At 48.6% G+C, this 57671-nt stretch carries 55 protein-coding genes (2 of these 55 running past the window's edge); 37 read left to right on the top strand and 18 right to left on the bottom strand.

The features are described from left to right. The 13 genes from H8792_RS02595 to H8792_RS02535 all read left to right on the top strand — a co-directional run. A protein-coding gene (locus H8792_RS02595; protein ID WP_194947586.1) for an ABC transporter ATP-binding protein crosses the window boundary here: on the top strand, window positions 1-116 show its 3' end. 820 nt of this gene lie to the left of the window's left edge; the window shows 116 of its 936 coding nt (coding positions 821-936); its start codon lies beyond the left edge, outside the window; it ends in the stop codon at window positions 114-116. Next, entirely contained in the window at window positions 113-874 is a 762-nt protein-coding gene (locus H8792_RS02590) for an ABC transporter permease (protein WP_194947585.1), read from the top strand. Before H8792_RS02595 ends, H8792_RS02590 begins: the two co-directional genes overlap by 4 nt. A 24-nt stretch (window positions 875-898) precedes the next feature. Next, window positions 899-1117: a BolA family protein gene (locus H8792_RS02585; RefSeq protein ID WP_194947584.1), complete on the top strand. Its 219-nt coding sequence runs from the start codon at window positions 899-901 to the stop codon at window positions 1115-1117. 68 nt (window positions 1118-1185) lie between these two features. Beyond that, on the top strand, window positions 1186-2448 hold the full coding sequence (gene murA / locus H8792_RS02580) for a UDP-N-acetylglucosamine 1-carboxyvinyltransferase (protein WP_194947583.1): 1263 nt from the start codon (window positions 1186-1188) through the stop codon (window positions 2446-2448). A gap of 39 nt (window positions 2449-2487) precedes the next feature. Beyond that, the gene (gene hisG / locus H8792_RS02575; RefSeq protein WP_194947582.1) at window positions 2488-3120 is read left to right on the top strand and encodes an ATP phosphoribosyltransferase; all 633 of its coding nucleotides are present in this window, start codon (window positions 2488-2490) and stop codon (window positions 3118-3120) included. A 1-nt stretch (window position 3121) separates the two neighbouring features. Next, window positions 3122-4423: a histidinol dehydrogenase gene (gene hisD, locus H8792_RS02570; RefSeq protein WP_194947581.1), complete on the top strand. Its 1302-nt coding sequence runs from the start codon at window positions 3122-3124 to the stop codon at window positions 4421-4423. Window positions 4424-4518: 95 nt separating this feature from the next. Then, window positions 4519-5265: a Nif3-like dinuclear metal center hexameric protein gene (locus tag H8792_RS02565; RefSeq protein WP_194947580.1), complete on the top strand. Its 747-nt coding sequence runs from the start codon at window positions 4519-4521 to the stop codon at window positions 5263-5265. Window positions 5266-5423: 158 nt separating this feature from the next. Further along, window positions 5424-6041, top strand: coding sequence for a ubiquinol-cytochrome c reductase iron-sulfur subunit (gene petA / locus H8792_RS02560; RefSeq protein ID WP_194947579.1), 618 nt, complete (start codon window positions 5424-5426; stop codon window positions 6039-6041). After that, window positions 6041-7282, top strand: a complete 1242-nt coding sequence (locus H8792_RS02555) for a cytochrome b (protein ID WP_194947578.1) — start codon at window positions 6041-6043, stop codon at window positions 7280-7282. Before petA ends, H8792_RS02555 begins: the two co-directional genes overlap by 1 nt. Continuing rightward, the gene (locus tag H8792_RS02550; RefSeq protein ID WP_194947577.1) at window positions 7282-7941 is read left to right on the top strand and encodes a cytochrome c1; all 660 of its coding nucleotides are present in this window, start codon (window positions 7282-7284) and stop codon (window positions 7939-7941) included. Before H8792_RS02555 ends, H8792_RS02550 begins: the two co-directional genes overlap by 1 nt. A 129-nt stretch (window positions 7942-8070) precedes the next feature. Beyond that, window positions 8071-9594 (top strand): FMN-binding glutamate synthase family protein, encoded by a 1524-nt coding sequence (locus tag H8792_RS02545; protein WP_194947576.1) that lies wholly within the window; start codon window positions 8071-8073, stop codon window positions 9592-9594. 12 nt (window positions 9595-9606) lie between these two features. Further along, the gene (radA, locus tag H8792_RS02540; protein ID WP_194947575.1) at window positions 9607-10971 is read left to right on the top strand and encodes a DNA repair protein RadA; all 1365 of its coding nucleotides are present in this window, start codon (window positions 9607-9609) and stop codon (window positions 10969-10971) included. Window positions 10972-11102: 131 nt separating this feature from the next. Then, window positions 11103-12431: an OmpP1/FadL family transporter gene (locus H8792_RS02535; RefSeq protein ID WP_194947574.1), complete on the top strand. Its 1329-nt coding sequence runs from the start codon at window positions 11103-11105 to the stop codon at window positions 12429-12431. Here H8792_RS02535 and H8792_RS02530 read toward each other — a convergent pair. From H8792_RS02530 to H8792_RS02515, 4 genes are all read right to left on the bottom strand, one after another. Continuing rightward, a complete protein-coding gene (locus H8792_RS02530; RefSeq protein WP_228766894.1) occupies window positions 12428-13033 on the bottom strand; it encodes an HvfX family Cu-binding RiPP maturation protein in 606 nt (201 codons plus the stop codon). The two genes, H8792_RS02535 and H8792_RS02530, sit on opposite strands and share 4 nt — an antisense overlap. A gap of 233 nt (window positions 13034-13266) precedes the next feature. Continuing rightward, window positions 13267-14073 (bottom strand): inositol monophosphatase family protein, encoded by an 807-nt coding sequence (locus H8792_RS02525; RefSeq protein WP_194947572.1) that lies wholly within the window; start codon window positions 14071-14073, stop codon window positions 13267-13269. After that, on the bottom strand, window positions 14066-15361 hold the full coding sequence (locus H8792_RS02520) for an HlyC/CorC family transporter (RefSeq protein WP_194947571.1): 1296 nt from the start codon (window positions 15359-15361) through the stop codon (window positions 14066-14068). The genes H8792_RS02525 and H8792_RS02520 overlap by 8 nt, the downstream gene beginning before the upstream one ends. Before the next feature lie 99 nt (window positions 15362-15460). Beyond that, window positions 15461-16252, bottom strand: coding sequence for a cytochrome C assembly family protein (locus H8792_RS02515; protein WP_194947570.1), 792 nt, complete (start codon window positions 16250-16252; stop codon window positions 15461-15463). A gap of 341 nt (window positions 16253-16593) precedes the next feature. Between H8792_RS02515 and ffh the strand changes: the two genes are divergently transcribed. From ffh to H8792_RS02480, 7 genes are all read left to right on the top strand, one after another. After that, window positions 16594-17973, top strand: coding sequence for a signal recognition particle protein (gene ffh / locus H8792_RS02510; RefSeq protein WP_194947569.1), 1380 nt, complete (start codon window positions 16594-16596; stop codon window positions 17971-17973). 230 nt (window positions 17974-18203) lie between these two features. Further along, window positions 18204-18440, top strand: coding sequence for a 30S ribosomal protein S16 (rpsP, locus tag H8792_RS02505; protein ID WP_194947568.1), 237 nt, complete (start codon window positions 18204-18206; stop codon window positions 18438-18440). A 32-nt stretch (window positions 18441-18472) separates the two neighbouring features. Further along, window positions 18473-18982 (top strand): ribosome maturation factor RimM, encoded by a 510-nt coding sequence (rimM, locus tag H8792_RS02500; protein ID WP_194947567.1) that lies wholly within the window; start codon window positions 18473-18475, stop codon window positions 18980-18982. A gap of 5 nt (window positions 18983-18987) precedes the next feature. Continuing rightward, complete coding sequence (trmD, locus tag H8792_RS02495; protein WP_194947566.1) at window positions 18988-19680, top strand: tRNA (guanosine(37)-N1)-methyltransferase TrmD; 693 nt, start codon at window positions 18988-18990, stop codon at window positions 19678-19680. Between the two features lie 154 nt (window positions 19681-19834). Then, entirely contained in the window at window positions 19835-20179 is a 345-nt protein-coding gene (gene rplS, locus H8792_RS02490; protein WP_194947565.1) for a 50S ribosomal protein L19, read from the top strand. Between the two features lie 135 nt (window positions 20180-20314). Continuing rightward, the gene (gene xerD / locus H8792_RS02485; protein ID WP_194947564.1) at window positions 20315-21205 is read left to right on the top strand and encodes a site-specific tyrosine recombinase XerD; all 891 of its coding nucleotides are present in this window, start codon (window positions 20315-20317) and stop codon (window positions 21203-21205) included. A gap of 109 nt (window positions 21206-21314) precedes the next feature. After that, window positions 21315-22103 carry a DsbC family protein gene (locus tag H8792_RS02480; RefSeq protein ID WP_194947563.1) on the top strand — a complete coding sequence of 263 codons (789 nt, stop codon included), beginning with the start codon at window positions 21315-21317 and terminating at the stop codon, window positions 22101-22103. A 79-nt stretch (window positions 22104-22182) separates the two neighbouring features. Here H8792_RS02480 and H8792_RS02475 read toward each other — a convergent pair whose 3' ends face one another. Together H8792_RS02475 and H8792_RS02470 are read right to left on the bottom strand one after the other, a co-directional pair. Then, window positions 22183-22899, bottom strand: a complete 717-nt coding sequence (locus H8792_RS02475; protein ID WP_194947562.1) for a TIGR04211 family SH3 domain-containing protein — start codon at window positions 22897-22899, stop codon at window positions 22183-22185. Continuing rightward, window positions 22877-25645: a valine--tRNA ligase gene (locus tag H8792_RS02470; protein ID WP_194947561.1), complete on the bottom strand. Its 2769-nt coding sequence runs from the start codon at window positions 25643-25645 to the stop codon at window positions 22877-22879. Before H8792_RS02470 ends, H8792_RS02475 begins: the two co-directional genes overlap by 23 nt. 330 nt (window positions 25646-25975) lie before the next feature. Between H8792_RS02470 and H8792_RS02465 the strand changes: the two genes are divergently transcribed. Next, window positions 25976-26404, top strand: a complete 429-nt coding sequence (locus H8792_RS02465) for a hypothetical protein (protein WP_194947560.1) — start codon at window positions 25976-25978, stop codon at window positions 26402-26404. Window positions 26405-26521: 117 nt separating this feature from the next. Here H8792_RS02465 and H8792_RS02460 read toward each other — a convergent pair whose 3' ends face one another. Together H8792_RS02460 and H8792_RS02455 are read right to left on the bottom strand one after the other, a co-directional pair. Then, complete coding sequence (locus H8792_RS02460; RefSeq protein ID WP_194947559.1) at window positions 26522-27769, bottom strand: ammonium transporter; 1248 nt, start codon at window positions 27767-27769, stop codon at window positions 26522-26524. Window positions 27770-27784: 15 nt separating this feature from the next. Further along, a complete protein-coding gene (locus tag H8792_RS02455; RefSeq protein WP_194947558.1) occupies window positions 27785-28123 on the bottom strand; it encodes a P-II family nitrogen regulator in 339 nt (112 codons plus the stop codon). Between the two features lie 197 nt (window positions 28124-28320). Here H8792_RS02455 and H8792_RS02450 point away from each other — a divergent pair, with 197 nt between their 5' ends. Then, window positions 28321-29076: a methyltransferase domain-containing protein gene (locus H8792_RS02450; protein WP_194947557.1), complete on the top strand. Its 756-nt coding sequence runs from the start codon at window positions 28321-28323 to the stop codon at window positions 29074-29076. Between the two features lie 71 nt (window positions 29077-29147). Then, on the top strand, window positions 29148-31886 hold the full coding sequence (gene glnE, locus H8792_RS02445) for a bifunctional [glutamate--ammonia ligase]-adenylyl-L-tyrosine phosphorylase/[glutamate--ammonia-ligase] adenylyltransferase (protein WP_194947556.1): 2739 nt from the start codon (window positions 29148-29150) through the stop codon (window positions 31884-31886). Between the two features lie 112 nt (window positions 31887-31998). Here glnE and glnA read toward each other — a convergent pair whose 3' ends face one another. Next, window positions 31999-33405 carry a type I glutamate--ammonia ligase gene (glnA, locus tag H8792_RS02440; RefSeq protein WP_194947555.1) on the bottom strand — a complete coding sequence of 469 codons (1407 nt, stop codon included), beginning with the start codon at window positions 33403-33405 and terminating at the stop codon, window positions 31999-32001. Window positions 33406-33755: 350 nt separating this feature from the next. Here glnA and H8792_RS02435 point away from each other — a divergent pair, with 350 nt between their 5' ends. From H8792_RS02435 to phoR, 6 genes are all read left to right on the top strand, one after another. Next, a complete protein-coding gene (locus H8792_RS02435; protein WP_194947554.1) occupies window positions 33756-36026 on the top strand; it encodes an ABC transporter permease subunit in 2271 nt (756 codons plus the stop codon). A gap of 15 nt (window positions 36027-36041) precedes the next feature. Beyond that, entirely contained in the window at window positions 36042-37682 is a 1641-nt protein-coding gene (gene pstA / locus H8792_RS02430; protein WP_194947553.1) for a phosphate ABC transporter permease PstA, read from the top strand. Between the two features lie 77 nt (window positions 37683-37759). After that, window positions 37760-38578, top strand: coding sequence for a phosphate ABC transporter ATP-binding protein PstB (gene pstB, locus H8792_RS02425; protein ID WP_194947552.1), 819 nt, complete (start codon window positions 37760-37762; stop codon window positions 38576-38578). Between the two features lie 24 nt (window positions 38579-38602). Beyond that, window positions 38603-39352, top strand: a complete 750-nt coding sequence (gene phoU / locus H8792_RS02420; RefSeq protein ID WP_194947551.1) for a phosphate signaling complex protein PhoU — start codon at window positions 38603-38605, stop codon at window positions 39350-39352. Window positions 39353-39367: 15 nt separating this feature from the next. Further along, window positions 39368-40066 carry a phosphate regulon transcriptional regulator PhoB gene (gene phoB / locus H8792_RS02415; RefSeq protein WP_194947550.1) on the top strand — a complete coding sequence of 233 codons (699 nt, stop codon included), beginning with the start codon at window positions 39368-39370 and terminating at the stop codon, window positions 40064-40066. A gap of 2 nt (window positions 40067-40068) precedes the next feature. Next, the gene (gene phoR / locus H8792_RS02410) at window positions 40069-41364 is read left to right on the top strand and encodes a phosphate regulon sensor histidine kinase PhoR (protein WP_194947549.1); all 1296 of its coding nucleotides are present in this window, start codon (window positions 40069-40071) and stop codon (window positions 41362-41364) included. A 74-nt stretch (window positions 41365-41438) separates the two neighbouring features. Here phoR and H8792_RS02405 read toward each other — a convergent pair whose 3' ends face one another. Then, window positions 41439-43022: an inorganic phosphate transporter gene (locus tag H8792_RS02405; RefSeq protein WP_194947548.1), complete on the bottom strand. Its 1584-nt coding sequence runs from the start codon at window positions 43020-43022 to the stop codon at window positions 41439-41441. Window positions 43023-43267: 245 nt separating this feature from the next. Between H8792_RS02405 and H8792_RS02400 the strand changes: the two genes are divergently transcribed. Beyond that, window positions 43268-44227 carry a PstS family phosphate ABC transporter substrate-binding protein gene (locus tag H8792_RS02400; protein WP_194947547.1) on the top strand — a complete coding sequence of 320 codons (960 nt, stop codon included), beginning with the start codon at window positions 43268-43270 and terminating at the stop codon, window positions 44225-44227. A 122-nt stretch (window positions 44228-44349) separates the two neighbouring features. Here H8792_RS02400 and H8792_RS02395 read toward each other — a convergent pair whose 3' ends face one another. Next, window positions 44350-44601 carry a 2Fe-2S iron-sulfur cluster-binding protein gene (locus tag H8792_RS02395; protein ID WP_194947546.1) on the bottom strand — a complete coding sequence of 84 codons (252 nt, stop codon included), beginning with the start codon at window positions 44599-44601 and terminating at the stop codon, window positions 44350-44352. 163 nt (window positions 44602-44764) lie between these two features. Between H8792_RS02395 and H8792_RS02390 the strand changes: the two genes are divergently transcribed. Then, window positions 44765-45595, top strand: a complete 831-nt coding sequence (locus H8792_RS02390; RefSeq protein ID WP_194947545.1) for an ion transporter — start codon at window positions 44765-44767, stop codon at window positions 45593-45595. An 87-nt stretch (window positions 45596-45682) separates the two neighbouring features. Here H8792_RS02390 and H8792_RS02385 read toward each other — a convergent pair whose 3' ends face one another. Continuing rightward, complete coding sequence (locus tag H8792_RS02385; RefSeq protein ID WP_194947544.1) at window positions 45683-46198, bottom strand: DsrE family protein; 516 nt, start codon at window positions 46196-46198, stop codon at window positions 45683-45685. Window positions 46199-46377: 179 nt separating this feature from the next. On the opposite strand from H8792_RS02385, the gene H8792_RS02380 reads away from it, so the two are divergent. Next, entirely contained in the window at window positions 46378-46680 is a 303-nt protein-coding gene (locus tag H8792_RS02380; RefSeq protein ID WP_194947543.1) for a BolA family protein, read from the top strand. A gap of 4 nt (window positions 46681-46684) precedes the next feature. Here the strand turns inward: H8792_RS02380 and H8792_RS02375 are convergent, their stop codons facing one another. The 6 genes from H8792_RS02375 to H8792_RS02350 form a co-directional block, all read right to left on the bottom strand. Next, window positions 46685-47251 carry a hypothetical protein gene (locus H8792_RS02375; RefSeq protein WP_194947542.1) on the bottom strand — a complete coding sequence of 189 codons (567 nt, stop codon included), beginning with the start codon at window positions 47249-47251 and terminating at the stop codon, window positions 46685-46687. A 5-nt stretch (window positions 47252-47256) separates the two neighbouring features. Then, a complete protein-coding gene (locus H8792_RS02370; protein WP_194947541.1) occupies window positions 47257-48123 on the bottom strand; it encodes a symmetrical bis(5'-nucleosyl)-tetraphosphatase in 867 nt (288 codons plus the stop codon). Continuing rightward, window positions 48123-48944: a 16S rRNA (adenine(1518)-N(6)/adenine(1519)-N(6))-dimethyltransferase RsmA gene (gene rsmA, locus H8792_RS02365; protein ID WP_194947540.1), complete on the bottom strand. Its 822-nt coding sequence runs from the start codon at window positions 48942-48944 to the stop codon at window positions 48123-48125. Before rsmA ends, H8792_RS02370 begins: the two co-directional genes overlap by 1 nt. 23 nt (window positions 48945-48967) lie before the next feature. Beyond that, on the bottom strand, window positions 48968-49951 hold the full coding sequence (pdxA, locus tag H8792_RS02360) for a 4-hydroxythreonine-4-phosphate dehydrogenase PdxA (protein ID WP_194947539.1): 984 nt from the start codon (window positions 49949-49951) through the stop codon (window positions 48968-48970). Window positions 49952-50037: 86 nt separating this feature from the next. Continuing rightward, window positions 50038-51345: a peptidylprolyl isomerase gene (locus H8792_RS02355; protein WP_194947538.1), complete on the bottom strand. Its 1308-nt coding sequence runs from the start codon at window positions 51343-51345 to the stop codon at window positions 50038-50040. A 9-nt stretch (window positions 51346-51354) separates the two neighbouring features. After that, window positions 51355-53694 carry an LPS-assembly protein LptD gene (locus tag H8792_RS02350; protein ID WP_194947537.1) on the bottom strand — a complete coding sequence of 780 codons (2340 nt, stop codon included), beginning with the start codon at window positions 53692-53694 and terminating at the stop codon, window positions 51355-51357. A 56-nt stretch (window positions 53695-53750) separates the two neighbouring features. Here H8792_RS02350 and H8792_RS02345 point away from each other — a divergent pair, with 56 nt between their 5' ends. The 5 genes from H8792_RS02345 to minD form a co-directional block, all read left to right on the top strand. Further along, a complete protein-coding gene (locus tag H8792_RS02345) occupies window positions 53751-54797 on the top strand; it encodes an aminoglycoside phosphotransferase family protein (RefSeq protein ID WP_194947536.1) in 1047 nt (348 codons plus the stop codon). A gap of 23 nt (window positions 54798-54820) precedes the next feature. Continuing rightward, a complete protein-coding gene (gene murU, locus H8792_RS02340; protein WP_228766892.1) occupies window positions 54821-55516 on the top strand; it encodes an N-acetylmuramate alpha-1-phosphate uridylyltransferase MurU in 696 nt (231 codons plus the stop codon). 154 nt (window positions 55517-55670) lie between these two features. Next, the gene (locus tag H8792_RS02335; protein ID WP_194947535.1) at window positions 55671-55937 is read left to right on the top strand and encodes a hypothetical protein; all 267 of its coding nucleotides are present in this window, start codon (window positions 55671-55673) and stop codon (window positions 55935-55937) included. Between the two features lie 202 nt (window positions 55938-56139). Then, complete coding sequence (minC, locus tag H8792_RS02330) at window positions 56140-56859, top strand: septum site-determining protein MinC (protein WP_194947534.1); 720 nt, start codon at window positions 56140-56142, stop codon at window positions 56857-56859. A gap of 12 nt (window positions 56860-56871) precedes the next feature. Next, window positions 56872-57671: the 5' portion of a septum site-determining protein MinD gene (gene minD, locus H8792_RS02325; protein ID WP_194947533.1), read on the top strand. 13 nt of this gene lie beyond the right edge of the window; the window shows 800 of its 813 coding nt (coding positions 1-800); its start codon is at window positions 56872-56874; its stop codon lies beyond the right edge, outside the window.

Genomic DNA, 57671 nt, shown 5'->3' with positions numbered 1-57671 from the left:
GCCAGATGTTGGGTTGGTTGCATGCCAGTGGTTTGCAGGTGGCCGATATCAGCAGTCGCGATGCGACGCTCGAAGAGGTGTTTTTGGATCTGACTGCTGAAGGAGCCGCGGCATGAATTTAGCCGGTACTTGGGCTCTGTTTGTCAAGGAAGTGCGCCGTTTTTACTCGGTCGCAGTTCAGACTTTGTTTGCGCCGATTGTTTCGACTTTACTGTATCTGCTGGTTTTCGGCCAGGTGATCGATACGCAAATCGAGGTGTTTAGTGGTCTGGATTACAGTCAGTTTCTGATTCCGGGGCTGGTGATGATGGCAGTATTACAGAACGCTTTCGCCAATACTTCCTCCAGTCTGATTCAATCGAAAATGCACGGCAATTTGACGTTTGTACTTTTAAGCCCGATTTCGCCGTTAGAGTTTTATGTCGCTTTTATCGCCGCTTCGGTTCTGCGCGGCGTTACGGTCGGTCTTGGAATTCTGATTGTCGGGATTGTCGGTTTTGATTTGAGCTGGCAATCGCCGGGTTGGATTCTGTTGTTTGCGGTATTGAGTGCGGCAATGATGGGGGGGCTGGGGATGCTGGCGGGTATTCTGTCCGATAAATACGACCATTTGGCGGCTTTCCAGAACTTTATTATTATGCCTTTGACCTTTTTAAGCGGGGTTTTCTATTCGATTCATGCACTACCGTCGTTTTGGCAGGCGGCATCGCATTTCAATCCATTCTTCTATATGGTCGACGGTTTTCGCTTCGGTTTCTTCAACCAGTCCGATGTGTCGATTTACCTCAGTTTGGGCGTCACGACAGCCTTCTTGATCGCACTCTCGGCGATAAATCTGATTTTATTGCATAAAGGCGTTAAAATACGCGGATAATTTTTTAAACAGGGGTGTAGATTCATGTCTCCGAACACGATTAGAGAGATGATTCAAAAGGAAATTCCGGGTTCTCAGGTGGAAACCAGCGGTGAAAATTGCAATTTTTCGGTGGTCGTGACCAGTGCAGCGTTTGCCGGCAAATCTCCGATTCAAAGACATCGTATGGTCAACGATATTTTTAAGGCGCAATTTGCCAATGGCGAGTTGCACGCACTTTCAATCAAGACCAAGGTTGAATAATAAAAACAGAGGCGGGACGAGTTGAGTAAACTCCGGCGATCGTCGACATAAATATATAAAGCACAAGAATGGACAGATTAGTTATTGATAGTCAGGGCGAGCTTTCCGGGAAAGTGGAAATATCCGGAGCTAAGAATGCCGCTCTACCGATTTTAATGGGATGCTTGTTGGCTGAAACGCCGGTGCGTTTGTCGAATGTACCGCATTTGATGGATGTAACCACTTCCATTCAATTGCTGGCCTCGATGGGTGTCGAAATTCAATTTGACGAAAATTTGCAGATTGAAATTGACGCATCGCAGGTCCATAGCAAAGAAGCGCCTTACGATCTGGTTAAAACTATGCGTGCGTCGATTCTGGCGTTGGGTCCGTTGCTTGGACGTTTCGGCGAGGCTAAGGTCTCTTTGCCTGGCGGTTGCGCGATCGGCTCTCGTCCGGTGAATATTCATATCGAAGGCATGCAAAAAATGGGTGCCACAATCGAAATGGATCAAGGTTATATTCTGGCGTCTGTCGATGGTCGTTTGAAAGGTGCCGAGATCGATATGTCGCCGGTCACGGTTACCGGAACCGAGAACCTGTTGATGGCTGCGGTTCTTGCTGAGGGGACGACGGTGTTACGCAATGCGGCCCGAGAACCGGAAGTAACCGATCTGGCGCGCTTCCTGGTTAAAATGGGCGCGAAAATTTCCGGTATCGGTACCGAGACTCTGACGGTAGAAGGGGTTGAGGCTTTGAAAGGGGTTGAGTACAGCGTTATTCCGGATCGTATCGAAGCCGGAACCTATTTGGCTGCTGCAGCTTTGACGCAAAGTCGCTTAACCGTGACCTCTGTGACTCCTGAACATCTGACGGCGGTTTTGGATAAATTTAAAGAAGCTGGTGCCGAGATCGAATGTACTGCGGATACGATTACGCTGGATATGCGCGGACGTCGCTTAAAACCGGTTGATATTGAAACCGACCCTTATCCTGCATTCCCGACTGATATGCAAGCGCAGTTTCTGGTGATGAATGCGGTTGCCGACGGGGAGTCGAAGGTGATTGAAACCATTTTCGAAAACCGTTTTATGCACGTTTCCGAGTTGGTTCGCATGGGAGCCGACATTCGTGTGGAAGGCAATACCGCTTTTATCCGCGGCGTCGAGAAGCTAAAAGGTGCGCCGGTTATGGCAACCGATTTACGCGCCTCGGCCAGTTTGATTCTGGCGGGCTTGATCGCCGAAGGGAAAACGGTAATTAACCGTGTTTATCACATCGACCGCGGCTATGAGCTGATTGAAGAAAAATTCCACAAAATCGGTGCACATATTTATCGTTCGAACGATTGAAACCGGATTAGCTGAATTTAACAAAAGATATTATTAATTATGAGTGAACAATTAACGATTGCCTTGTCTAAAGGTCGAATCTACAAGGATACTTTGCCACTGCTGGAAGCAGCCGGTATCGAACCGCTTGAAGATCCGTCCAAGAGCCGAAAATTGATTTTACCGACCAATCAGGAAAATGTACGCCTGTTGATTGTGCGTGCCACCGATGCGCCGACCTACGTTGCGCATGGTGCTGCAGATATTGGTGTGGCCGGTAAAGATGTTTTGATGGAAGCGCCTAGCGACAATATTTATGAACTGCTGGATTTGAAGATTGCGCAGTGTAAATTGATGGTCGCTGGACCGGAACGGGAAAAGCCACATGGGCATCGTTTGAAAATTGCCACCAAATATTTAAAGTCGGCACAGGCTTACTATGCACAGAAGGGCGAGCAGGTTGACCTGATCAAGCTATACGGTTCCATGGAGATTGCGCCTTTGATCGATTTGGCGGATCGAATCGTGGATCTGGTCGATACCGGCAATACGTTGCGGGCGAATGGTTTGGTTCCTTTGGAACACATTGCGGACATCAGTTCACGTTTGATTGTGAATCAGCATGCGTATAAAACCAAATTTAAGCAAATCGATCACATCGTCAAACAGTTTAAATCAGTGATAGAGAGTTAAGATGTTAAATATTCGACGTTTATCTGCCAACGAAGCAGGCTTTAGAGAAGAGTTGGATCAACTATTGGCGTGGGAAACGGTATCGAACCAATCGGTTAACGATATCGTTAACGAAGTTTGCGCTCGCGTTCGTAAGGATGGCGATGCGGCACTATTGGAATACACCGCTAAATTTGACCGCCTTGAACTGCAAAGCGGTTCTCAGTTGGAAATTCCAAAAGAACGCCTGCAGCAGGCATTGAAAAATATTCCTGCCGATCAGCGTGAATCTTTGGAAATTTCCGCCCAGCGCGTCCGCGCTTATCATGAACGCCAGGTTCAGGAATCTTGGACATACCAGGAAGCTGACGGCACTATGCTGGGTCAGCAAGTTACGCCGCTGGATTCGGTCGGTTTGTACGTGCCTGGCGGTAAAGCGGCTTATCCTTCATCGGTGATCATGAATGCGATTCCGGCAAAAGTAGCAGGAGTGGAAAAACTGATCATGGTTGTGCCGACTCCTGGCGGTGAAGTCAATGAGATGGTTCTGGCTGCGGCGGCAATCTGTGAAGTGGATGCGGTATTCACTTTGGGTGGTGCTCAGGCGGTTGCTGCTCTGGCATACGGAACCGAAACCGTTCCGGCAGTGGATAAGATCGTAGGTCCGGGTAATATCTTTGTTGCCACAGCCAAGCGTTTGGTATTCGGTACCGTCGGTATCGATATGATTGCCGGTCCATCCGAGATCCTGGTGTACTGTGACGGTAAAACCGATCCGGATTGGATTGCGGTCGATCTTTTCTCGCAGGCCGAGCATGATGAAGACGCACAAGCAATCTTGGTAACTCAGGATGCCGACTTTGCTGCCAAGGTCTATGACAGCATGAATAAGCTATTGCCGACCATGCCGCGTAAAGAAATCATTCAGAAAGCATTGGACGACCGCGGGGCGATTATCGTGGTTGATAATGAAAAGCAGGCGCTTGAGATGATCAATATTATCGCGCCTGAGCATTTGGAGCTGTCGGTTGACGATCCAAAAGCGCTGTTGCCGAAAATCCGTCATGCCGGTGCGATCTTTATGGGACGTTACACTGCGGAAGCTTTGGGCGACTACTGCGCTGGTCCTAACCACGTATTACCGACTTCGCGTACTGCGCGTTTCTCGTCACCGCTTGGGGTTTACGATTTCCAGAAACGTTCGAGCCTGATTATGGTTTCTGAAGACGGTGCGGACACGCTTGGCCGTGTTGCCGGAATTCTCGCCGATGGTGAAGGTCTTCAGGCGCATGCTGCGTCAGCACGTTACCGTGTGAAAAAATAATCGTATGGGTTCCGCGCTTTAGGCGGAATTTATAGTGAAAACGAAAGCCATCGTTTCTGCAAAGAACCGGTGGTTTTTTTTTAAACGGAGTTGTTATGATTTTAACTGAAGATTTAGTGGCTTACCTTAATGGGCTTTTGCAGGTTGAGCGTTACAAAGATTATGCTCCGAACGGTTTGCAAGTCGAAGGTAAGGCGGAAATTCGCAAGATCGTGACTGGCGTAACCGCTTCTCAGGCTTTGATTGAGGCGGCGATTGACGCAGAGGCGGATGCAATTCTGGTTCATCACGGATATTTCTGGAAAAGCGAACCGGCCGGGATTGTCGGTTTTAAGCAGAAGCGTATTAAGGCGTTGCTGGAGCACGACATTAATCTAATTGCCTACCATCTGCCGTTAGACGGTCATGATGTGTACGGTAACAATGCCCAGCTCGGAAAACTCTGGCAGCTACAAGATATTACCCCTGAAATGAGCGGTTTGGTGCGTTTAGGCGAGTTGCACGAAGAAATACCGATGAAACGATTTATAGAACGTGTCAGTGAGAGTTTACAGCGTGAAGTGCTGCATCTTCCAGGCGGCTCGGTCATGGTGCAAAAAATCGCCTGGTGCAGCGGCGGGGCCCAGAGCTATATCGATCAAGCGATTGAGTGGGGCGCGGATGTCTATATCAGTGGTGAGGTTTCCGAACAAACTACGCATCTGGCTGCTGAGTGTGGTATTCACTATCTGGCAGCAGGTCATCATGCGACCGAGCGTTTGGGGGTAAAAAGCCTTGGTGAGCATATTAATGAAAAATTTGGCATCGAATGCCGGTTTATCGATATGCCTAACCCGGTGTAGATGCCGCTGACTCCGTGAAACGCTAATATATATTTTTTTGATATTTAGTCATAGATAAAATTAATTTAATGACGATATAAAGAGATACTGATTTGAGTTTAGTAAACGCTTATGTAGAATAAGTGGCAATTTGCTTGTGTATAACCTAGGAAGACGCTATGTCGATAGAACAAGAGAATAAGACTGAAGTAAATCTTCAGCGCCGAAAAATCCTGACAGGAGCAACAGGAGTTGTCGGAGCGGCCGGAGCGACCTTCTTGGCGGTTCCGTTTGTCAGCTCTTGGCAGCCGAGTGAGAAAGCCAAGGCCGCAGGTGCACCGGTTAATGCGGATATCAGCCAGATGCAACCTGGACAGATGTTGACGGTGGCGTGGCGTGGTAAGCCGGTGTGGATCGTACGCCGCACTCCGGATATGCTGAAAACCTTGCCGACCCTGGACGGTCAGCTGCGTGATCCTGAATCCGCAGAATCGATTCAACCATCATATTGTCAGAATGAATTGCGTGCCGTTAAGGATGAGTATCTAGTCGTCGTTGGCGTCTGTACCCACTTGGGATGCGCACCTTTATATCGTCCGGCAATCGGATCGCCGGATGTCGGTACTGATTGGCAAGGCGGTTTCTTCTGTCCGTGTCACGGTTCGCGTTTCGATTTAGCCGGACGAGTCTTCCAGTCGGTTCCGGCCCCGACTAATCTGGAAATTCCGCCGTATCATTTTGTCAGCGAGCAGGAGATCCGCATCGGTGAAGATCCTAAAGAAGGAGGGACGGCCTGATGTCCGATCTAAAGTCAGAACAAAATAAGGCGCCGGGTTCGGTTTTAGGTTGGCTGGATGCCCGCTATCCGCTGATCAGTACCTGGAACGAACACGTCGGTGAATACTATGCGCCGAAAAATTTCAACTTCTGGTACTTTTTCGGTTCCTTGGCTCTATTGGTATTGGTTAACCAGTTCGTCACCGGAATCTGGTTGACCATGAGCTATAAGCCGAGTGCGGCGGAAGCCTTTAACTCGGTCGAGTATATTATGCGCGATGTCGAATGGGGTTGGTTGATTCGCTATATGCATTCGACCGGCGCTTCGGCATTCTTTATTGTCATCTACCTGCATATGACGCGCGGGCTTTTGTACGGCTCTTATAAGCAGCCGCGTGAGCTGGTGTGGATTATCGGGATGTTATTGTTCCTGGTATTGATGGCGGAAGCCTTTATGGGCTACCTGTTGCCTTGGGGACAGATGTCCTATTGGGGTGCGCAGGTAATTATTTCCTTATTCGGCGCGATTCCGTTTGTCGGGCCTGATTTGGCTCTGTGGGTTCGCGGTGATTTCATTATCTCCGATGCGACCCTGAATCGTTTCTTTGCATTGCACGTCATTGCGTTGCCGCTGGTTCTATTGATCCTGGTGTTTATGCATATTGTTGCTTTGCATAAAGTCGGGTCCAATAACCCTGACGGTGTGGAAATCAAAAAATTCAAAAACGCGCAAGGTTTGCCGATTGACGGGATTCCTTTCCATCCGTATTACTCGGTGAAAGACTCGATGGGTGCGGTTTTCTTCGCGATTCCGTTCGCCTTAATCGTATTCTACTGGCCGGAGGGGGGCGGATTCTTCATCGAACCGCCTAACTTCGAACCGGCCAACCCGCTGAAGACGCCGGAGCATATTGCTCCTGTATGGTACTTCACGCCTTTCTATGCCATCCTGCGTGCCGTTCCGGATAAATTCCTCGGTGTGGTTGCGATGGGTGGTGCGATTATGGTGTTGTTCGCCATGCCGTGGCTGGATCGCTGCAAGGTTAAATCCATTCGTTACCGAGGGGCCTCTTTCAAAATATTGCTGACCGTATTCTTGATCAGTTTTGTGGTATTAGGTTATCTGGGAACACAGCCTGCGACACCAGAATTGACTAAATTGGCGCAGATCTTTACTGCCCTGTATTTCATGTTCTTCTTGGTCCTACCGTTTACTTCGGTGAATGAAAAGACCAAGCCGGTACCGGAGAGGGTCAGCTAATGAAAAAACTGTTATGGATTTTGAATATTGCTTTCCTGCTGGTTGCAGGAAATGTTCAGGCTGCCGGTGGTCATGGAATCGAATTGGAAGCGGCGAATAACAATCTACGCGATCAGGACTCTTTGCAAAGAGGTGCGATCCTGTTCTCTAACTACTGCATGGCATGCCATTCAGCCAAGTATATGCGTTACAACCGTATCGGCCGCGATATTGGCTGGAGTGACGAAGAAGTCGTTCAGAAAATGGCACATGGCTTGAATAAGGTGGTCGACAATGTCGAAACACGTATGGTCCCAGGAGTCGCTATGGATGTTTTGGGAACCGAGCCGCCGGATCTGTCTTTGATGGCGCGTTTGAAAGGAACCGATTATATCTACAGCTTCTTGAAAGGCTACTATCAGAACGAAAAAGGCGCTTGGGATAACCATCTGCTAGCCGGCACTTCAATGCCGAATGTTCTGGAAGGTATTCAGCGCCATGCGACACCGGAAGATTACGATCAGTCGGTGCGTGATCTTGCCAACTTCCTTGAATATGTCGGTGAACCGGCTAAGCTGGACCGCCTTGACCTGGGGTGGAAAGTCATCGCTTTCTTACTGGTTTTATTGCTGTTGAGCTATCTGTTGAAGAGAGAGTATTGGCGCGATGTTAAACACTAATTAAGGTGTTTTAACGCTACTTCAGGAAGTTTCTTGCAGTCAAAGCCCGCATTAGCGGGCTTTTTTATTGTCTGTAAACGTGGCATTCTAGACAGGTTTGAACTTCTTCTTTCAAATCAAGGAGTGGCTATGGCAGGGTCAATGGATTGGATCGGCAATATTTTGCATTGGATGTCGTTGGTTTTTATTGTAGTCAGCGGAACCATCGTAGCGATTCTGTTTCTGCTTTATCTGTGGGACCGCTTTCAGACAGAGCATGCTGTTTGGCGGAATTACCCGGTGATTGGGCGTTTTCGAAATTTGATGGAATTCCTCGGCAAGTTTTTCCGCCAGTATTTGTATGCAGCCGATCGCGAAGAGCAGCCGTTTAACCGCGCGCAACGCAGTTGGGTCTACCGGGCGGCCAAGAATCTTTCTACCGTGCAAAGCTTCGGTTCGACCAGCAATATTAACGCGCCCGGCAAGATTCTGTTTACTCATTGCACTTTTCCGATGCTGGAAAAAGATGCGGTCACCGCACCGCCGTTGGTGATCGGCGAAAACTGTAAATTCCCTTATCGTGCCTGTTCGTTCTTTAATATTTCCGGAATGAGTTACGGTGCTCTGTCCAAACCGGCCGTGCTGGCACTCAGTCAGGGCGCCAAGCTAGCCGGGTGCTGGATGAATACCGGTGAGGGGGGGATATCGCCTTATCATCTTGAGGGCGGGGCGGATCTGATTGCGCAAATCGGTACGGCTAAATACGGTTTTCGCGATAAAAACGGTGATCTGAGCAATGAAAAAATTCTGCAGGCTGCGGCGCTTGATCAAGTGAAGATGCTTGAGATTAAACTCAGTCAGGGTGCCAAGCCAGGAAAGGGCGGGATTCTGCCGGCAAAGAAAGTGACCGAAGAAATTGCCGCCATCCGTGGTATTCCGCAAGGAGAGAGTTCTATCAGTCCCAACCGCCATACCGATATTGCCAATAATGATGAATTACTGGACATGATCGAGCGGGTTCGGCACATTGCCGGTAAGCCGGTCGGCATTAAATTTGCCATGGGCGATCCGCTATGGATTGATGAATTCTGCCAAGCAATTTTACGGCGAGGCCGCGACAGTGCGCCGGATTTTATTACGATCGACGGCGCCGAAGGAGGGACCGGTTCAGCACCGGTCGCGTTACTGGATGATATCGGTTTACCTTTAAGTGAAGCCCTGCCGATCGTAATCGATACCTTGGATCTGTATCAGTTACGTCCGCAGATTAAAGTGATTGCTTCCGGCAAGCTGATTAATCCGACAATGGTTGCCTGGGCATTGGCGATGGGGGCGGATTTTATCAATTCGGCACGCGGATTTATGTTTTCGCTCGGTTGCATTCAAGCGATGCAATGCCATCAGGATACTTGCCCGACCGGCGTGACCACTCACAATAAACATTTGCAGAGAGGTCTGGTGCCGAAAGAGAAATGTCGCCGTGTGGCTCATTATCACGATAATTTGGTGCATGAAGTCGCTTCGATTGCCCACTCGTGCGGAGTAGCCGAACCGCGCAGCTTGAACCGTTCGCATGTTCGGCTGATGCAGGCCAGTGGGCACTCCTTCCCACTGGAGGAGCTCTACCCAAGCGTGCAGCAATCTTCTAGAATAGAGCGCGATTCAACGGATTAGTAAAGGAAACCCATGGCAAAAGCAAAGGTTGCCTATGTGTGCAGCGAGTGCGGAGCGGAGCATTCTCGGTGGCAAGGGCAGTGCCAGGCCTGCAAGGCCTGGAACACTCTTAAGGAATTTTCGCTCGGCAGCAGCAAAGCGCGAAGTTCTTCCAAGAGCGGCGGTTATGCCGGCAGCAGTGAGCAGAAGGTGCACTCGATCGCCGAAGTTGATCTGGCGGAAGTGCCGAGAATTTCTTCGGGAATGTCCGAGTTGGATCGGGTTCTCGGCGGAGGCATCGTGCCGGGTTCGGTGGTGTTGATCGGCGGGGACCCCGGGGTGGGAAAATCTTCGATACTGTTACAGGTGATGTGTGAGTTAAGCCAGCGAGACGCCGTACTGTATGTCACCGGTGAGGAGTCCTTACAACAGGTTGCATTGCGAGCGCAACGCATGCAGCTGCCGACCGATAAATTGAGGCTTTTGACCGAAACCGACGTTGAATCCATTACGATGGCGGCTCAGAAAGAAGAGCCTAAGGTAATGGTGGTCGATTCGATTCAAACCATGCAGTTGGCCGAAGTGGCCAGCGCTGCCGGGGGTGTTTCGCAGGTGCGCGAAACCGCTGCCTATCTCACCCGTTATGCTAAACAAAATCAGATAGCGATCTTTTTGGTCGGTCATGTGACCAAATCCGGTGAAGTAGCCGGGCCGCGAGTGTTGGAGCACATCGTCGATACGGTGGTTTTTCTGGAAGGGCAGTCGGATAGCCGCTTCCGTACCTTACGAGCCATTAAAAACCGTTTCGGTGCGGTGAATGAGCTCGGTGTCTTCGCCATGACCGACAAGGGGATGAAGCAGATCACCAACCCGTCGGCGATTTTTTTATCGCGTGGCGACGAGATTGCGCCGGGTTCGGTGGTAATGGTGATCTGGGAAGGATCGCGCCCGTTGTTGGTGGAATTACAGGCACTGGTGGATGAATCGCCGTATGGTGCTCCCAAGCGTGTGACTGTTGGACTGGAGCAGAACCGATTGGCGATGCTGTTGGCGGTCATGCATCGTCACGGCGGCATTCAGGCGGCCGATCAGGATGTGTATGTCAATATCGTCGGCGGGGTTAAGGTGTCTGAAACCAGTGCCGACCTGGCGCTTTTGTGTGCTATCTTGTCTTCGATGCGCAACCGGGCACTGGCCGATGATATGATCGTCTTCGGCGAAGTCGGTTTGTCCGGCGAAATCCGTCCGGTACCCAGCGGGCAGGAACGCTTGTTTGAAGCGGCAAAACACGGTTTTAAACGCGCTATTGTTCCGGCTACGAACGTCCCTAAAGGCGGTATTCCCGGTATGGAAATTATCGGCGTCAAAACCCTGCAACAGGCTTTGGATGCGATTTGAATCACTTGTTAAATTGCCTTATCGATTGCAGATAACCTATTGATTTTGTTTATTGCCCTCACGATCTATTCAATTGCCTGTTTAAGCAAAACTGATAAAATAGCCGCCGATTGAATAGGGATGGGTTGAGTATGAGCCGATTAACTGGGTTAAAGTTAGCATTTGGGTTAGGTCTAGGTTTACAGGCCACTTGGAGCTTCGCTTCCGGTTTTGCATTGATTGAACAAAGTGCCAGCGGACAAGGTTTGTCCTACGCTGGAGCGGCTGCGAATGCGGAAGATGCCAGCGTAATGTGGTTTAACCCGGCCGGTTTAGCTCTAATCAAAGGTGATCAGCTGGTAGGTGCAATGCATATCATCAAGCCGCAGTTGGCTTTTTCTGATGGTGGCAGTTATTCGAGCTCGGCGGTTCCGGGTGTCGGCGGCTTGCTTGAACTTTTAGGCGTTGCCGGAGGGCCGGTAAGCGGTTCCGGGGACGACGGTGCTACTCTGGCGGTTGTTCCGAACTTTTACTGGAAAAAGAATCTGGGGGCGGTGGATATCGGTTTCGGATTGAATGTGCCATATGGTTCGCACCTGGTCTATAAAGATAATTGGGTCGGCCGTTATCAGGCAGTGGAAACCGATCTTAAAACCATTAATTTGAATCCAGCGATCGCCGCTCGTTTAACACCCTGGCTGGCATTCGGTGCCGGTGCCAATGTCCAATATGTTGACCTGGTTATGACCCAGAAAATGGACAATAACCTGCTATTGAACGGTGGTGCTGCGGACGGTGATGCCGATCTGACAGCCGATAGCCTCGGCTATGGCTATAATTTGGGCTTTATGCTGATGCCGACCGATTCGACGACCATCGGTCTATCCTACCGCTCTAAAGTCGAACACAATGCCAAAGGAAAAATTAAATATAGCGGAATTACCGATCCGTTATACAGCATGGTGAATGTGCAGAACGGAACGGTCAACGCCGCTTCCGATGTCAGTCTACCGGCTACTGCGATGTTCAGTATCAAGCAGGAAGTCGGTTCCAAGTTGGCTTTTTTGGCTGATGCCACTTGGACTAAATGGACCGATTACGACGAACTGGTGATCAGTTTCGATTCCGGTCAGGAAGACCTGAATTCCCGTCAATCGTTCCAGGATTCCTGGCGATATTCGGTTGGCGCAATCTATAAAGCAACATCAAACCTGACTCTGAGAAGCGGTGTGGCAATCGACCATTCGCCGGTTACTGCCCCGGAAAATCGCAGTCCGAGAACCCCGGATTCGGAACGTCGTTGGGTTTCGATCGGAATGGGGTATCGTTTTATCAAATCCATGCAGCTAGACATGGCCTATAGTCATCTGATCGGGGAAGACGCCGATGTCGATTACACAACGGATGATATTCACTATCTGGTCGGCGAATATAAAGCCACCGTCGATATTTTCAGTGCCCAATTAGTGTGGAATTACTAGGGCTTTTTGTCGATGAAGCGACGACCAAGCCAATAATCCACACTGACATACCTGCCGCTTCCCAGGAATAGTAATGCCAGCAGCATAACAAAATAGGTAGCGGCCCATTCAATTCCGTTATTCAGCACCACCAGAGAACCGTGTTCCTGTAATGCCTGGTAGGTCATCGATGTCGCAAGCTGCTGTTGCAGCTCGTTAAGTTGCGTGATCGCTTGCGATGCCGAGGCGTTGCTCCAGGGTGACATCAGGTCGTGAATTGCCTGCCAGCCGTTGTCCCAATGAACGGTAATGGCTGCAACCAGCATAGTGATCATTAGTGGAATCGTTGTCCAGCGCGTAGCTAATCCGATCAATAACAGCACCGATCCTATGATTTCGGCCGAGACAGCCAGCACGGCCATAAGAGCCGGAAACGGTAATCCCAGTCCCCAATCACTATTGCCGAACCACTCTATCACCGAATTAAAATTCTGTAGTTTATTGGTCCCGGCAAACCAGAAGACCGGAAACAGATAGAGCCGTAATGCCAGAGGCGCGAGAAAGTCAAAATACTGCAAATTACGGTTAAAACCTTGTTGTATGTAAGTTAACCAATTCAACATAAGACCTCCTTGGATGAGATTCATCGTTTTAGGACCAATAGGCTTTTAAGATATTGACCCGAAAGGCGGTTAAATTCTTTCAGTTGAATGAGGCTAGGGGAGGCTGATTTTTTGCAGAGAAGGTGGTTCGGCTGGTTGAAGTTGGTGAAATCGGAGGGAGCTGTAACGGCTGTTTATTGAATAGACAAGCCGCCAGCTGCGAGGTCCCTGTTTCGAATCATCAATAGAAGAGGTTAGCCCCGCAGGTATTGGCTCCATTGGGCAAATAATTCCGGTGTGGTTGCCGCAACCGCCGAACGCTTGACGACTTGAGTAACCAGTACATCTTCACCATTCAAAGTCGAGCTGACGCCGCCCGCTTCGTGCAGAATGACGTAACCGGCAGCATAATCCCAGATATTTTGCGCACCGTGCAGATAGATATGCCCGCGACCAGCTGCGATCCAGCACCAGTCCAATGCGACTGAACCGAAACTGCGTTGAGACGAGTAGGGATTGTCATGGATAATGCGGCAAGCCAGTTCTGGGGTCAATCGTTTGAAATCAATAATGCCGCTGGTCTGCTTTAACTGCTGTTTAGCGGTTTTAGCGATCAGCGGTTTGTCGTTCAGCTCGGCTCCTTGGCCAATACGCGCGGCAAACATCTCGTCACGATCGGGGTCGTAAACCAGACCTGCAACCACTTGTCCTTCGATCATCAGAGCCAGAGATACGGCGTAGACCGGAATGCCGCTGGCGAAGTTACTGGTCCCGTCAACCGGATCAAGAATCCAGCATCCCTGCGGGCTTTTCAGCGCGGTTTCCTGTTCGCTTTGTGATTGTTCTTCTCCGAGAAAGGCAAATTGCGGCCAGTTTGCTTGTAGAAACGCCTCGGTTTGAATTTGCATTTGCGTGTCCGCTTCGGTTAACAGAGAGCCGTCCAGCTTCTCTTCGGCGCTGACGACTTCAAAACGAGACAGAACTTCTTGTTTGGCCAAACTGCGGACACCTTGCTTTAGCAGTGTCCAGGCGGAGTTTTCTTGAAAAGGGTGTTTAATCATCGGATTTTCTTGGATTTGGGGCGATATATTCTGTTAGTTTTACGGTTTCGATGGCGTTGTCAGCAATTTCGGTGACTTCGAGAACATAGTCGCCGATCTTGATACAGGTTCCGGCTGCCGGAAAACTTTCTAGCTCTTCTTGAATCAAACCGTTGAGTGTTTTCGGTCCGTGAGTCGGTAAATCCAGTTCGTAGGCTTTATTCAGGTCGCGGATAAACTCGGACGCATCAATAGTCATGCTTCCATCGGCATTTAACTCGACGGTTTCTTCCACCGGTTTGGCTTTGGAATCGGTCGACAGTTTACCGACGATCTCTTCCAGCAAATCCTCCATGGTCAACAGGCCTTGCAGATCACCGTATTCGTCAACAATCAGGGCCATACGGCGTTTTTTTTCGTTGAATTTACCTAGTTGGACGCTTAGAGAAGTAGTTTCAGGAATGTAGTAGGCCGGGCGTACCAGTTTGATAATGTCTTTCATGCGTACATCGTCACGCATTAATACCGGCAGTGCGCGTCTTAAGTTCAGAATTCCGATCAAATCGTCATCCAGCGAGTTGCGATAAATCGGTATGCGCGTGTAAGGCGATTTCTGAATCGCTTTCAGGAACTGTTCGAAAGGTTGTTCGATATCGACGGCATACATGTCTTGCTTGGGAATCATGACATCTTCAACCGTGACGCTTTCCAGCTGTAAAACACTGCTCAACATGGAACGGTAGTGATCCGGAAGTTGACTGGTCGCTTCGTTAATCAGAGTTTGCAGCTCTTCCTGGGTTAGAGAGTGCTGGTCGTCGTGATGGTGGACTTTGATGCGGAACAAGCGCAGGAAGCCGTTGGCGAAAAAATTGACCATCCATACCAGCGGCGATAGCAGCTTTAATAGTGGCGTTAAGATGAAAGCGGCTGGGTAGGCGATTTTTTCGGGGTAGAGTGCGGCCAGTGTTTTTGGCGCGACTTCGGCAAATACCAGAATGACTAAAGTGAGCAGTCCGGCTGCCAGAGCGATTCCGGCTTCACCGATTAGTTTCATGGCGATAATGGTCGCGATTGACGAGGCAAAAATATTGACGAAGTTGTTGCCCAGAAGAATAACACCGAGGAGCCTGTCCGGAGATTCGAGCAGCTTTTGAGCGAGAATGGCACCCTTGTGGCCGGATTTGACTTTATGCTTTAGACGATAGCGGTTTAGAGCCATCATACTGGTTTCTGAGCTGGAGAAAATGGCTGACAGAAAGATGAGTAAAATCAGAATTCCGAAAAGGACGGATATGTCTAAAGAGTTCAAGGCGATTAGTTTCGATTATGAATGAGATTTAATTATACCGATTTCAAATAATGAGAAAACCTAAAAGCGTGTTGGAAACAGGCAAAAAATCGCGCAATTTTAGCCGTAAATTGCCAGCAAAATGATCTGAGTTCCGATATAGCTGAGTACCAAAAGAACATAAGCCCAGATTATGTATCGAACCGCTTTCTGTCCGCGCCAGCCATATTGGAAGTGGCCGAACAGGAAAATGGCATACAGCAGCCAAGAAAGAATCGCGAAAAAGGTCTTATGTATTAAGTGTTGTGCAAACATGTCCTCGACGAAGAAAGCGCCGCTCAACAAAGCAAAACTTAAAAATACGAAACCGATAACAACCAGCTGTATGAGGGTTTTTTCCATCACCTGAAGAGGTGGCAAGGCACGCATCAAGGTCGACAGTTTCCGAGTGCGGAAGCGTTTTTCCTGAACCGAGTAAAGGACCGCCTGCGCAGTCGCCAGGCCCATAATGCTGTAGGCACTGATGGAGATAAGCACATGACTGCCAAGTTCTAACGGTAAAGGCGTCTGTTCCTGGAGCATCTGCGGCAGCATGGTGCTCAGTGCGGCCAGAGGGAATATAAAAATCCCCAGAGTCTCAGTCGGTTTGTTGAAGTTGGTAAATAGTAAAATGGTTGCTGACAGCAACATGATCAGTGAAAGCATGTTTCCCAGATGGAAAATCAGGTGCTGTTCCAGCAGTAGAGTATGCTGCAGAGAGAATGCATGCATTAATACGGCGACGGCGGTGATATAGAAGGTATTACCGCGAACCTCCGGGGCATTGTGCGTCTGGATCTTTTGCCACAGTTTCAAACTGGCAAAAAGATAGATCAAACTGGCAACTAAGGCGCTGCTTCCACCGATTAACATGCAGAAAATACCTTTAAATAAAGTCTTACGAAATGCCCCTTAATTATACTTGAAGCCACAACTTGAAATGCCGGGCCGTTATTTAAGGCCAAATAGAAGTGGGAAAAAGGGGTCTGAAAATCAAAAATAATTTCCGCTATAATAACGGAATTATTTTTTGATTAGAAGATCATGCCCCAAAAAGCGTTATCGAAACCGCTTTATAGCGTGGTTCGATGTTCTTCACGTATTTGATTACGTCCGCGTCAGTTTGATTCCAGAAATGTCTGTTTCATGCAACGGATGGATTCCGTTGAACGGGATTGGCTTGACGCGCAATTAAAGGGCTAGGGAGTTTCTGTATGTTTGACAATTTGTCGGAACGTTTAAATAAAACCCTTAAGGTTTTAAAAGGTCAGGGGCGTCTGACCGAAGCGAATATCAAAGACGCTTTGCGAGATGTGCGCCGTGCTTTGCTGGAAGCCGATGTCGCCTTGACGGTAGTAAAAGGTTTTATCGATAAGGTACGCGATCGCGCCATCGGTCAGGAAGTTTCCACCAGCTTGAATCCCGGACAGGCGTTCATCAAGATCGTTAAGGAAGAATTGACCCAGGTAATGGGTGAGGAAGCCGCGCCGCTGAATTTCAATGTCGAGCCGCCGGCGGTGATTATGATGGCCGGTCTGCAGGGGGCCGGTAAAACGACCTCCGTCGGTAAACTGGCAAAATGGCTGACCGAGCGGGAAAAGAAAAAAGTCATGGTGGTGTCCGCCGACGTCTATCGCCCGGCGGCGATTAAACAGTTGGAAACGCTTGCCGAACAGGTCGGAGTAAAGTTCTTCCCGTCGAGTGCCGATCAGGATCCGGTCGATATCGCCAGAAATGCACACGCCGAAGCGCGTAAGCAGTTTATGGACGTGTTGATTGTCGATACCGCGGGCCGTTTGCATATCGATAGCGATATGATGCAGGAAATTCAACGCTTGCACGACAATGTCAAACCGGCGGAAACGCTGTTTGTTGTCGATGCGATGACCGGTCAGGATGCCGCCAATACCGCTAAAGCCTTTAATGATGCTTTGCCGCTGACCGGTGTGGTTTTGACCAAAACCGACGGTGATGCCCGCGGCGGTGCGGCTCTGTCGATTCGAGAAATCACCGGCAAACCGATTAAATTCCTTGGTGCCGGTGAGAAAACCGATGCTTTGGAGCCTTTCCATCCGGAGCGTATGGCCGGTCGTATTCTCGGTATGGGCGATGTTCTGAGCCTGATCGAGGAAGCCGAAGCCAAAATCGATCAGAAGAAAGCGCAGAAATTTGCACAGAAAATTCAGAAAACCGGGGAATTCGATCTGGAAGATTTTCTGGAGCAACTGCAACAGATCAATAATATGGGCGGTGTCGGGGGTCTGATGGGTAAATTGCCAGGCATGGGGCAGTTGAAAAATCAGATCGACGGTAATGTAGCGGAAAAAGAGTTCAAACGCCTGGAAGCGATTATTCATTCCATGACGGCTCAGGAACGTCGTTTCCCTGCGGTTATCAAAGGATCGCGTAAGCGTCGCATCGCTATGGGGTCCGGTACCTCAGTGCAGGATGTCAATAAGCTGTTGAAACAGTTTACCCAGATGCAAAAGATGATGAAAAAGGTTTCCAAAGGCGGCATGAAAAATATGATGCGCGGTCTGGCCGGGAAATTACCTCCGGGGATGGGGGGAGGGCTTCCTCCCGGAATGAGATAAGGCCGGTTCTCGGTACAATTTAGCAGTAAACTGCATAAAATCATAAGCCCGACTAAGTGTTTGAATTTAAATCAATTCGCTCGCTGATGTCGGGCTTGTCTTTGGTGAGGTTTTTCAGTATAATCGCCGCTCTTCGGTGAAGGCATAAAGTTTTTAACCGGGAAATTCAAACAGAAGAATTAGTTGGGAGGGATTCCTCTCATCGTCTGATTAACAATAGGAAAAATATTATGGTAGTTATTCGTTTGGCCCGTGGTGGTTCTAAAAAGCGTCCTTTTTACAAGCTAGTAGTTGCAGATCAGCGTTTCAAATCAACTGGTCGTTTCATTGAACAACTAGGTTTCTACAACCCGATCGCGCGCGGTCAAGAAGAGAAACTACGTGTTGATCAGGCGCGTGTTGATCACTGGGTTGCTCAAGGCGCTCAAATGAGTGATCGCGTTAAAAGCGTTCTTAAAGGCGCTTAATTGCACCGATTGATCGGCAAGGAACTCTGTGTATGTCAGAAAAGTTAATTGTGGGTCAAATCAACGGTGTTTTCGGGGTTCACGGATGGGTGAAAATCTTTTCCGATACTGAACCTCGTGAAAATATTTTCAGCTATTCGCCTTGGTGGATTAAACGCAAGGGCGAATGGCTCGAAGTCAAAGTAGAAGACTTCAAAGGTCAACAGGGTGGTAAAGCACTGGTGGCCAAACTCGATATCATCGAAGATCGTGATCTTGCCCGTGAATACATGGGGTGTGAAATCGCGATTGATCGTACGCAGTTGCGATCCGATGACAACGAATTTTTCTGGATCGATCTAATCGGTTGTCAGGTGGAAAACCTGCAAGGTGAAGTACTTGGCGAAGTGACTGATTTAATCGAAACAGGTGCACATGATGTTTTGCGTGTTAAGGGCGCGACCCAAGAATTGATTCCCTATGTTTTGGATGAATTCATTATTGAAGTCGATATCGCCAATAAACGTATTAAAGTGGATTGGCAAGCCGAAGAGAGCGAGTAAGCAGGGTGAGATTTGATGTTATCACGCTCTTCCCTGAAATGTTCTCCGCATTGACCGAATCCGGCGTAAGCCGGCGTGCTTTGCAAAAAGAACTGTACTCTTTTCAGGCTTGGAACCCGCGTGAGTTTACTCACGACCGTCATAAGACGGTGGATGACCGCCCATACGGTGGTGGCCCGGGCATGGTGATGATGTATCAGCCGTTGAAAGACAGCATCGATGCGATTCGCCAAAGCCAGGAAACCAAACCTCATGTAATTTATCTTTCACCTCAGGGTGCACCGCTGACTCAACAGAAGGCGGAACAGTTATCGCAAATGGATTCTCTAACCCTACTTTGCGGGCGTTATGAAGGAATCGACGAGCGTTTACTGGCAACAGAGGTGGATGAAGAAATTTGCATTGGCGATTTTATCGTCAGTGGTGGCGAATTACCGGCCATGATGCTGATGGATTCTGTGATTAGGTTGCTTCCGGGTGCCCTGGGTCACGACCAATCGGCAGAACAAGACTCCTTTTCGGATGGTCTTTTAGACTGTCCGCACTATACCCGACCTGAAGAGGTCAATGGTATGCGTGTTCCGGATATCTTGTTGGGTGGTAATCACGCGCACATCGACGCCTGGCGTCATGAACAAAAGTTGCAGCGTACCGCGCAGCGACGCCCTGATTTAATGGCCAAATACCAAGGCGATTAAATCGCTCCTCTCGTTGAGGGACTACAATTCGGATTCAACCTCTGACGTTAGATTATGACGTGAAAATGTTGGATAAAGTTAACAGAGGCAAAACCTCTGCGGCTCATAAAATGCATAACTTAAACGCAGTGAGCCACCAATGGAGAAGCTTAAAATGAGCGATATCATTAAAAAGATTGAAGCAGAACAAATGACTAAAGAAATCCCAGCATTCGGTGCCGGTGATACGGTTGTTGTTCAAGTTAAAGTTGTTGAAGGTAAAAACGAACGTCTTCAGGCGTATGAAGGTGTTGTTATCGCTAAGAAAAACCGCGGTATCAACTCAAACTTCATCGTTCGCAAGATCTCTCACGGTGTTGGTGTAGAGCGTACTTTCCAAACTTACAGCCCACTGGTTGACAGCATTACTGTTAAGCGTCGTGGTGCGGTTCGTCGTGCGAAACTTTACTATCTACGTAACCTTTCTGGTAAAGCGGCTCGTATCAAAGAAAAAGTATAATTTTTCGCTGCTGTTTAAGCAGCGTACACTTTTTCCGGAAACGCTTGTTGAACTTGTTCAGCAGGCGTTTTTTTATGTCTGCCTGAAATGTTAAATCGAATAAGATAGACGGAAAGGGTAAATTAAGTATCCGTTATGAGCGATCAGCAACTTATCAACGATTTTCTACAGTTCCTCTCTTTGAACCAGGGGTTGAGTCAAAATACCGTGCAGGCCTATAGGCGTGACTTAAAGTTATTGCTTGAGTGGATGCCGGAACATGCACTTGACGGCTTGTCCGGTATTCAGGGAGAAGATCTGAAAGGCTTTATGCTTGAAATGCAGGAGACGCGCACCGCCAGCAGTAATGCGCGGTTGCTTTCGGCATTAAAGCAGTTCTATCAGTGGGGCCTGCAGTATCAGGATTTCGCTGCCGACCCGACGGCTCTATTGAAAGGTCCCAAGTTGACCAAGTCGATACCTGCAGTATTAAGCGAGCAGCAGGTTGAAGATCTGCTAAGGGCGCCGGATACTTTAACTCCGTTAGGGCTGCGTGATCGAGCGATATTGGAACTGATGTATGCGACGGGGTTACGGGTTTCCGAAGTGGTGACTCTACCGCTGGAACAGTTAAATTTATCAGCCGGTCTGGTTCAAGTCGTCGGAAAAGGGAATAAAGAACGGATCGTACCTCTGGGTGAGATCGCTATCGAATGGTTGCAGCGCTATATGCGAAACGCCAGGCCGGTATTGTTGAAACATGCCTGGGGCGAGGCACTGTTTATTTCTCAGCAGGGGCGGGCCATGACACGGCAGACATTGTGGCACAGGGTCAAAAATCTGGCCAAACAGGCAGGAATACGGGGTGAATTGTCGCCTCACGGATTGCGGCATGCCTTTGCCACCCATTTGTTGAATCACGGCGCCGATCTGCGCAGCGTACAGCTTCTGCTTGGTCACAGCGATCTTTCCACTACGCAAATTTATACTCATGTCGCCAAGGAGCGGTTGCATCAGCTGCATCATGCTCACCACCCGCGAGGTTGATAAGACGATAGTCAGCTTTTGTTCGAAGTTGTTTGCTTTTAAACCAGTCGGCAGGCGTGGTATAGTCACAGCTTTGCAAATAATTTAGTTTAAAAAAGAGATTCTGAGGATGAAGAATTTAATTAAGGCACTTGTGGTTGGTTTAGCGGTTTCTTCGCCGGCTTTTGCCGAGCAGGCGCCGGCAGCCCCGCAAGCGCAAACCGCAACGAAAGCTTCGGCGGGAGAATATAGCAATATCCCTGAAGCGGTCATGCAGCAGCTTAAGCAGATGCTGAACGACACCAAAGGGCTGGTTGTTAAGCCAACACCGATCGATGGGGTTTACGAGGTTCAGGCAGGTTTGACCATCGTTTATATGTCTGCCGATGGTAAATACATGTTTAACGGCGGTTTGATCGATCTGCAATCGCGGGAAAACGTGACGGAACAGACGCAAAACGAACTGCGCAAACTGGCGATGGCAGCCATTCCCGAAAGTTCAATGATCATCTATCCGGCCAAAGGCCTTAAGAAAGGTGAGAAGGGACGCTTCCTAACCGTATTTACCGATGTTGACTGTCCGTACTGCGTGAAATTCCACCATCAGGTTCCGGCCTTGAACAAAGCCGGTGTCACGGTTCGTTACCTTTCTTATCCGCGTGCTGGTATCGGTTCGAGTGCCTATTTGAAAGCGGTTTCCATCTGGTGTGCCGACGACCGTAATAAGGCGATGGATACCATGATGGACGAGCGTAAGGTTGTGCCGAAGAGTTGTCCGAATCCGATTAAGGATCATTTAAATAAGGCGAGATATTTCCAGGTTAACGGAACTCCGAATATTATTCTTGACGATGGCCGCCTGTTACCGGGCTTTGTTCCGATTCAGAAGTTGCTGCCGATTATGGGGATCAATCCATAGGTTGGGATTTTGGATTCAAGCGATCAATAATAAAAAAGGAGCGGTTAAGCTCCTTTTTTATTATGTCGGTTTTACCGATTTAGATCTCGCCCCAGCGTTTGCGCTTGGTCGGCACTCTAAAGAAGCGGCCGAGCAATAGCCCGAGAAGCAGGACGCCACCGCCGGTTAAGAACCATTGGCGTTTTACCGTATCGTTGGCCTGGTCAAGCTGTTCACGCATAATGGTGTTGTGATTCTCCAGCTCGCTGAGACGTAATTTCATCTCTTGGTTCTGTTGATCCAGCTCGACTGCATTACTGGAGAGCGTCGTTAAGCGGTTCAGCTCTTTGGCAAGCTCAAATTTCTCTTTTTTAGTGGTTTCCAGCTCTGTTTTTGTCGAAGTGAAACGTTCTTTCAGGGTGTTCAATTCGGTATTTAAATCCCCGAGCTTTTCTTCCAATTGATTGGTTTTGGCAATTTGATCTTTTAGCTGTGTTTTGGCAATCGGCTGATTTTGCAGCACACTGGTTGGCATCCAACCTTGGTGATCGCCTTTTTTGTTGTACTCGACCAACGCCCAGCCTTCCTTGTTGACTTCAAGAATTTTGACCGGAGTGCCCGATTTCAACATTTGTGAGATTTTGAACTTGTAGCCAGGTCCACGTCGAACCGGGATGTCGATCGAATCGGTCACATAATTGGTATACCCCTGCGCGGCAGACGCTTGGCCTGCCGGGATGAAGATAAGTGAAAGACTCAGTCCTAGAGCGGCGGCAAAAGGGCTAATTCGAGCTTTACAGTTGACGGATTTTCTCATACTGGACCTCGAGGTTGGAGAGCGCAGTTTGGCTATCCGCTAGCTTTTTGCGCTCGGTTTCAACTACAGCCGGAGGGGCTTTGGCTACAAAGTTTTCATTGTTCAGTTTACCGCCAAGACGTTTGATTTCGCCTTGCAGTTTACCGATTTCTTTTTCAAGTCGGGCTAGTTCGGCCTCTTTGTCGATCAAGCCGGCCATCGGAATCAAGACCTTCATTTCGCCGACTAGCGCTACAGCCGATTCCGGCGCCTGGTTTTCATCGGCTAGAATCTCAATTGATTCCAGCTTAGCCAGAGTGCTCAGGTAAAGTCGATTGTTTTGAAGGTATTGACTATCGGTATCGTTTAAGCCGGCAAGCAGAACCGGAAGAGCTTTGCTTGGCGCGATGTCCATTTCCGAACGAATTTTGCGTACACCGACGATAAATTGTTTTACCCATTCAAGCTCAGCCATCGCATCCGAATCGATTTTACTTGAATCGGTTTGCGGGTACGGCTGCAGCATGATGGTATCACCGTCTTTGCCTGCCAGCGGGGCGACAGCTTGCCAGGCTTCCTCGGTGATGAACGGCATAATAGGATGCATTAAGCGCAGCAAGGCTTCCAGTACACGTACCAGAGTACGACGGGTACCACGTTTCGCAGCTTCCGAACTGTCTTTTTGCAGAACCGGTTTACACAGTTCCAGATACCAGTCACAGTATTCGTTCCAGGTAAATTCATACAAGCTGTTGGCTGCCAGATCGAAGCGGTAGCTGTCCAAATGCTTTTGAACTTCGCTTTCGACTTCCTGTAGGCGGGAAACGATCCAGCGGTCGGCTAGGGATAGTTCGATTGTAGCGCTCTCGTCGACTCCGGTATCGTAACCTTCCGTGTTCATTAATACATAACGGGTTGCATTCCACAACTTGTTACAGAAGTTACGGTATCCTTCGGCACGGTTCAAATCGAAACGGATGTCACGGCCGGTTGAAGCAAGAGAGGCGAAAGTAAAGCGCAGAGCATCGGTTCCGTAAGCCGGAATGCCGTCGGCAAATTGTTTGCGGGTCGCTTTTTCGATTTTAGCGGCTTTCTCTGGTTGCATCATGCCATAGGTGCGCTTACCGACCAAGGATTCCAGGTCGATACCGTCAATCAAGTCAATCGGGTCCAGTACGTTTCCTTTCGATTTGGACATTTTCTGTCCTTCACCGTCACGTACCAGTCCGTGAACATAGACCTGTTTGAATGGCACTTCTCCGGTGAATTTCAGTGCCATCATAATCATGCGGGCTACCCAGAAGAAGATGATGTCGAAACCGGTAACCAGCACGGAAGTCGGGTGAAATTTTGCCAGTTCAGGGGTGTTATCCGGCCAGCCCAGGGTTGAGAAAGTCCACAGTGCAGAACTGAACCAGGTGTCCAGTACATCGGCGTCCTGAGTCAATTCGATATCGGCGGAAATCTGATGTTTTTCGCGAACTTCGGCTTCACTGCGTCCGACATATAGATTGCCATCGGCATCATACCAGGCCGGGATGCGGTGACCCCACCAGATCTGACGCGAGATACACCAGTCCTGAATGTTGTTCATCCATTCAAAATAAGTGTTTTCCCAGTTTTTCGGAACGAATTCGATATCGCCGTTTTTGACCGCATCGATGGCCGGTTTAGCCAGGGATTCGACGGCGACGTACCATTGGTCGGTCAAAAAAGGCTCGATAACGGCGTGCGAACGGTCTCCGCGAGGAACCATTAAGGTATGCGGCTTGATCGACTCCATCAGCCCGATCTCTTCGAGGTCGGCAACGATCTGTTTACGGGCTTCATAACGATCCAGGCCGCGGTATTTTTCCGGCGCTTCGTCATTGATGGCGGCATTAATCGTCAGGATGTTAAGCATTGGCAGGTTGTGACGCTTACCCATCTCATAGTCGTTGAAGTCGTGTGCTGGGGTGATTTTCACGCAGCCGGTTCCGAACTCCATATCGACATAGTCATCGGCGATAATTGGAATTTCACGCCCGACCAGAGGCAAAGTAATGGTTTTACCGACTAGATTTTTATAGCGTTCGTCTTCAGGATGTACCGCGACGGCCTGATCGCCCAGCATGGTTTCCGGACGGGTAGTAGCAACGACAAGGTGGCCGGAACCATCCGAAAGCGGGTAGCGCATATGCCACAGGTTTCCTTGTTCTTCTTCGGAAATGACTTCCAGATCGGAAACTGCTGTGTGCAGTACGGGGTCCCAGTTAACCAGGCGCTTGCCGCGGTAGATCAGATCCTCCTCGTACAAGCGAACGAAAACTTCTTTTACCGCATCCGACAGGCCGTCATCCATGGTGAAGCGCTCACGGCTCCAGTCCGGAGACGCACCCATTCGACGCAATTGCTTGGTAATGGTGCCGCCGGATTCCTCTTTCCATTCCCATATTTTTTCGATGAATTTGTCGCGGCCGAGATCGTGGCGACTTAGGCCTTGAGCGGCCAGTTGGCGTTCTACAACCATTTGTGTTGCGATACCGGCATGATCGGTACCCGGCTGCCATAGAGTGTCTTCACCTTTCATTCGGTGGTAGCGAATGAGTGTGTCCATAATAGTGTCTTGGAAAGCATGCCCCATATGCAGGCTGCCTGTGACGTTTGGCGGCGGGATCATAATGCTGTAAGGGGCGGAATCGGTGTTTTTCGGTTTGAAATAACCCTGTTTTTCCCAAGTTTGGTACCACTTGGTTTCAATCATGTTGGGGTCAAAGTGCTTATCCATAGAACTTTTTAATCACTCATTAAAAACTTTGTAAAAATAATCGCTAGATTATAGCGCATCGCTGAGTCGATTGTCTGTAGCACTTGTCGTAAATGCACCAAAAGTTCGCAAGGGGTAAAAAAAGCGGCAGTTAATCTGCCGCAGGAGGATGGAAAATGTTGTCTCTGTCCACTAATTTTCTTATGATGACGGAGCGAAAATTCGGTTACAGCCCGTGAGAATTGTAGGGGTTTGTACAGTATTTGCAGGGTTTGGAGTCGCAGTTTACTGTGCTTCTTCAGCTGTAAGTTGTTAACTATACTCCGGTTTTAATGGAAAGGGAAGAAAGCGATGTCATGTTGTTCGGGCGGTTATTGCCAGTTTAAATTCCCCGAGGGACCGCCTTTGGTTGATAACCCTGTTACGAGTTTGAACGCCAATTATCAGTTCCTGCCATATGGTACTTTATTGGAGCAGGGTGAGGTGATTCGCATCTGGAAGGAATCCGGCGAAACTGAAACGGTTGTTCTGGAAGAAAAAATTCCCTTGGTTTTCGATGTAAATGGACCTCAGGCAAGGTATGGTAATCAGGTTTTGCCATGGCAGCTCATCGCGCTGGACAGTGGCTTTGCTTACGATGATATTATGAGTTGGCCGGAGCATCCGTTATTCAATCCACAAGCCACACCTGTGGTGTTACGTTATCGTCACCCGATTAAGCTCAAACCTTCGCTGAAAATGCGCTGGCTCAAATTGTTGTATCGCATCCGTAATTTATAGCGCGCATCAAATCAATCGATTCACCACTTCTCGATTCTTTCTTTTTCCGACCATTAATTGCAGGCAAAAAAAACCCCGCATTGCGCGGGGTTAAGAGCCGAGGAGTTAAATTCAGAATTATTTGGTGAATTCTGGATAAGCTTCCATTCCGCATTCGGATTGGTCGGCACCTTCGTACTCTTCTTCTTCAGAGATACGGATACCCATGATTGCTTTCAGAATGCCCCAGACAATCAAGCTGGTGATGAATACCCAGGCGAAGATTACTGCTGCACCGATCAGCTGAGAGCCGATGCTTGAGTCACCGTTAGTGAAGGTAACTGCGATTAGACCGAATAGACCGACCACACCGTGGACAGAGATCGCACCGACTGGATCGTCGATTTTCAATTTAGTGTCGATAACTAGGATTGAGATGACTACGATGATACCACCAGCTAGACCGATAAGAGTTGCGGCCAGAGCGCTTGGAGTTAGAGGTTCAGCAGTGATTGCTACAAGACCAGCTAGCGCACCGTTCAACATCATGGTTAAATCGATTTTACCGAATTTGACTTTAGAAGCGATGATCGCACCGATTACACCACCAGCAGCTGCCATTAGAGTGTTTACGAATACCATTGCTACAGCATTTGCTTCTTCAACGTTTGATACTTTCAATTCAGAACCACCGTTGAATCCGAACCAGCCCAACCATAGGATGAAGGTACCAAGCGTTGCAAGAGGTAGGTTCGCACCAGGGATAGCGCGAGATTCACCGTCAGGACCGTATTTGCCTTTACGAGCGCCTAGTAGTAGGACACCGGCAAGAGCAGCTGCAGCACCAGCCATGTGAACGATACCTGAACCAGCGAAGTCTAGGAATCCAAGACCATCAAGGAAGCCGCCACCCCATTTCCAGTAACCTTCCATTGGGTAGATGAAACCGGTAAAGACGATTGCGAAAACGAAGAATGACATAAGCTTCATACGTTCAGCAACCGCACCGGAAACAACCGACATAGCTGTTGCAACGAATACAACCTGGAAGAAGAAGTCGGACATGCCAGAGTAGTAAGGAGCGTCGTCGCCACCAGCGATAACTGCTGCAACTTCGTTGTCACCACCTAGTAGGAAGCTGATACCTGGGAACCAGCTTGATACCGCTTCACCTGGATACATGATGTTGTAACCAACCAGCATGTACATAATACAAGCGATAGCGAAAAGACCAACGTTTTTGGCAAGGATTTCAGTAGTGTTTTTAGCACGGACAAGGCCGGCTTCCAGCATGGCAAAACCAGCTGCCATCCACATAACTAAAGCACCGGACACTAAGAAATAGAAGGTGTCCAGAGCATAACTTAATTGCAATATTTGTTCCATTTTGAGTCCCTCTGATTATAGTGCGATGTCGCCGGATTCTTCTGTTCGAATACGAACAGCTTGTTCTAGTGGCATAATGAAGATTTTTCCATCGCCGATTTTGCCGGTTTTAGCGGCTGAGCTGATGGCTTCGATAACGCCTTCAACTTGCTCGTCGGCAACAGCGATTTCTAAACGTAATTTAGGAAGGAATTCAATTGAGTATTCCGCGCCACGGTAGATTTCTGTGTGGCCTTTTTGGCGACCAAAACCTTTTGACTCGGTAACGGTCATGCCATGCACGTCGATGTCATGCAAGGCTTCTCGAACGTCATCGAGTTTAAAAGGTTTGATAATTGCAACAACCAGTTTCATACTAACCTCTCATATGAAATAAAGAAATAATGTTCGATAAAGCTTAAAACATTTAGCGTGCCAAAGTATTAAAAACGCCTTTAAAAACAGGTTGTTGGTAATAAAACTAACCAGATTGTATAAAACGCAAATTTTTGTTGGGCGTTAAAAGGAATATTTTGGTGCAAATTGTAAGATATGCTGGTGCAGGAGTGTGAGTGCCTAGGATCGCAGTGGCCCTGTTAATTCAAGCGGTAGCGGTAGTTGTTTTGGCGGGTTTGGTTTACCTTGCCAGTTTTTGGATTGCGCCGCCCTATAATGATTTGCTTCTGGTTGGGAGTTTATCTTTTCTAACTGTTTTCTTAAGCGCGCTGCTTGGAATGGCTTCTTGGTGGTTATGGATACAGTTTGTTTTTCCCTGGAGTTTGTATCTTCTGTTGCTGAGTCCTCTAAGTCCTTGGTGGGGCTTGGTCATCGCTCTGTTAATTGTATTGTTGTTTAAGAATGCGTTTAAGGAACAGGTTCCTTTGTACTTAACGAATGCGAAGACACGTCAGGCTTTAGCGATGATCGGACGGCAAAACCATTCACGGTGTTTTATCGATCTTGGTTGCGGTTTTGGGGAGAATGTCCGTTTTATGACGACAGTCGAGTCGGTCGTGCGCTCTGTCGGCGTTGAGACTTCTCCTTTGGTTTTCTGGATTGCGAAATGGCGCAGTCGATCTTATCCGGTCGAAATTCACCCCGATGACTTGTGGCAGGTCAATTTGGCCGAATACGATTTGGTGTATGCTTTTTTATCACCAAAGCCTATGGCAACACTGTGGCTTAAGGTTCAGGAAGAGATGCCCGAAAACGGGTGGTTTGTTTCCAACAGTTTTCATGTGCCGGATGTCGAACCGGACGATATTTGGGTGCTGAATGATCGGCGCCAGACACATTTATATTTATATAAGATCGGCGGCAAGGATTGAGGCGGTTAATTCTTGTTTGAACAAACGGATTCGAATACCGGCGTTATAAAGGATTATAAAAGGGAGATGACATGCAGGTATCAATGCAGAAAGCACTAGAGTGGAGCCCATATGTTGAGCGGCAGTTAAGCCGTTATTCTCAATTGCTTGAGACCGCTTGTTGGGAAAATGCTTACGCTGACGGGGAGCTTTTTCAGGAAGTTTATGATGATTCGATTGCTGCGGAGAATGATGCTGAATTAATGAAGCGCTTGCGCTTGAAACGTAATCATCAAATGACAAGGATTGCATTGCGTGATTTGATGGGGCTGGCGGATTTGCAGGAGACTTTGGCGGATTTGTCCGATCTGGCGGACGCGTTGGTAAATGCGGCATTGGACTGGCATTATGAACGCTTTTGCCAGCGTTACGGAACGCCGATTGGGCGTGATTCCGGTCAGCCGCAGAAGTTGCTGGTTATCGGCATGGGGAAGCTGGGTGGTCAGGAGTTGAATTTTTCCTCGGATATCGATCTCATTTTTGCATACCCCGAAGGAGGTGAGACGCAAGGTGCGGCACGTTCTATCTCTAATGAGCAGTTCTTTATTCGCCTGGGGCAGGCGTTGAATAAGTCTTTGGTTGAAGTGACGGTGGATGGATTTGTGTACCGGGTTGATATGCGCCTGAGACCTTTCGGTGATGCGGGGCCTTTGTCGGTCAGTTTTGCTTCTTTGGAACACTATTATGAAATTCACGGCCGAGCCTGGGAGCGTTACGCACTTGTGAAAGCGCGGATTATGGCCGGTGATGCTGCTTTGGGTGAGGAGTTGTTTTCGATTCTTAGGCCGTTTGTTTATCGCCGCTATGTCGATTTCAGTGCAATGGATTCGCTGCGCGAGTTAAAGCAGATGATCAGCGATCAGGTCCGTAAAAAAGGGATGCTGAATAATATTAAGCTTGGTGCCGGCGGAATTCGCGAAGTTGAATTTATCGTGCAGGCTTTCCAGCTGGTGCACGGTGGGAGAGATCGAAGCCTGCAAGGGCGGAAACTTATGCCGATGCTGCAGCGGTTGGCGGAGAAAGGTTACTTGTTGCCGGAAGTGGCGGCCAGACTGTGCGAAGCTTATGTGTTTTTGCGCCGTGCCGAGAATCGTTTGCAGGAGTGGAGTGATCAACAGACGCACGAGTTACCGGACGAAGCGAATCGACAGCTGGCTTTGGCCGAAGCGATGGGCTTTGCTGATTACGAGCGTTTTTTACAGGAGCTTGGTAAACATAAGTCTCTGGTAAGTGAGCAATTTGCGGCTGTTTTTGCCGAGGAAGAGGTTGAGCAGCGTGACGATGTCAGTCGGCTTTGGCTGAGTGAAGGTAGTTTCGAAGATGAAACATTGCTCGCTGATTGGGAAGAAAATCGCCGCGATCTGTTTCTGGCTAAATTGGATGAGTTCAAATCTTCTCGTTTGCTTAAGAATTTAAGCAAGGATGCTCTGGAGCGTTTTAATGTGGTGGTACCGTTGATTCTGCATCAGATGATTGAGCAGAGTTCGAATGAAACGACATTGGGGCGCGTGATTTCTGTATTGGAAGCGATTGCCAAGCGTAGCGTCTATCTGGTTTTGCTAAAAGAGAACCCGCAGGCGATCAAAAATCTGATTAAGTTATGTGAGATCAGTTCGTGGCTGACTGATATGCTGGTGAAGTACCCGGCATTGATGGATCAGTTGCTGGATGAGCGGACTTTGTATGAGCCTTTGATGGCGGAAGAGCTGAAGCTGGAGGCATGTCGGATTCTGAATGAATATTCCGATGACGAAGAGACATTTATGCTGGAAATCCGTCAGTGGCGTCATGCTCAGGTGTTTCGTGTTGCGGCGGCAGATGTAACCGGTCATGTACCGATTATGAAGGTCAGTGATTATCTGACTTGGATTGCTGAAGCCGTGCTTGAAGTCTGCGCCGAATATGCATGGCGTTTTATGTGTAAGAAAAGCGGTTTACCTGGTGGTATGAGTGAGTCGGATCGCAATCCTTTCATGGTGCTTGGGTACGGAAAGCTTGGCGGTATCGAGTTGGGGTATGGTTCCGATCTGGATATTGTCATGCTGTATGAGGGAGTGTCGCCTTCTGAAAAAGCGACTTCTGCGAATGGACGTCAGTTAGACAATTCGGTGTACTTTATCCGCATGGGTCAGAAATTGATTTCATTGATTACGACCTTGATGCCGGCAGGGGTGTTATACGAGTTGGATACACGTTTGAGACCGAACGGTGCCTCGGGGATGATGGTAGTCAGTTTCGATGAGTTTGAAAAATACATTGAAAACAAGGCTTGGACCTGGGAGCATCAGGCGTTGGTCCGGGTCAGGGCTGTAGTTGGTAACGAACGGTCGGTTGCACGTTTTAACGAGTTTAAGGAAAACTTTCTGCGGCGTGAACGTGATCTGAAAGATCTGAAAACCGAAGTGATCGAAATGCGTAATAAAATGCAGGAAGCGTTGGATAAGTCAGATTCGGAACAGTTTGATTTGAAACAGGGGCGTGGCGGAATTGTCGATATCGAATTTATGATGCAGTTTCTGGTTCTGGGTTATGCTGATGCTTACCCGCAATTGTGCCGTTACAGCGATAATATCCGCATTTTGGAAGCGGTAGCCGAGTGTGGTTTGTTGGACAAAACGCAGGTGGATGCCTTGACGGAAGCTTATAAAGTCTATCGCTCCAAATATCATCGACTCTCATTGCAGAATGAAAAGCCGCTGGTTGGCGATAGTTGTTATCCGGATGAAAGACAGGCGGTAGTTGAGGTCTGGCAATCTTTGATGATGTCTTGATCTAAGTCCAAGCAGATATATTTGATTGTCGGAGTTTGTAATACATGCTTTCAATTCCGATTGCGATAAAAAAACCGGGCATTGCCCGGTTTTTTTGTCAGTACCGAATCTCTTATAGAGAGTAGTACATGTCGAATTCGATTGGGTGAGTAGTCGCGCGGAAACGAGTAACTTCTTCCATTTTAAGATCAATGTAAGAGTCAATTGCTTCATCAGTGAATACACCGCCCATTTTCAAGAATTCGCGGTCTTTATCTAGTTCAGATAGCGCTTCATCTAGAGAGTTACAAACAGTTGCGTAGGTCGCTTCTTCTTCCGGCTCAAGATCGTATAGGTCTTTTTCTGAAGGCTCGCCTGGGTCGATCTTGTTGATGATACCGTCAAGACCCGCCATCAAGCACGCAGCGAATGCCAAGTATGGGTTTGCAGTCGGATCAGGGAAACGTAGTTCAACACGACGTGAACGCTCAGAAGGAGCATATGGGATACGGATAGATGCTGAACGGTTAGAACCTGAGTAAGCTAGAAGAATCGGCGCTTCGAAACCAGGGACCAGACGCTTGTAAGAGTTGGTACCAGGGTTGGTGAAAGCGTTCAAAGCACGAGCATGCTTCATTAGACCACCGATGTACCAGATCGCTTCTTGAGAAAGACCTGAGTAAACGTCACCAGCGAAGATGTTTTTACCGTCTTTAGATAGAGACTGGTTAATGTGCATGCCAGAACCGTTGTCACCAACGATTGGCTTGGGCATGAAAGTCGCTGTCTTGCCTAGAGCGTTACAGGTGTTGTGTACCGCGTACTTAAGGATTTGAACTTCGTCTGCTTTAGCAGTCAGAGTGTTTCCGCCTACAGCTAGCTCGCATTGACCGGCTGCAGCAACTTCGTGGTGATGAGCTTCCAATTTAAGGCCCATGGCTTCAGACATCGCGCAGATGTCGGCACGTACTTCGTGAAGTTGGTCAACAGGAGGAACCGGGAAGTAACCGCCTTTAACTTTTGGACGGTGACCCATGTTACCGTCATTGTAAACTTTTTCAGTGTTCCAAGCCGCTTCATTACCATCGATTTTTACGAAGCTACCAGACATGTCCGCACCCCAGCGAACATCGTCAAAGATAAAGAATTCTGGTTCCGGACCGAAGAAAGCGCTATCTGCAACACCGGTAGATGCCAGGTAAGCTTCAGCTTTCTTAGCAATACCGCGAGGATCTTTCTCGTAAGATTCCATGGTTGAAGGTTCAACGATCATGCAACGAATGATCAAAGTTGGATCGTTGGTGAAAGGATCCATGTAGTAACCGTCAGTTTGCGGCATAAGGATCATGTCTGAGTTGTTAATGCCTTTCCAGCCAGCGATAGAAGAGCCGTCAAAAGTTTCACCGTCTGTGAAAAAGTCTTCGTCAACTTTAGAAGCAGGGATGGTGACGTGCTGTTCTTTACCGATGGTGTCGGTGAAGCGAAGGTCAACCCATTTGACTTCGTTTTCTTGCATTAAATCAAAAATAGCTTGTGGCATTTCTATGTCCTTTTAAAGCTGTGGATTGAAAAATAAACAGTGTTGATGATAGCGGGAATCATGCCAGCTTTCCAATAAAATTTTCAAATAGACTAAGGGTTTGATTTTGCACGTGCTTTTGCTTATTTGTGGGTAAGTGGCCTGTTTTGTAGTGCGGGCAGCTGTTCTTTTTTGGTGCATTGGTTGTTAAATTGTGGTGAATTGTTAGCAGGCTGCCGTTGGGTGGAAATAATGAATGTGACAGTTTTATTACAAAATGGCTAATTGTTTGCAAATTTGCAATTTTGTTGTCATATGCAATTGCTATATTAGCGGGCAATTCTCTATTGGTTTTTTGAAGGACCCTGTTTATGAGTTCAGCTGTTGATAGTGCTTTGGATAAAGCTTTAAAAGGTCCAGGGTTCGAACGCCGCATAGCGCGTCGAAACTTGAAAGATCGTCTTTCTCGCTATGGGGTAACCTTCGGCGGGATAGGGGTTATTTTCTCGGTTCTTTTGATTATGTTCTTTTTGGTGTACGTTGTATTGCCGTTATTCGTGCCGGCCTCTGTTCATAAACAGGGCAGTTTTGCCATTCCGGGGCAAGTGGCGGACAAGTCGCTTTATTACGGAGTTGATGAGTATCAATCTTCGGCAGTACGCTTCACCGAGAGCGGAAAAATGATCGGTTTCAACATGGAAAACGGTCAGATTGCTTTTGAGGATATGCTTCCGATTGAAGGACACAAAATAACCGCTTTCACAATCGTCAACGAGATTCAAAATGAGATTGCATTCGGATTGGACGACGGCCGACTTCTGATTGCGAAATATGGTTATAAGGTGACTTATCCGAACGATAAGCGCACAATTACTCCGAATATCACTTTCCCGTACGGTGAAGAGCCGATGGAAATCGCCGACGGTGAGATTACCCATCTGGCGATGCGCGACGGCGAATCGGAGATGAAAATCGCCTATCAGGCAAGCGGTTCTAATGAATTACACGTTAAGCTGTTCTCAAAAACCGAGTCCATGTTGAGCGATACCATTACTCTGGAAGAAGATTCCAGCGGTTCGGTTGCCAGTGATATTCAGGCTAAATGGTTGTTGTTGGACGGTAGCGGACGTAATCTGTATGCCGTCGACGAGCAGGGGAAAACGGGTTACTTCAATCTTAGCGATCCCGAGAGTCCTGAATTACAGCAGACTCTTTCCTTAATGAAAGGGGATGAAAAACCGACAGTTGTTCGCTTTCTGTTGGGTGATTATTCACTGATGGTCGGTACCGACCACGGCCAGGTATATCAATGGTTCCCGGTGCGTAATGCCAATAACGTTTTCGAGCTGACCTATATTCGCTCTTTCGATACCGGCAGCAGTGCAATCAAGTCAATTGCCATCGAGAAAAACCGTAAAGGTTTTGCCATTACCGATGCCGCCGGTCAATTTCAATTGTTCCACTCTACGGCCGAGCGTCATCTGAATACGCAGCAGGTTTCCGATAAAGCCCTTGGTTTGACGATACTGGCCCCGCGCGCTAATGGTGCGATCGTTGAAACTTCCGATGGGCAGTTGGTGCATTATGAGATCGATAACGAACATCCGGATGTCTCTTTCTCCAGTCTATGGGGTAAGGTCTGGTACGAAGGCTATGAAGAGCCTAGCTTTACCTGGCAGTCTTCTTCAGCCAGTGCGGATTTTGAACCTAAATTTTCTTTGACGCCTTTGACTTTCGGGACCATTAAGGCGGCGTTGTATTCGATGCTGTTTGCCGTGCCGATTGCCATACTGGCTGCAATCTATACGGCTTTCTTTATGGATAAGTCGACTCGTCAATGGGTTAAACCTTCCGTTGAATTAATTGAAGCCCTGCCGACGGTAATTCTCGGTTTCCTGGCCGGTTTGTGGCTGGCGCCTTATATGGAATCGCATCTTCCGGGCTTCTTTGCCATCTTTATCGTGGTACCGTTTGGAATTATTTTGTTCGGTTACGGCTGGACTAAAGTTCCGAAGGTGATTCGTCAAAAGATTCCTGTCGGTCGTCGTGCGGTATTAATGATCCCGGTAGTGATTTTCCTGGGCTGGTTTGCGCTGCAATTAAGTACACCATTAGAAAATGCTTTGTTCGGTGGCGATATGCGCCACTGGTTGACCTATTCGGCGGGTATCGATTTCGACCAGCGTAATGCGATGGTTATCGGTTTCGCGATGGGATTCGCTTTGATTCCGACCATTTTCTCGGTCGCTGAAGATGCGATTTATAACGTGCCGAGTTATCTGGTAAATGGCTCCTTGGCATTGGGTGCCAGCGGTTGGCAAACTATGGTCGGAGTCGTTCTTCCGACAGCCAGCCCGGGGATTTTCTCGGCAATCATGCTTGGTTTCGGTCGCGGTGTCGGTGAAACCATGATTGTGTTGATGGCCTCCGGTAATACGCCGTTGATGAGTGTGAACCTGTTTGAAGGGATGCGTACTTTATCCGCTAACCTAGCGGTCGAAATGGCTGAAGCCGAGGTGGCGAGTTCGCATTACCGCGTGTTGTTCTTGGCCGGTCTGGTTCTGTTTATTTTCACCTTTGTGTTTAACACCCTGGCGGAAGTCGTGCGTCAACGCATGCGTCGCAAGTACGGTTCACTGTAGGAGTCGGAGAAAAATATGAAAACATGGTTTAAAAAAGGTGAACACTGGATCTGGATGAGTTCCGCATCTGTTGCCGTTAGTGTTGTTTTGGTCTTTGGCTTGATCGCCATGATCTCCTATAAAGGTTTGATCCATTTCTGGCCGCATGCGGTTTATGAGTATCAGTTGAAGCAGGGTGAGGCGACTGAAACTCTAGTGGGTGAATTACGCGACACCAAGTTGAAAGAGTTCAAGAACCCGCAAACCGGCAAGCCGGAGCACATTTCTCAATACCTGGTCAAAATGGGGAACCGCGACCTGTACGGCATCGATTTCCGTTGGATCAGTGGAAGTGATCTGATTTCGAAAGAAGAAAAGCTTGCCGACAATATCGTGGTAATCGAGCGTTACGAGTACGGTAATGTTTATGGCTGGCTGAATCAGTTTGCGATCGACGGTAAAACCTATCAGGGTGATAAGGATATCGAATCCATCCTCGCCGAGCAGGTTCAGAAAGGTAGTGATCTGCATGCCGAAATCAAGCACATTGAGAAAATCGAAATCGGTGCCGTTAACTATAAACTTGAGCAGTTGCGTCTGGATGAAAAGCGTCTGCGTGCCAATCATGAATACGATGATGAAGCAAAGGTGAAGCTGGCTCAGGAACGAGCTGAGTTACAGAAAGAGTTTGAACAGCATCAGGCTGAAGCTCAGGTTCTTTATAAGCAGTTAGATTCTTTGGGTGAGTTGACGGTCAAAGTCAGCGGCGGTCAGAGTATGCAGGTTCCGGTACGTAAAATCGTTGAATTCTGGCAGCCGAACAATATGTCGTTTGGCGAAAAAGTCGGTTTCTTCTTTCATGGGATCGGCCGCTTCTTGAGCGAAGATCCGCGTGAAGCCAATACTGAAGGGGGAATTTTCCCGGCGATGATCGGTACCATTACCATGGTATTGCTGATGACGGTTCTGGTTACGCCGATGGGCGTTATCGCAGCGATTTATATGCGTGAATACGCGAAAGACGGCCCTTTGCTTCGTACGGTGCGTATCTCGATCAATAACCTTGCAGGGGTACCTTCAATCGTATTCGGTATCTTCGGTCTCGGGTTCTTCGTCTACATTATCGGAGGATCGATCGATGAACTCTTCTATGGTTATGCTTTGCCGAGCCCGACCTTCGGTACACCGGGTCTATTGTGGGCAGCCTTGACCATGGCGTTATTGACTCTGCCGGTGGTGATCGTTTCTACCGAAGAAGGACTGTCGCGTATTCCTCGCTCACTACGTGAAGGTGGTCTGGCTCTTGGTGCGACCAAGATCGAAACCATTACCCGAATTGTTTTGCCGATGGCTACTCCGGCGATTATGACCGGTTTGATCTTGGCGATTGCCCGCGCTGCCGGTGAGGTTGCTCCTTTGATGCTGGTCGGTGTCGTCAAGCTGGCGCCTGAATTGCCGGTTGATTCGATCGCACCGTTTGTGCACCTCGATCGTAAGTTCATGCATCTTGGTTTCCATATTTATGATGTCGGCTTCCAAAGCCCGAACGTTGAGGCTTCACAGCCGTTGGTGTATGCAACCTCCTTGCTATTAGTGATTATTATCGTTAGCTTGAATTTAGGAGCGATCTCGATTCGTAACCGCCTGCGCGAAAAATATAAAGCACTGGATAACTAAGCGGATAATGCGATTTAAAGTTTGATACTGAATTTGAATTGGCAGCGATCGAGTCGTTGCCCTATGAGGATTAAGAAATGAGTGAAAATAACGTAAGTATTGTTATGGATCGAGAAGATCGCAAGCTTTCCCTGGAAAATGAAAATATCGCCATTGAAGTTAAAGATTGGGATCTCTACTACGGTGATAAGCGTGCGTTGCACAGTGTGACCATGTCGTTACCTGAACATCGTGTTACCGCCTTTATCGGTCCGTCAGGTTGTGGGAAATCGACGCTGTTGCGTTGCTTTAACCGAATGAATGATTTGATCGACATCGTGAGTACCGAAGGCGAGATGACCTTGCATGGCGATGATATGTATTCCAAAGACATGGATGTTGCCGCTTTGCGCCGTCGCGTTGGGATGGTGTTCCAGAAACCGAACCCTTTCCCGAAATCAATTTACGAAAATGTCTGCTACGGTCTGCGTCTGCAGGGTATCAAAGACAAAGCGATTTTGGATGAGTCGGTTGAGTGGGCTTTGAAAGGTGCCGGTCTGTGGGAAGAAGTTAAAGATCGTTTGAACGAAAATGCCTTGGGTCTGTCCGGTGGTCAGCAGCAGCGTCTATGCATTGCACGCGCGATCGCGATCAAGCCTGAAGTGCTGCTTTTGGATGAGCCGACATCGGCGTTGGACCCGATTTCGACTTTGGCAATCGAAGAGCTGATTTTCGAATTGAAAAAAGACTTTACGATTCTGATCGTAACCCACAATATGCAGCAGGCAGCGCGCGTTTCCGACTATACTGCGTTCATGTATATGGGGGAATTGATCGAGTATACTGACACGGACTCTCTGTTTACCAATCCTAAGGTCAAGCGCACCGAAGATTACATTACAGGTCGTTACGGTTAAGAATAATTTTTGAGGAGATAACTTATGCAAAATTCTGAATACAACCGTCATATTTCTGAGCGCATGAACCGTAACCTGGAAGACCTGTTTAACCAAGTATTGGAAATGGGCGGTCTGGTTGAACGCCAGCTGGAACATACTATTGAAGCCCTTAAATGCGACAATAAAGATATTATCCAGGAAGTAAACCGTATTGACAAAATCATCAATAAAGAAGAGATGGAAATCGATCGTTTAAGTGCCGGCGTTCTTGCCCGTCAGCAACCGACTGCATCCGATCTGCGTTTGATTATTATCGCGATCCGTATCGCGGTTGATCTGGAACGGATGGGTGATGAAGCGGTAAAAATTGCCAAATTGGCTGGTGTTATGGCGGATACCCCATACGGCTGCCAGACAATGCCGGGTTATCGGGCATTGATGGAAATGACGGTTTGCGGTATGGATATGTTGTCCAAAGCGATGGATGCGTTTGCTAATCTTGATCTGGCGAATGTCGTAACTATCGTTGGTGACGAAGAGCGTATGGATGTTGCGCTTCAAGAAGCGATGGCAGATATGGAAGAGGCATTTTCCTCTTCGGATATCGAATGTAAATATCTGTTGGAAATGGTTTTAGCCCTGCGTGCCAGTGAACGAATCACCGACCATGCGGCGAACATTGCCGAAAGCATGGTGTATTTGACCGAAGGTAAAGACGTTCGTCATATGAATACTGAAAAACTGTCGCAATTTATGGCAGAATTAGAAGCCGAAAATTCATCGGAATCTTAAAGCGGAGAAATCGATTTGGGCCAAAAAACCATTCTAATCATTGAAGATGAGGCCGCCATTCGCGACATGTTGAAATTTACGCTCAACTCTTCCGGCTATCAGGTTCTCGAGGCCGAAAATGCCGAAGAGGGAGGGAAGATTGCCTTGGATACTCAGCCTGATCTGATTTTACTGGATTGGATGCTTCCGGGTATTTCCGGAGTGTCCCTGGCTCAGCGACTTAAACAGAGTGATAAAACTGCCGCCATTCCGGTGATCATGTTGACGGCACGCGGAGAGGAGGAAGATCAAGTCAAAGGTTTCGATGCCGGAGCCGACGACTATGTCGTTAAGCCTTTTTCACCGCGTGCTCTGGTTGCCAGGGTGCAAGCGCAATTGCGCCGCCAGACGGTCGATAAGAAGAACAGCGACCGCTTGGAAGTAGGTCGTATGACGCTGGATCTCAGCAGTCACCGCTTTTTTGTAGATGACAATGAGATCAAGCTTGGGCCGACTGAATTCAAACTGGTGCAGTTTTTTATCTCGCATCCGAACCGGGTTTATTCTCGCGCCCAGTTGCTCGACCAGGTATGGGGGGTGAATATTGTGGTTGAGGAAAGAACCGTCGATGTGCATATCCGCCGCTTGCGCAAGCTGTTGGAGCCGGTTGAAGTAGCCGACTATATCCAAACGATTCGCGGAGCTGGATACCGTTTTTCGGTTGTCGAGGATTAGGTTTGCTGTCTGCAGGCGTTAAGCGCGAACTGACCTGGATTATTGGTGCAGTCTGGGGATTGTTGTTTTTCGCTTGGCTCACCGATTGGTGGCTGCAATCTCTATTTCTTTTCATCATTGTCTATATCGGCCGCCATCTATGGAGCATGCACCGCTTCGAGAAATGGATGGAAGGCAGTACCCATCGAGTTTTTCCTCCGGCTTCCGGTTTATGGAGCGAATTAACCTATCAGGTTTCCAAAAAGCAACGCGCCTTGGAAAAGCATGCCGATCTTTATCTGTATAAATCCGAACAGTTTAAAGCGGCATCCATGCTGATTCCGAATGCGATTGTTTCTCTTGATCAGCATAATGAAGTGGAGTGGTTTAACCAGCCGTCGAAAAAGATTCTCGGCCTGCGTCATCAGGACATCGGCCGCAAGGTTGAGGGGATTATCCGCCAACCGGAATTTTTGCAATATTTCCGTCTCGGAAATTTCGACTCTCCGTTGATTATTCACGCATTGCGCGGTAGTCGTCGCACCTATAAAGTGCAGATCATTTCATATTTCGAAACGCACAAATTAGTGGTCGCCAGCGACATTACCGAGCTTTACCAGCTGGCGCAGATCCGTCGCGACTTTATCGCCAACGCTTCTCACGAACTTCGTACTCCTCTAACGGTATTGAAAGGTTATCTGGAATTGATGAGCGATATGCCTGGCGAGCGGAATCCTCAATGGGATCTGCCGCTTGAGCATATGACGACCCAGGCGGTACGGATGCAGGCGATCATTGAAGATTTGTTGACCCTGTCGACAATGGAGGCCGACTCGATCAATGCGGAGTCCGAACCGGTCGATGTTCCGGAGATTCTGAAGCAATTAGCGATCGAAGCGCGTCAGCTGGGGAGTGACGAGCATAAAATCGTCTTTGAAATCGATACCCATTTATGGTTGAAAGGTTATGCCGAACCGCTAAAAAGCGTCTTTATGAACCTGGTTGCCAATGCCGTGCGTTATTCGCCGGAAGGCGGAGAGATCAAGGCACGCTGGTATCAGGATAAGGAGGGCGTGCATTTTGCCGTCAGTGATCAGGGTTTGGGGATTGCGCAGGAGCATATTCCTCGTTTGACCGAGCGTTTCTATCGGGTTGACAAGGATCGCTCGCGTGGAACCGGCGGGACCGGTCTGGGGCTGGCGATCGTCAAACACGTCTTGGAAAAGCACCAGGCCCATCTGCACATAGACAGTCTATTGGGGAAAGGCAGTACTTTCCGCTGCGACTTCCCGGCTAAATTTGCTTTGAAGGCAAAATAAAAAAGCCCCCGAATCCGTTTGGATGCAGGGGCGTTGCGGGCCGGTGATACGGCCTTATTCGAAAGACTTGCTGATTATGGCAGCATCATGCCGCGAATCGCAAAGTAGAACAGAGCCGCCAGTAGAGCCGAAGCCGGAACGGTGATCAACCAGGCGGCGACAATTTTCAAGAAGGCCGAGCGCTTAACCAACTCTTTTTGATAGACCTTGTTCAGGGATTTGCGTTCTTTTTTGCTTAAGGAAATTTCCGCAGTTTTCGATTTCAACTGGCTCAACAGGAATTTCTTTTCCGCCAGAGAAGCGGATGAGAAACGTTTGATGAACTGTTCAACCATCTCTTCGTCGGCCCCTTGATGGTGGTCGCGAATCTCCTGAATCGCTTTAGCGTAGCTGCGTTTTAAATACTCGCGCAGGAAACCGACCCCGAAAATCCCGCCGACGGCAATATGCGTCGAACTGACCGGCAAACCGAGTTGCGAAGCGATAATGACGGTAATTGCCGCCGCCATCGCAATTGAGAAAGCTCGCATCTGATCCAGCTCGGTGATTTCCGAACCGACCGTGCGAATCAGTTTTGGACCGAACAGTAAGAGCCCCAAGCTGATACCGATTGCCCCGATCAGCATGATCCATAGCGGAATTTCCGCTTTGGTCGAGATGCCGTGGTGCTGGATAGAATCGTGAATTGCCGCCAGTGGCCCGACGGCGTTGGCAACGTCATTGGCGCCGTGGGCAAAACTCAACAGGGCAGCAGCGAAAATCAACGGAATGGTAAACATCGAGTTAACCGCTGCCTTCGGAGTAATCATCTGGAGTTGCATCTGATCCGCCTGGCGCTGAATCTGCGGTTTAACCAGAAGGTAAACGGCAACGGCGACACCCAGACCGATTAAGGCTGCGGTCAGGAAGTCGACTTTCCAGAGATGTTTCAAACCTTTTAAAACCAGATAGGTCGCAAAAGACCACGCCATGATTGCGATCAGTAACGGTAATAATTTCTTGGCGGCATCGATCATGTTCTCGCGATAGGTGATGCCGCGTTTAATCCACATCAGGAAGCCGGCAGCGATGATCCCACCTATAACCGGTGAAATCACCCAGCTGGCGGCAATCGCTCCCATCTTGTCCCAGTTGGCGATCTGCCAGCCGGCGGCGGCAATTCCCGCTCCGAGTACACCGCCGACGATCGAGTGAGTGGTGGAAACCGGCGCGCCGATTGCGGTTGCGATATTCAACCAGATAGCGCCGGCCAGAAGAGCCGCCATCATTAACCAGATAAAGGTCTCTGGATCACTGATCAGCACCGGATCGATAATGCCCTTTTTAATTGTCGAGACGACATCTCCACCGGCAATCAGGGCGCCTGATGATTCGAAAATTGCCGCGATGATAATGGCTCCGGTTAAGGTCAGAGCTTTGGAACCGACCGCCGGTCCGACATTGTTGGCCACGTCGTTGGCGCCGATGTTCAGGGCCATATAGCCGCCGATCATGGCTGCTACTACCAGCTCGACACTCAAGGTAGCGTTGTTTACCGGCAGGCTGGAAGTGAATAGCAGAATTAGAGTTATGAAGAGGATGACGGTACCAAAACGAAACATCTCTTTGCGTCCGCGAGAGGTGGCGTTCTCGATATCGTTAATATCACGAAATTCCATAAATAACGGCTCTTTGTATGATTGAGGTTGATCGGGTGAATTGTATAGAAAAAGGCTGTGAAAGGGGGAGTTTTGTTACAAAAAGATGACAGTAATGCTCGGTTTTTTTCAGAATGATTTGAGTTTTGCAGCTGGGAAAAGTGATTTGTCATTTTCCTGTAACATTTGTGTCAAGTTAGTTTTATGTTGCCTTCTTATAATTTGCTTCACCTTTTGGATGCTGTTTCAACTTTGGAGAACGACAGATGAAAAAAACAAATCTTCTATTAGCAATGGGACTGGCAGCAGTTTCTTTTGCACCAGCTTCGGCATTTGCTGAAGACCTGCCTACTTATGAAAAAGTTTCTGGTATTTCCGGTAACCTTTCTTCAGTAGGTTCAGATACTCTTGCTAATTTGATGACCTTGTGGGCAGAAGAATTTAAGCGTACTTACCCTAACGTTAACATTCAAATTCAGGCTGCAGGTTCTTCAACTGCTCCTCCGGCTCTAACTGAGAGCACTTCTAACATCGGTCCTATGAGCCGTAAAATGAAGTCTAAAGAGATCGAAATGTTTGAATCTAAGCACGGTTACAAGCCAACTCCTATCGCGGTTGCAATCGATGCTTTGGCTGTTTACGTCAACAAAGACAACCCAATCAAAGGTTTGACTATTCCTGAAGTTGATGCGATTTTCTCTTCAACTCGTAAATGTGGCTATAAAGAAGACGTAACGACTTGGGGTCAAGTTGGTGTTGAAGGTGAATTGGCTAGCAAAACGATTCAGCTTTACGGACGTAACTCTGTTTCCGGTACTTACGGTTACTACAAAAAACACGCTCTTTGTAAAGGTGACTACAAGTCTTCTGTAAACGAGCAACCTGGTTCAGCTTCTGTTGTACAGTCTGTTTCTGCTTCATTGAACGGTATCGGTTACTCTGGTATCGGTTACAAAACAGCTGGTGTTAAAGCAGTTCCTCTTTCTAAGAAAGAAGGTAAGCCATTCGTTGAAGCAAACACTGACAATGCTGTAAACGGAACTTACCCTCTATCTCGTCTGTTGTACGTTTACGTTAACAAGGCGCCTAACAAGCCACTTGAGCCTGTTGTAAAAGAATTCGTTAAATTGGTTCTTTCTAAGAAAGGTCAAGAAGACGTAGTTAAAGACGGTTATATCGCGCTTCCTCACAAGGTAGCGATGGAACAGTTGGCTAAAATCCAATAAGATTCCGGTAATCGCTTAAAGAAAAACCCTGCTTCGGCAGGGTTTTTTTATGCCTGCAGGAAATTGCCGGCAAGTATCAAGTCCGCATAACCTGTCGGCCATGCGACTCTTTTGCTTGGGTTCTAGATCACTTCAATCACGACATCGGTTAGCGGGATGACGCTACAGGTCAAGATTTCACCTTCGCCCGGCTCGTAGATCGGCGTTTGAATTTCCTCGACTTCACCGGAAATCAAACGTACGGCACAGGCTCCACAGTTGCCGCCGCGACAGCTATAAGGCATGTCGAACCCGTTTTCGTCCAATGCTTCCAGCATCGAGAATTGGTCGTCGAATTCGCATTCGCCCTGTCCAATGACTTCAATCTTTGCCATGATAAACTCCGCTACAATGTGTAATAAAAAAATCTTATTTTAACAATTTCGCCGCGCGGTTTTTTAAGTAAAATACGCTCGATTTTCGGTTCGTTACAGTGGCTTTCGGGCTCAGTTCTACTGTACCGGGCGGATGACGATTAATTTTTTAAGGGTTATATGCATGACTTGGGACGCTTTTAAAGAAGGTTTTCAAAGAATTCGCGACAATAAAATTTTTGAAATGTTTGTGATCGCGGTCATTCTGTTTTCGTCGTTGATGATCGGGATTCGCACTTACCAGCTAAACGAAACCGCGTCGACGATTTTGATCTTTTTAGACTACGCGGTCACACTGTTTTTCCTGGTGGAGATATTGATTCGCATGGCGGCCGAAGATCGTCTGCGCGACTTCTTCAAGAAGGGCTGGAATATTTTCGATTTTATTATCGTGGTCGTGAGTTTGATTCCGCTTGACGATTCCGAGTATGCCTTGATCGCGCGTATGCTGCGTCTGTTCCGTGTTATGCGTTTGATTTCTTTTATTCCGGAACTGCGAGTCTTGGTAACGGCTCTGATCAACGCTTTACCGCGAATGGGCTATGTCGCTTTGCTGATGTTTATCATCTTCTATCTGTATGCGGTCATCGGTAATTTACTCTTCTCGCAGATCAATCCGCAGTTGTGGGGGGATTTGGGGATCGCTCTCCTGACGCTGTTCCGTGTCGCAACCTTTGAAGACTGGACCGATGTCATGTACGAGACCATGACTGTCTACCCGCTGAGCTGGATCTATTATGTGACCTTTATTTTCTTCTCGGCTTTTGTCTTCCTGAATATGATGATCGGGATTGTGGTTGAAGTTCTGGATGAAGAACATAAAAAGATGGAAGCGGAAAAACTCGGTGATAAGCAAGAGGAGATCATGGATTCGGAACGTCAGTTGGCAGAAGAGGTCGCCAGTCTGCATGCCAAGATCGATCTGCTTCTGCAGGCACAAGAGGCGAAAAAGTAAGCCTGACATAGCGGTTGATATGAAAATAAAAAGCGGAGTCATATGGCTCCGCTTTTTTGTTTTGGGTGTTTCATTTAAGGCTGAGAGCTACCAGACAACCAGTTTATAGCCGTTTTCCTGCAATTCCATCAAGGCTGCGGCACCGACATCAGCATATTCGGCAAACGGGCGGATATCCTTGTCGGTCCAACCGATGGTATTCATGGTACTGCCGCAGGCGATCCAGCGAACTTTATAGTCCTTGGCAAAACTTTCAACACGCTGATAATTCAGCGGTTCGACATGGCGTTGCGGATGGGTTGCCAGCGCATGAATTCCCGGGCCGATGACAACCACCGAAATCTCGACATTGTCGCCGTATTTTTTAATCATCGCCTGGATCGAATTCAAAATATGCAACTGATACTCCTGATCGGCATGGTTCCACATATAGACGACTTTGTGTTCGGCCGGATCGCCGGGGAAGCGGTCACTTGGCGGATGCTGCATTTCCGGAACCGGTTTTAATTTATAGTTGCTTTGGACAGGTTCGTCGGCGTGACCTGCAAGGCTGATAGAGCTTAGGCAGAGCAGTAGTACCGCTCCCAGTTTGAATCGTCGCATGGTTCGCTCCTGAGTGTGTAAAGAGATACAATAATCGAGCCTTTGATTATACATCGTGGAAAAAGTATGGGTAAAATCGCTTTTTGTTAATCAAGTTCTATTTGTCGATAAATTAGCTTGATAGTTGATTTACAATGGGCGCACTTTTTCCAATCAAAAACCGCGTTTAGGAGTTCGGAATGTCTTTGCAGCAGCAGATAGAAGAGGCGATTAGCCAAGGGTTCGAAGTTGAATGGATGGCGCTGGAAAACGAGAGTCATCAGCATGCGGGTCCTGCGACGGAGTCGCATTTTAAATTGACTCTGGTCAGTCCGCAATTTACGGATTTAAGCCGGGTAAAACGTCAGCAGGCCGTGTATAAAATTTTGCAGGATTTAATGCCGCAATTTCACGCTTTGGCATTGCATACCTACTCGCCGCAGGAGTGGCAGAAACGCGGTGAATCCGCGCCTCAGTCTCCCAAGTGCGGCGGCGGGCATTAAGTTTTTAGATTTCAACCTGTACCTGGGTTTCCTGCTGGGGTTTGGTTTGCGGGTAGCTTAGGTGCCAGTAACTGCGAAAGGCGTCGTGATCGAGGTGTCTTTGTAGATGTTGGATCGCTTTGGCGTAAGGCACGATATAGAAGAAGTTCTGCTTGCTCAAAGCGCGTACCAGATGTTGGTATTTGTTAGGAAGAAAGCTTTTGAAGTGCGGTAGAAAAGCGTAATCGGTTTCGGTTTCGGCGATATGATTCAGAACTTGAATTCGAGCTTTTCGATCGAAGCTTTTGTCGTAAAATTCGACGATTTTGCCGATCCAGTAAACCAGCAGGGCGCTGATCAGGAAACTGACAACAAAACGGTCGCTTAGGAAAGTGCCGATTAAGGTCATGCTGACCAATAAAATTGCGCTGACCGGAATGGTGAAAGCGCTGATCCAGTTGCGTTTACCTCTAAGGTTTTCGGCAATGCGCTCGGTTTCAAAACTGTTCGGTTCGATCGCGTACAGTCGGTTCAACATCTGATCTGCTGTCGGCACTTGATCTTCAGGAAAAGGAAGCGGTTTCTTGGCCATAAATATTATGAACCCTTCTGTTTGGCTTTGTTTTTCAGTTTCGGTTTTTGCTGCTGAGGGCAATCGACGGTAATCCGTTTTTTCTCTTCCAGATGATAGGCTGTCAGGCATCCACCCCATAAGCAGCCGGTGTCGAGAGCATGGATCTGATAAGCATCCACCGCGCCGAGCGTCGACCAGTGGCCGAAAAAGACTTCGTAGTCCTTGTTGCGGCGATTAGGGAAGACGAACCATGGTTGCCAATCGCTCTGTGCATCCTGCGGCGCGCCCTTCTGTTTGAATTCCAGTTTACCGTTGCGATCGCAGTAACGCATGCGGGCAAACGAATTGACAATATAGCGGATTCGATCCCAACCCTGCAAGCCTTCAATCCATTCATCCGGCTGGCTGCCGAAAAGATGTTCCCTTAAAAAGGTCTGCCAATCATCCGCCTGTAGATGCACTTCGACTTCCTTGGCATAATTCAAGGCTTCCTGAATGCTCCACTGCGGCGGTATGCCGGCATGCACCATGGCAACCTGATAGACAGGGTGCTTAACCATCAACGGCTGGTGCCTCAGCCAGTCGACCAGTTCGGCGACATCAGGGCTTTGCAATACATCGTCGATGCTGTCCGATTTGGAAAGAAATTTATCCAACCCGCTGTAGGCAGCCAACAGATGAAAGTCGTGATTGCCAAGTACCATATCGGCTTTACCCGCTTCGCAGAGTTCTTTTACGAACCGCAGCGATTCCAGCGATTTCGGACCGCGATTGATAATATCGCCGACAAACCAGAGATGATCCTGTTCGCGCTGATAATCCAGTTTCTGCAATAGCCGCTGCAGCTCGTCAAAACAGCCGTGGACGTCGCCAATGATATAGGTTGCCATCAGTGATCTGCCTGTTTTAGTGCAGTGTAGGAATTGGCCAGTTTGACGAACTCTTCAACGCTTAGAGTCTCGGCGCGACAGCCGGGGTCGATATCGCAGGCTTCGATCTGTTCGTTGTCCATCCAGCCTTTCAGATTGTTGCGCAGGGTTTTGCGTTTCAAACTGAAGGATTGTTTGACGACTTCGGCAAACACTTTTTCATCGTCGGCCAGAAAAGGTTTTTGACGGTGCGGGATCAGGCGCACAATTGCCGAATCGACTTTAGGCGGCGGGTCAAAGTTTTCCGGGCCGACGGTAAACAGGTATTCGGTTTGGCAGGCGTATTGAATCATAACGCTGAGGCGACCGTAATTTCGATTGCCCGGCTCGCTGCACAAACGATCGACCACTTCTTTTTGCAGCATAAAGTGCATATCCTGAATATGTTCGGCATAGTTCAGCAGGTGGAACAGCAGGGGGCTGGAGATGTTGTACGGCAGGTTACCGACGATACGCAAAGGACGTTCATCGATCAGCAGGGTGGAATAATCAAACGCCAAGGCATCGGTATGATGTAGGTGAAACGCCGGTTTGGCGGCGAAACGAATTTTCAGGGGGGTGATCAGGTCATTGTCGATTTCAATGATTTCCAATCGATCGACAACATTGATCAGCGGTTCGGTCAGTGCAGCTTCACCCGGTCCGATTTCCACCATATGATCTTGAGATTGCGGGCGGATCGACGCAACGATCCGGTCGATAATTCGGCCGTTGTTAAGGAAGTTTTGGCCAAACTGTTTTTTATGTTTGTGGCCGCTAGGTTTTTTAAAGTCTCTACTCATGCAACGTCCTTTTCGATATGTTTCTAGGCCGTTTTTGCACCGATCATCTGCTGAGCAACTTCGATTGCGTAGCGGAAACTCTGTGGATCGGCTTTACCGGTTCCAGCCAGGTCCAGCGCGGTGCCGTGGTCGACGGAAGTGCGGACAAACGGCAGGCCGAGTGTGATGTTGACGGCATTGCCGAAGCCCATATGTTTTAGAACCGGCAAGCCCTGATCGTGATACATCGCCAAAACCGCGTCGGCTTGTTGCAGGTATTTCGGTGTGAACAAGGTATCTGCCGGTAGGGGGCCGCTCAAATTCATGCTGTTTCGGAATTCTTGCATCACAGGTTCAATGACTTCAATCTCCTCGCGCCCCATATGACCGCCCTCACCAGCATGCGGATTCAGTCCGGCCACTAGAATGCGTGGATGGTCGATGCCGAACTGCTCACGTAGCGAGCGGTCGGTAATGCTGAGGATCTCGCGCAACAGTTGCGGCTGAATTGCATCGGCAACGTCCTTCAACGGCAGGTGAGTGGTCGCCAGAGCGACACGCAGCCCGGGGGTTGCCAACATCATGACGACACGGTCGGTACCGCTCTCTTCGGCAAGCAACTCGGTGTGCCCGCTGAAAGGGATGCCGGACTCATTAATTACACCTTTATGGATCGGGCCGGTCACCATTCCGGCGAATTCACCGCTCATGCATCCGTGGATAGCGCGTTTGAGCATTCTCAGAACATAGTCGGCGTTCAACGGGTCCAGTTGGCCGCTGACGACTTCGGCGTTCAACGGCAAGTCTTCGACCAGCATTTGTCCTTTTCGACTTGGGTGCGGGGGTTCCCCTGCTTGATAATCCAGTAAGTCAACCGGCAGTTTCAGTTGTTGTGCACGGCTCTCCAGCAGAGTCTTGTTAGCCAGTACGACCAGTTCGACAGGCCAGTCCTGTTGCGCGAGCATCAATACTAAATCCGGGCCGATTCCGGCCGGTTCGCCAGAGGTGATGACCAGTCTTGCAGTCATAGCTTTGAGTGTCCTAGGTTGATTCTGATTGGTTCGATCCGCTCTGTGAGGAAGTTTATTTCGCGGCGGATCGAAAACGGATGTGGTTAGGCGCCCTTATCGTCGTCAAGTTTGATCTGGATAAAGGCTTCGTCTTTCAAGCGGCGCAGCCATAGATCGAACATTTCGTTGGCTTTGCGCATACGAATCGCCTGAACCGCTTCCTGAGTTTCGTTTTCGGTAGCAAAAACTTTACGTTTGTCTTCAAGGAAAATGATTAACCAGCCTTGCGGAGTGGCGATAGGAGTCAGAGCGTGATTCGGCGCCAGTGTTTTAACATGTTCGCGAAGCGCATCAGGAATCGCATCCAGAGTTCGCCATCCCAGATCGCTGTTGGCGTTCAGATCGCTAGGCAGGTCGTTGAATTCGGTGCTTAAAGCGTTGAAATCTTCCAAGCTCTTCATATTGGCAGCAATGTCGGCAATATTCTGCGGTACTTCCTGGTTTTGTGCATTGTCGCTCAGTACCATGAAGCGGTGCAGATGGTACTCTGTTACTTCGCCGCCTGCAGCTTCGCGCTCTTCGTCAAGTTTGATCAGATGGAAACCGCTCGGACTTTCGATGATCTGGCTGATGTCGCCCGGTTCCAGTTTCAATACCTGTTCGGCAAAGAAAGTCGGTACCTGATCCTGTTTCAACCAGCCAAGGTTTCCGCCTTCCAATGCATGGCCGCCGTTGGAGTAGCGCACTGCCAGCTTGGAAAAGGATTCTCCGGACAATAGCATCAAACGGATTTTTTGAATTTTTTCCAAAGCCTGCTGGCGCTGCATCGGAGTTGCCGACTCCGGTAAGGCGATCAGAATGTGGCTCAGTTTGACCTCGGTATTGCGCTTCGACAGCTTTTGGCGTTTCAAATAGTGTTTGATTTCACTTTCCGAGACGTGTACCTGACTGATCACTTCAGCCTCGCGCAGTTTCTGAATCAGGATCTGATCGCGAATTTTGTCGCGGATTTTTTCAAAACCGTTTTCCATTTCCAGATTTAGGCGGTTACGCAGTTGGAAAATGGTCATTTTATTGCGCTGGGCAATTTTTTCCAGTTGCTGATTGACTTCTTCGTCTTCGGCTTTCAGTCCAAGAGCGGCAGCTCGATCCAGCTGAACGTCTTCCAAGATCAAACTATCCAGAACTTGCTGTTGCAGGGCTTTGTTATCGGTTACCGGAATGTTTTTGGCGGCCAGCTCTTGCGATTTTTCGAACATGCGCTCGGTGAGTTCGCTTTTTAAAATGACGCGGTCGTTGACGACGGCGACTACACGGTCTAACAGGACATCGGCGGATGCCAGAGAGGGAAAGAGTGCATAAACAAAGCTGAAGCTAAAAAAGAAAAAGAGAGAATGAAATCGGTTCTTCATCGGGGGTCTCTAATAATTGAATTTATTGGCCAAATCGTTTTTAAAACGGTTTCCGTTTGAACTCAAGCCTTTCAGCTCAAACTGCATTTGAAAGCCATCATTATACAAGCCATTTTCCAGTTGTGTACGTTCCGCCACAAATTCTGCCGCCCAACAGCAACTGTCATAGCGGAATCCGAGGTTGGTTTCATACAGTCGTTCGGCTTTCAGGTCATATTCAACGTAACCGCCAAGCTGCCAGTTCTGGTCAAGCTGGCTGTAACCTCCAGCCGATACCGTATCGTTCAGCGAACTGTTTTGCGGATGACGGTAGTGGCTGATCAGAAGTTGTTGTTTCGGTGAAGGTTGCCAGCTGAAACGCGATGAACTGCCTTGTAGCGAGCCATCATTTTCATCCACCAGCAAAGTCGAACTGATATACAGCTGAGGGCTTCCGATACCGGCTTTGAGATAGTAATCGGAACGGCGGTCGGTTATCGTTGCCGGCGAGGTTTCTACTCCGACTTTTCGATCGGCAAAGTAGAACATCTGACCGATTCCGAAATCCGCCACCTGCTGGCCTTGTGCATTCTCGAACTGAGTGGTTAGGGCAACACTGACGCGGTTGTCGTCACCAACCCGGTCATTCCCGCTAAAGCGATTCATTGCAAACAGGTTGCTGAAATCCAGACTGCGTTCCTGGGTGTCGAAAATCGGCTGACTGCTTTGATCTTCATAAGGTACATATAGGTACTGTATTTTCGGAATCAAGCTTTGCCGGTAGCTTTCACCAAAAATTTGTGCGGTGCGCTCGAATACCAGATGAGCGTCCAAAGCAAACTGCGGAACGGCGCTGGTCGGTTCAGAGTCCGATGGCTGATTCTCCAGATCATATTTGACCATCTGCGAGGCGGCGGTTGCGGTAATGCCGCCGTAGGTTTTTTGTTTGCTCCACACCAGGCTCGGATTCAAATGGTAACGGTTGCCGACTACATCCGAATTCGGATTGTCTTCAAGATCGAAGCGAACCGCTTGACCGGAGAGGTTAAAGTCAAACCAGCTTTCCGCCTGGTAGAAATTGAACCCGACCTCCGGACGCTTCTCATAGTTGGTCGGGGCATTTTGCAATTTCAGGAAACCGAACATGGTCGCGTAGGCGCTGAAGTTACGGCTTTGATAATCGACACGGGCAAAGCGCGGTGTCTGGGTTTTATTCTTGAGTGCTATGTCGACCGGAATGTCGTTGAAGAAGTGTGGATCGGACACTTCAATCCATTGCAATTGACTGCTGAAACCATGTCCCCAGTTCTGACGCGCCGAGATCGTACCGCGCCAGCGCTCGGCCTGCTTCTTGCCGTAAACCAGATCACCGTTGCTGTCGGTGCTGACCAAACCGTCACGAGCGGTCAAGTCGTCGTTCAGAAAGCTCAGATTGATCACCGCCGAATGCTCGATGGCTTTATGTTTGCCCATGTAACGGAATTCATTATCGAGCACCAGACCTCGCTGGGTCATAGGCATCAACGTCAGGGTGTCGTCCATATTCGGAGCGATATTGAAGTAATAGGGGACTTTTAAATATTGCGAAGGATCGGTTTGAGTTAACGATTTATAGCTCCCGCCTTGCGGGAACAACAGACCTGAAGCGCGATCGTCCAACGGATAGTTGAAATACGGCGAGTAAAAAATCGGCACGTCTTTGAAATAGAAAACCGCGTCCTTGGCGATGACTCTGCGTGAAGATTGATCAACTGTCAGACGGTCGACATTGATAAACCAGTCGGTCTTATGCTGTTTATCGATCGGGCAGGTACTGATTGTGGTTTTTTCCAGAACGGCTTGGCCATCTTCCTGGCGGTACTGAATTTTCTTCGAAGAACCGTGCGCTCGGCTCGGCAGCAGCTGGAAATGGGTGTCGTTCAGCTGCGCGCCTTTTGGCTGATCTTTTAAAACGGCATTTTTGGCACTGACCAGTATATCTTTGCTTTGCAGTTCTACGCCGTCGGTAAATTCCGCTTGGCGGCTGTTACGGTCGTAGTCGACACTCTGGGCTTTGACTTGAAGCTGATTCTGCTGATAGACGACGTCGCCTTCAAAACGATAGTGATTGCTGTCCGGCTGCAACAGACGGCTCGCTTCAACTTTGCGTTCATCACTGTTTTGATCGTTAAACAACTTTTCTTCAACCGGAAAAATCAATGCCGGCAAGCAAGATCCGTCGATCTCGGCCGCTTGCGTCTGCATGGGAATACCGCTGCTCAAGCCGAATAGGCAAGCGCAGACCGCATTGTACAGCGCGCGTCTAGGTGGTAGCTTGCAGCGGAAAAAGGCGTGTTCGGTTGGTTGCTGTTGTATGTGAAGATTTGACATCCGGGCCAGAATCATGAATTATTCGTTGTTGCTTATTTTAACCGAGACAGAAAACGATGACGGAAAGATTTCAAGCTCTATTGGATTGGCTGCAAAGTGTGCCGCAAATCCGCGAATCCGACTTCTCGATGCCGACACCTGCTTCCAGCGATGCCAGCTTTCGCCGCTATTTCCGAATAGAAAACCAGAATGCCCATGCAGAACCGGCTTCCTTCATTATCATGGATGCTCCGGTCGAGCATGAAGATTGTCGTCCGTTTATCAAGATTTCTTCCCAGTTGGATCAAATCGGCTTGAATGTTCCTCGAGTTCTGGCGCAAGATCTTGAGCAGGGCTTTTTACTGCTGAGCGATCTCGGTAACCAGACGTATCTGTCGGTTTTGCAGGATCGCGACGAAGAGCTGGCCGATCGCTTGTACCGCCAGGCTCTGGCTTCTCTGGTGCAGATGCAGGTAAGAGGCCGTGAATATGCATCCGAGCTGCCGAGTTACGATCAAACGCTTTTGTTAAATGAGATGAATCTGTTTTCCGACTGGCTGCTCGACGAGCATCTGTGCTCTTCGATGAATAAGTTAGAACGTGCCGCATGGAAAGAGACGCAGTCTTTGCTGATGAATTCGGCATTGCAGCAGCCGCAAACCTATGTCCATCGCGACTATCACAGTCGTAATTTAATGGTTTCAGACAGTGGTCAGCCGGGGATTCTCGACTTTCAGGACGCAGTTCACGGCGCCTTGAGTTATGACGCGGTTTCTCTGTTACGCGACTGTTATATTGCCTGGCCTCAAGAACAGGTTGAAGAGTGGCAGAGAGCTTACTTCCTTGATCTTTGTCAACACGGCCTTTTGTCAAAGGACGAATGGAATGGCTTCCGCAGAGCGATGGATCTGATGGGAATTCAGCGTCATCTCAAAGCTTCCGGTATCTTTGCCAGACTGTTCCATCGTGACGGTAAAAACGGTTATCTGGACGATATACCGCAAACGGTCAGATATATGGTCGATGTTGGGCGAAACTATCCGGAAATGGCCGATCTGGTCCGCTTCCTTGAAGAGCGCGTTTTACCGCATGAGTTGTTGAACCAACCGGCAAATGTCGCTTAATCGTCGTGTGTTGAAGGATTGTCATGAGTCACTCTATCAAAGCGATGATTTTGGCTGCCGGACGCGGTAATCGTTTGCGTCCTCTGACCGATACTCTTCCAAAGCCGCTGGTTGAGGTATGCGGCAAACCTTTGATCGTCTATCACTTGGAAAAACTGGCGGAGGCCGGAATTCGTGAAGTGGTGATTAACCATGCCTGGTTGGGCGACAAGATCGAAAGCGCGTTGGGTGACGGTTCCCGATGGAATCTGCAGATTCACTACTCGCCGGAGCCGGAAGGCGGTCTGGAAACCGCCGGCGGTATTATCCGTGCTCTTCCAAAATTAGGCGATCAACCGTTTATTGTTGTAAACGGCGATGTTTTTACCGATTTTGACTTTCATGAATTGGTTCGTCAGGCTCAGGAGCTGAACGATAGATCGGAATTGCATGCCTGCCTGAATCTGGTGCCGAATCCGGCGCATAATCGCAGCGGCGATTTCGGTATCGACGAAGCCGGTAAGCTTTTGCAGCAGGGGGACCTGACCTTTTCCGGCTTGAGCGTCCTGAATCCGCAAGTGTTTGCCGGTATCGAGGAAGGTTTTATCCCCCTGGCGCCGATTTTAAGAACGTCGGCCGAGCAAGGCAAAGTGCTGGGTAGAAGTTTTAACGGTTACTGGTCGGATGTCGGCACCTTCGAGCGTCTGCAACAGACCGAGCAGGACGCCGGTTGTCGGTAATAGTCGGTATTGATCGGCAGTTTTTGACGCAAAACTTATTTTCGATTCAGCCTTTCTCCGTATTTATCGAGTCTAATAAACTTAAAGGCGGCGAATGTTAGGAATCATGTTTCCCGGTTTTCGTTGCCGAAAACAACTTGAACAGGAGAAAAATATGAGTCATAAGCATAAGGCCATGATTGAAAAGGTATTTGCTCACCCGATTGCAACCAATATCGACTGGAAAAAATTGGTTCACTCTTTACAGCACTACGGTGCGACGGTAGAAGTGACCGCGGCAAATAAAGCGAAAATTATGATCGGAGAACAGGAACTGGTGATGAGTTTGCCGCATCACGGTCATGAGTTGGCGGATAAATCCGAAGTGACCCGTTTGAAGCATTTTTTGGAAGATATCGAATTGACTCCCGACCGATTATAGTTGGCCGAAAACTTGTCACTGTTAACAATACAAGTAGAGATTATTGCTTTCACTTGAATTTCAAATTCAAGTAAGTGGGTTCTTTACTGGTATTTCTGTTCCCAAGGCCGTAAAATTCTTCGAATAATTCTCTTTTAACATGCTGTGAATGCCACTGTCGGTCGCTTTAAGATGGTGGTATTCGCTAAAGCGACACACCCTTATGGCCAAAAAAATCATCGACTTAAAAGGTTCTATCCTTTCCTTTACCGTTTTAAAACTCTACAACGACAATATCGACGAGACCAAGCAGGCACTGGCGGATAAGATTGCCAAAGCGGCGGATTTTTTTATCGGTATTCCAATTGTCCTCGAACCGCAAGTTGAATTAAAGAATCCGACTTATCTTGCTTTGCTGATTGAATATTTGCGTCAGTTACAGATGATTCCCATCGGTATCCGCAGTGAAGATCCCGCGATTCAAGAGCAGGCGGAGTTTGCCGGTCTGGCGCTTTTCCCGAAGGAAACGTCGAAAAAGAAAATGCCGAAAGAGATCGAAGATAAACCGGTTCAAGCTGCAGCACCTCAACCGGTTGAAGAGGGATTGGCAAGCGCAATGCGTGTTGCCAGAGCGGTACGCTCCGGTCAGCAGATCTATGCGAAAAATCGCGATCTGATTATTATGGGATCGGTCAATCCCGGTTCGGAAGTCATCGCCGACGGTAATGTGTTCGTTTTCGGCAAGGTGATGGGGAAAGTCATTGCCGGTTCAAGCGGTGCTGAAGATGCACGAATTTATGCCAAGCAACTTAATCCGGAATTGGTCTGTATCGCTGGAGTTTATCTGTTGGCGGAAGATATTGATGACGTCTATAAGCAAAGCTTTGTCGAAATTTCTTTAAATAATGATAAATTAGTGTTCAATAACAAAATCTTAGACTAGGAGTAAAGAAAAGTGTCAAAGGTAATCGTGGTGACCTCTGGTAAAGGTGGCGTGGGTAAAACCACAACCAGTGCGAGCATTTCAACCGGCTTGGCCCAGAAAGGGAATAAAGTCTGTGTCATCGATTTTGACGTAGGCTTGCGTAATCTGGATCTGATTATGGGATGCGAGCGTCGTGTCGTTTATGATTTTGTTAATGTCGTACAGGGTGAAGCCAGCCTGAAACAGGCGTTGATCAAGGATAAACGTGTACCGAACCTGTTTATTCTGGCCGCTTCGCAAACCCGCGATAAAGACGCTCTAACGCAAGAAGGCGTGGAAAAAGTCATTGAAGATCTGAAAGCCGACGGCTTCGATTACATCGTGTGTGATTCTCCTGCCGGGATCGAGAAGGGCGCGCAGCTGGCGTTGTACTTTGCGGACGAAGCGATTATCGTCACCAACCCGGAAGTGTCGTCGGTTCGTGACTCGGATCGTATTCTGGGGATTCTGCAAGCCAAATCGCGTCGTGCCGAGCAAGGTGAAGAGCCGATTATCGAGCATCTGGTCCTGACTCGTTACAATCCTGGACGCGTTGACAGCGGTGAAATGATGGCTGCTGACGACGTGATCGAGCTATTGAGCGTTAAGCTATTGGGCGTGGTTCCGGAATCCGAAGATGTCTTGAATGCATCCAACTCCGGTGAACCGGTTATTATGGATGAAGAGTCCAAAGCGGCTCAGGCGTATAAAGATATCGTCGATCGTTTCTTGGGTGAAGAAAAAGAACACCGTTTCTTGACGGCCGAGAAGAAAAGTCTACTGAAAAAACT

It is taken from the genome of Thiomicrorhabdus heinhorstiae (assembly GCF_013391765.2).
Classification (GTDB): Bacteria; Pseudomonadota; Gammaproteobacteria; order Thiomicrospirales; family Thiomicrospiraceae; genus Thiomicrorhabdus; species Thiomicrorhabdus heinhorstiae.
This window is presented reverse-complemented; position numbering and strand designations above follow the sequence as displayed.

Coding starts and splice junctions, on each gene's coding strand:
- H8792_RS02590 (WP_194947585.1), top strand. CDS start 113: ATGAATTTAGCCGGTACTTGGGCTCTGTTTGTCAAGGAAGTGCGCCGT.
- H8792_RS02585 (WP_194947584.1), top strand. CDS start 899: ATGTCTCCGAACACGATTAGAGAGATGATTCAAAAGGAAATTCCGGGT.
- murA (WP_194947583.1), top strand. CDS start 1,186: ATGGACAGATTAGTTATTGATAGTCAGGGCGAGCTTTCCGGGAAAGTG.
- hisG (WP_194947582.1), top strand. CDS start 2,488: ATGAGTGAACAATTAACGATTGCCTTGTCTAAAGGTCGAATCTACAAG.
- hisD (WP_194947581.1), top strand. CDS start 3,122: ATGTTAAATATTCGACGTTTATCTGCCAACGAAGCAGGCTTTAGAGAA.
- H8792_RS02565 (WP_194947580.1), top strand. CDS start 4,519: ATGATTTTAACTGAAGATTTAGTGGCTTACCTTAATGGGCTTTTGCAG.
- petA (WP_194947579.1), top strand. CDS start 5,424: ATGTCGATAGAACAAGAGAATAAGACTGAAGTAAATCTTCAGCGCCGA.
- H8792_RS02555 (WP_194947578.1), top strand. CDS start 6,041: ATGTCCGATCTAAAGTCAGAACAAAATAAGGCGCCGGGTTCGGTTTTA.
- H8792_RS02550 (WP_194947577.1), top strand. CDS start 7,282: ATGAAAAAACTGTTATGGATTTTGAATATTGCTTTCCTGCTGGTTGCA.
- H8792_RS02545 (WP_194947576.1), top strand. CDS start 8,071: ATGGCAGGGTCAATGGATTGGATCGGCAATATTTTGCATTGGATGTCG.
- radA (WP_194947575.1), top strand. CDS start 9,607: ATGGCAAAAGCAAAGGTTGCCTATGTGTGCAGCGAGTGCGGAGCGGAG.
- H8792_RS02535 (WP_194947574.1), top strand. CDS start 11,103: ATGAGCCGATTAACTGGGTTAAAGTTAGCATTTGGGTTAGGTCTAGGT.
- H8792_RS02530 (WP_228766894.1), bottom strand. CDS start 13,033: ATGTTGAATTGGTTAACTTACATACAACAAGGTTTTAACCGTAATTTG.
- H8792_RS02525 (WP_194947572.1), bottom strand. CDS start 14,073: ATGATTAAACACCCTTTTCAAGAAAACTCCGCCTGGACACTGCTAAAG.
- H8792_RS02515 (WP_194947570.1), bottom strand. CDS start 16,252: ATGTTAATCGGTGGAAGCAGCGCCTTAGTTGCCAGTTTGATCTATCTT.
- ffh (WP_194947569.1), top strand. CDS start 16,594: ATGTTTGACAATTTGTCGGAACGTTTAAATAAAACCCTTAAGGTTTTA.
- rpsP (WP_194947568.1), top strand. CDS start 18,204: ATGGTAGTTATTCGTTTGGCCCGTGGTGGTTCTAAAAAGCGTCCTTTT.
- rimM (WP_194947567.1), top strand. CDS start 18,473: ATGTCAGAAAAGTTAATTGTGGGTCAAATCAACGGTGTTTTCGGGGTT.
- rplS (WP_194947565.1), top strand. CDS start 19,835: ATGAGCGATATCATTAAAAAGATTGAAGCAGAACAAATGACTAAAGAA.
- xerD (WP_194947564.1), top strand. CDS start 20,315: ATGAGCGATCAGCAACTTATCAACGATTTTCTACAGTTCCTCTCTTTG.
- H8792_RS02480 (WP_194947563.1), top strand. CDS start 21,315: ATGAAGAATTTAATTAAGGCACTTGTGGTTGGTTTAGCGGTTTCTTCG.
- H8792_RS02475 (WP_194947562.1), bottom strand. CDS start 22,899: ATGAGAAAATCCGTCAACTGTAAAGCTCGAATTAGCCCTTTTGCCGCC.
- H8792_RS02470 (WP_194947561.1), bottom strand. CDS start 25,645: ATGGATAAGCACTTTGACCCCAACATGATTGAAACCAAGTGGTACCAA.
- H8792_RS02465 (WP_194947560.1), top strand. CDS start 25,976: ATGTCATGTTGTTCGGGCGGTTATTGCCAGTTTAAATTCCCCGAGGGA.
- H8792_RS02460 (WP_194947559.1), bottom strand. CDS start 27,769: ATGGAACAAATATTGCAATTAAGTTATGCTCTGGACACCTTCTATTTC.
- H8792_RS02455 (WP_194947558.1), bottom strand. CDS start 28,123: ATGAAACTGGTTGTTGCAATTATCAAACCTTTTAAACTCGATGACGTT.
- glnE (WP_194947556.1), top strand. CDS start 29,148: ATGCAGGTATCAATGCAGAAAGCACTAGAGTGGAGCCCATATGTTGAG.
- glnA (WP_194947555.1), bottom strand. CDS start 33,405: ATGCCACAAGCTATTTTTGATTTAATGCAAGAAAACGAAGTCAAATGG.
- H8792_RS02435 (WP_194947554.1), top strand. CDS start 33,756: ATGAGTTCAGCTGTTGATAGTGCTTTGGATAAAGCTTTAAAAGGTCCA.
- pstA (WP_194947553.1), top strand. CDS start 36,042: ATGAAAACATGGTTTAAAAAAGGTGAACACTGGATCTGGATGAGTTCC.
- pstB (WP_194947552.1), top strand. CDS start 37,760: ATGAGTGAAAATAACGTAAGTATTGTTATGGATCGAGAAGATCGCAAG.
- phoU (WP_194947551.1), top strand. CDS start 38,603: ATGCAAAATTCTGAATACAACCGTCATATTTCTGAGCGCATGAACCGT.
- H8792_RS02405 (WP_194947548.1), bottom strand. CDS start 43,022: ATGGAATTTCGTGATATTAACGATATCGAGAACGCCACCTCTCGCGGA.
- H8792_RS02400 (WP_194947547.1), top strand. CDS start 43,268: ATGAAAAAAACAAATCTTCTATTAGCAATGGGACTGGCAGCAGTTTCT.
- H8792_RS02395 (WP_194947546.1), bottom strand. CDS start 44,601: ATGGCAAAGATTGAAGTCATTGGACAGGGCGAATGCGAATTCGACGAC.
- H8792_RS02390 (WP_194947545.1), top strand. CDS start 44,765: ATGACTTGGGACGCTTTTAAAGAAGGTTTTCAAAGAATTCGCGACAAT.
- H8792_RS02385 (WP_194947544.1), bottom strand. CDS start 46,198: ATGCGACGATTCAAACTGGGAGCGGTACTACTGCTCTGCCTAAGCTCT.
- H8792_RS02380 (WP_194947543.1), top strand. CDS start 46,378: ATGTCTTTGCAGCAGCAGATAGAAGAGGCGATTAGCCAAGGGTTCGAA.
- H8792_RS02375 (WP_194947542.1), bottom strand. CDS start 47,251: ATGGCCAAGAAACCGCTTCCTTTTCCTGAAGATCAAGTGCCGACAGCA.
- H8792_RS02370 (WP_194947541.1), bottom strand. CDS start 48,123: ATGGCAACCTATATCATTGGCGACGTCCACGGCTGTTTTGACGAGCTG.
- rsmA (WP_194947540.1), bottom strand. CDS start 48,944: ATGAGTAGAGACTTTAAAAAACCTAGCGGCCACAAACATAAAAAACAG.
- pdxA (WP_194947539.1), bottom strand. CDS start 49,951: ATGACTGCAAGACTGGTCATCACCTCTGGCGAACCGGCCGGAATCGGC.
- H8792_RS02355 (WP_194947538.1), bottom strand. CDS start 51,345: ATGAAGAACCGATTTCATTCTCTCTTTTTCTTTTTTAGCTTCAGCTTT.
- H8792_RS02350 (WP_194947537.1), bottom strand. CDS start 53,694: ATGTCAAATCTTCACATACAACAGCAACCAACCGAACACGCCTTTTTC.
- H8792_RS02345 (WP_194947536.1), top strand. CDS start 53,751: ATGACGGAAAGATTTCAAGCTCTATTGGATTGGCTGCAAAGTGTGCCG.
- murU (WP_228766892.1), top strand. CDS start 54,821: ATGAGTCACTCTATCAAAGCGATGATTTTGGCTGCCGGACGCGGTAAT.
- H8792_RS02335 (WP_194947535.1), top strand. CDS start 55,671: ATGAGTCATAAGCATAAGGCCATGATTGAAAAGGTATTTGCTCACCCG.
- minC (WP_194947534.1), top strand. CDS start 56,140: ATGGCCAAAAAAATCATCGACTTAAAAGGTTCTATCCTTTCCTTTACC.